We start from the raw sequence: 53,659 nt of genomic DNA, 5'->3' as shown, positions 1-53,659 counted from the left end.
GGCGGTGCATCTGCGGTGCATCTGCGGTGCATCTGCGGTGCATCTGCGGTGCATCTGCGGTGCATCTGCGGTGCATCTGCGGTGCATCTGCGGTGCTCCGGTTCGTCGCGCCACCGGGTCAGTTCGGGGCGCGGCGGGTCACAGCACGCACTCGGCCTCGATGTAGCGCTCGGCCGGGACGGTCTTGAGGTTCTCCACCGCTTCGGCGAGCGCCACGAGCGTGATCTCGGTGCCGCGCAGGGCGGTCATCATCCCGAAGTCGCCGCGGTGCGCGGCCTCCACGGCGTGCCAGCCGAAGCGTGTGGCGAGCACCCTGTCGTACGCGGTGGGTGTGCCGCCGCGCTGCACATGGCCGAGGATCACCGGGCGGGCTTCCTTGCCCAGGCGCTCCTCGAGTTCGACGGAGAGCTGACGGGCAACGCCGGCGAACCGCTCGTGTCCGTAGATGTCCTTGCCGCCCTCGTCGAACTGCATGGAGCCCTCGCGGGGCTTGGCGCCCTCGGCGACCACGACGATCGCGAACTTCTTGCCCGCGGAGAAGCGCTTGCCGACCAGCTCCGTCAACTCGCCGATGTCGAAGGGCCGCTCGGGGACGACGATGGCGTGCGCACCGGCCGCCATGCCCGAATGCAGCGCGATCCAGCCGGTGTGGCGGCCCATGACCTCGACGATCAGGACGCGCTGGTGCGACTCGGCGGTGGTCTTCAGCCGGTCCAGGGCCTCGGTCGCGACGCCCACGGCGGTATCGAAGCCGAAGGTCACATCAGTCGAGGCGATGTCGTTGTCGATCGTCTTCGGCACGCCGACGATCGGCAGTCCGGCGTCGGACAGCATCCGCGCCGCCTTGAGGGTGCCTTCTCCGCCGATCGGGATGATCGCGTCGAGTCCCAGCTCCGCGACGTGCCCCTTGGCCCGCTCCACGCCGTCACGCAGGTGCGCGGGCTGCACCCGGGACGAGCCGAGGATGGTGCCGCCCCGTGCCAGGATGCCGCCCACGGCATCGAGGTCGAGCTTCCGATAGTCGCCCTCCAGGAGGCCCTTCCATCCGTCGTGGAAGCCGATGACGTCGTCGCCGTGGTCCGCCACGGCGCGGTGCACCACGGAGCGGATGACGGCGTTCAGACCGGGGCAGTCGCCGCCGGATGTGAGCACACCAATGCGCATTGCTCGAAATACCTCTGGGAACGTCTGGTGCCGGCGGCCGGACCCCCTCGTCCGGCTGGACTCGCTCAACTCTACAAGCGGCAGCAACCTTATCGGCGCGCGGCGGGGCACGCGCACTCCGTCCACCAGGCGGGACGGAAGCCCATCAGTCGGGACGGCGCGGGACGGACCGTACGTGCGGTCGGCGGCTCGCAGGCAGCAGTGCGCGCGCCCGGACGCTCGTACGCGCCTGTGGCCCGTCGTATGCGCCCGTGGCTCCTCGTACGCGCCGGGGACGCGCGCCCCCGAGAAAGGCGTGCGCCCCGAGAAGGCGTGCGCCCGCAGAACATGATCCGGCGCGCCGGGCCCGCAGTCCTGGCGGCCGGTGTCCCGAGTGACGAACGGGGTGACGAACGGGTCAGGCGGGCTGAGTCGCGGCGGCGATCCGCTCCTGGCGCAGCGCCTCGTACCAGCGGTCGTCGACCGGTGGCAGGGCGTTCACGTCCAGGGCCAGCTTCAGCAGCAGATCCGCGATCTGCGGATTGCGGGCCAGTACGGGGCCGTGCATGTACGTGCCGAAGACGGTGTCGTGGTAGGCGCCCTCGAAGCCGTCGCCGGTGCCGTTGCCGTTGCCGAACCGGACCTTGGCGAAGGGGCGCGCGGTCGGACCGAGGTGCGTGATGCCCTGGTGGTTCTCGAAGCCGGTCAGCGGCGCCAGGTTGAGTTCCGGATCGATGTCCGCCAGGACGTCACCGACGCAGCGGGCACCCTCGCCGCGGGTGCTCACCACGTCCAGCAGTCCGAGACCGGGCTCGCGCTCGCCGAGGTCGTTGATGAACTCGTGGCCCAGGATCTGGTAGCCGGCGCAGACGGAGAAGAGAATCGCGCCGTTGGCGACCGCGCGGTTCAGCCCGCCGTCGCGGCGCAGCCGCTCGGCCGCCAGCCGCTGCGGCCGGTCCTCGCCGCCGCCGATCAGATAGATGTCGCCGGAGGTGGGCAGTGGCTGGTCGGAGCGCACGTCGACACGGGACACCGTCAGGCCCCGCTGCCGGGCCCGCCGCTCCACCACCAGGGCGTTGCCCTGGTCGCCGTACGTGCTCAGCAGGTCGGGGTAGACCCACACCAGGCGCAGACTGGTCTCGCTCATGCTCGCTCGTCCTTGTCCAAGTCTCGTTCGGGTCCGGTCAGTTGCCTACTCGGCGGCGCAGGTCCTGGAACGCCGTGTAGTTGGCGATCGTCTCGATCCGGCCGGGCGGGCAGAGCCGTACGGCCTCGTCGAGGGTGTCGCACACACGGAAGTCGAGGCCCGCGACCTCCAGCCGCACCGCGAGGTCCAGCCTGCGGTCGCCGATGACGCAGATCGGGTGCCCGGCCAGCCGGGTGTAGTCCACGTCCCACAGCCAGGACGTGTCCGTCCCGTCGGCGCCGCGCGCGTTCACCGAGAGGATCACGGGCGTGGGCGGGGGGTCGATCAGCGAGAAGGTCTCGAGCCAGCCGGCCGGGTTCTTCGCCAGCAGCAGCCGCAGTTCTCGGCCCTCGAAGGTGACGACGTCGTAGCGTCCGGCCACCGCCTGCACCTGGTACATGCGCTCCAGCGCCACCTGGGGCGGCACCCCGAAGGTCGCGGCCACGGCGGCGGAGGTCGTGGCGTTCGCCCGGTTCGCCCGCCCCGGAAGCTGGAGGCGGATCGGCCATGCGGAGCCGTGCGGATCCAGGACGTGGTCGCCGTTCAGGGCCCAGGTCGGGACGGGGCGGCGGAAGCCGCAGTCGCCGCACATCCAGTCGTCGCCGGGGCGCTGCAGAACGCCGCCGCAGGACGGGCAGGACCAGGCGTCGTCCTTCCACTCCTGGCCCGCGGCTACCCAGACCACGTTGGGGGAGGACGAGGCGGCCCAGACGACGAGCGGGTCGTCGCAGTTGGCGACGACCGTGGCCTTCGTGCCGGACAGGCCCTCGCGCCACCTCTCGGCCAGCATGCGGGTCTCGGCGGCACGGTCGAGCTGGTCGCGGGAGAGATTGAGCAGGGCGATGGCCTTCGGCGTGACGTCCCCCGCGACCCCGGCCAGGTACTTCTCGTCGACCTCGATCACGCCGTACCGGGCGTCGGAGCCTCCGGCGAGGGCGGAGGTGATGCCCGCGGGCATGTTCGCGCCCAGCGCGTTGGAGACGACCGGGCCGCTCGCCCGGAGCGCCTCGGCGATCAGCCGCGTCGTGGTGGTCTTGCCGTTGGTCGCCGAGACCAGGACGACATCCAGATGCCGGGCCAGGCGGGCCAGGAGGTCGGGGTCGAGCTTGAGGGCCACCCGTCCGCCGATCACCGATCCGCTGCCGCGGCCCGCCGCCCGTGAGACTGCCGCTGCGGCTCTGCCGGCCGTCACGGCCAGCTTGGCCCGCGGGGACAGCGGCTCCGAGTTGTCCGTCATCGTCCTGGTTCCTCCTTGCATCCGGTGCCGCGCCCGCCCCCGGTCCGTCGGTGGAACGCCCCCCGCGCCGATTCGCCGACCGGGAGGCTCCGTTCGGGGATCAGCCTATCGAGATCCGCCCTCGGGCCCGAACCACAACCCCGCGCCCGACCTGCCGGTCCCGCCCGGGACCGTACGCTTGGCCCGTGCGACACAGTGTCATTCCCGGCAGTTCCGGACTCGTACGGCCCATGCGGCTGCTCGGGGATCCGGTGCTGCACGCCCCCTGCGGGGAGATCACCGCCTTCGACGGGGCGCTCGCCCAGCTCGTCGAGGACCTGTTCGCGACCATGTACGCCGCCCAGGGGGTGGGCCTCGCGGCGAACCAGGTCGGGCTGCCGCTGCGGGTGTTCGTCTACGACTGTCCCGACGACGAGGACCGCCGCCATCTCGGGCACGTGGTGAACCCGCGGCTCGTCGAGACCGGCGGCGTGACCCTCAGGGGGCCGGAGGGATGCCTGTCCCTCCCCGGTGTCGAGGCGGGGACGCGGCGCTTCGACCGGGCCGTGGTCGAGGGGTTCGACCGTACGGGTGCGCCGGTCCGTATCGAGGGCACCGGCTTCTTCGCGCGCTGCCTGCAGCACGAGACGGACCATCTGGACGGGAAGGTCTACACCGACCGCCTGACCGGGCTGCGCAGGCGCCGGGCGCTGCGGGCGGCACGGCGTGCACCGTGGGCGGGGCAGGCCTCGGCGTCGTAGGCCGGTCTCGGGGGCTGGGGCGGGGAGCGCGGACGCGCGACTCGTAGGCCATGCACCGCAACGGCGCCGCTTGGTGGGCAGCGGCTCGCCGCACGGGCGCTCCGCCTCGGAAGCGGAGGCTCAGGAAGCGGGGGCCTCGGAAGGCTCCGCCTCGGAAGGCGGGCCCCGGAAGATTCCGTCTCGGAAGGTGGGGCTTCGGAAGCGGGGGCCTCAGAAGCCGGGCCCGCCCACGCGGTCGCCCGCCGCAGCCAGCCGGCCCCACAGCAGATCGGCCAGATGACGCACCAACTGGGCGCGGGAGCAGGGGCGTTCGCGCAGCCACCAGTCGCCCGCCGCGTGCATCATGCCGACGATGCCGTGGCCCCAGACCCGCGCCAGCTCGTCGCTGCCGGGGCCGAGGTCGACCCGCTCCGCGATGACCTGCGCCAGTTCCTCTCCCATGCGGCGCAGCAGCGGCGCGGAGTGGCGGCCGACGTCGAAGCCCTGCTCGCCGGTCTGGGCGTCGTCCGACGGGTGCATCAGGAAGCGGTAGACCTGGGGGCGGGCCTCGATGGCGGAGAGATAGGTGTCGAGAGTCCGCTCCACCCGGTCCCGGCGGTCGGACGGCGCGTCGAGAGCGGCGCGGAGTCCGGCGAGCAGGGCGTCCGTGTGCCGTACGGCGAGGGCGCGGTAGAGCCCGCCTTTGTCGCCGAAGTGGCGGTAGAGGATCGGCTTGGTGATGCCGGCCTCGGCGGCGATGGCGTTCATGGACGCTCCGGGTCCGTCGCGCAGCACCACACGGTCCGCGGCCTCCAGCAGTTCCTTGCGGCGCCGCTCCGCTGCGCGCTGCTGGTCTTCCCGCTGACTGGTCTCCATGAGGTGTCTCCCCGCCCGTGCGCGTGCTCGTGCCCGCAACGTAACACCTGGCCAGGTGCGCGAACTGATCGGGAGCGAGGAGTTGACAGTGCTTACTGACCGGTAACAGACTGTGGTTACCGCAAGTAACTCGCAGGTGGAGGGGCAATGGCTGAGTTCAGGCTCGAACTCGACGACGAGCAGAAGGCGGTCCGGGACTGGGTCCACGGCTTTGCCGCGGATGTGATGCGCCCGGCCGCGGCCGAGTGGGACGAACGCGAAGAGACCCCCTGGCCCGTCATCCAGGAAGCCGCCAAGATCGGCCTGTACTCCCTCGACTTCTACGCCCAGCAGTACTTCGACCCCACCGGCCTCGGCATCCCCATGGCCATGGAGGAGCTGTTCTGGGGCGACGCGGGCATCGGCCTGTCCATCGTGGGCACCGGACTCGCGGCCGTCGGCGTGCTGGCCAACGGCACCGAGGAACAGATCGGCACCTGGATCCCGCAGATGTACGGCGACCCGGACGACGTCAAGGTCGCGGCCTTCTGCTCCTCCGAGCCCGACGCCGGATCCGATGTGGCCTCCATGCGCACTCGCGCCGTCTACGACGAGGCCAAGGACGAGTGGGTGCTCAACGGCACCAAGACCTGGGCGACCAACGGCGGAATCGCCAACGTCCACGTCGTGGTGGCGGTCGTCGACCCGGACCTGGGGTCCAAGGGGCACGCCTCGTTCATCGTCCCGCCGGAGACCCCCGGTCTCTCCCAGGGGCAGAAATTCAAGAAGCACGGCATCCGCGCCTCCCACACGGCCGAGGTCGTCCTCGAGGACGTACGGGTCCCGGGGGGCTGTCTGCTGGGTGGCAAGGACGAGCTCGACGAGCGGCTCGCGCGCGCCCGCGAACGCGTGAAGTCCGGCGGCGAGCGTCTGAAGAATGCGGCGATGGCCACCTTCGAGGCCTCCCGGCCCGCGGTGGGCGCCATGGCGGTGGGCACGGCCCGCGCCGCATACGAGGAGGCCCTCGAATACGCCAAGACCCGGACCCAGTTCGGGCGCCCCATCATCGACAACCAGGGCGTCGCCTTCCAGCTCGCCGACATGCGCACCCAGATCGACGCCGCCCGCCTGTTGGTGTGGCGGGCATCCTGGATGGCGACCACCGGCCAGCCGTTCACGGCGGCCGAGGGCTCGATGTCGAAGCTGTTCGCGAGCGAGACGGCGAAGAAGGTCACCGCGCAGGCCTTGCAGATCCTGGGCGGCAATGGCTTCACACGGGAGTACCCGGTGGAGCGTATGCACCGGGATGCTGCGATTTACACCATTTTTGAAGGGACGAGCGAGATCCAGCGTCTGGTGATTGCCCGCACCCTCTCGGGAATGCCCATCCGCTGAACCGGCGCCGGTCGCGCCGAGGGGCCACCGCCCAGGGCCCGACCGTCACCTGGGCGGGCGGCCGTACGTGTACGGGGCCGGGTTCGTGAACCGGGACCTGGGCGGCCGGACGGTCAGGCCCTGGGCGGCGGGGCGTCCGCGTACGGGTTCGCCGGCCGGGCGGCGTGCCGTACGCCGTCAGCGTCCAGTGCCGCTGTGGCGGACGGCGTCCCGATCGCGCCCACTGGGTGCCAAGTGCCGGTGACGGTGACCCAGGAGTCGGCGGGCGGGGGAGGGGCGCCGAACACGCGGACCTTGACCGCCTGGGAATCCGCGGCGCAGCAGCTCAGCGACAGGCGGGTCAGGTACCAGCCACCACCCTGCCCCGGGGTGACGAATCCGGTCATCGCGACCGTACGGCCGTCAAGGCTCCGGGAGCCGTCCCTGCGGGCGCGCGAGCTGAAGTCCGACAGCGGCATCACCAGGGGTGAGGTGTCGGGCAGCCGGGCGAAGCTGGACCCCCTCGAAGCCGTCGCCGTATCGCCGTCCCGTGCCGCGGTGTACGAGCCGAGCGCGGGAGGCGTGAAGAAGAGCAGGCTGATGGCGGGGAAGAACAACAGCCAGGCGACCTTGGGGCCACGGCTGTGGTCGTGCCCGTGTTCATGCCTGCTTTCGCGCGCCTGCCCGCCGTCGTGTCCGTGGCTGTCTTCGTGCGCCTGTCCGCCGTCGTGTCCGTGGCTGTCTTCGCGCGCCTGTCCGCCGTCGTGTCCGTGGCTGCCTTCGTGCCCGTGCCCGCCTTCGCGCCCGTGCCCGCGTTCCTGTCCGTGGTCCGCTCGCGCGGGTCCTGCAGCCGCTCGAACGGCAGGCTCGGCGGTGGGCTTGGCGAAGGTGGTGGGTCTGGCGAAGGGGAAGCCGTCCCGCGCCGCGCCCACCATGCCCAGGGCGACCAGCAGCACGCCCGAGACGATCAGCGGCGGCCGCAGCCCCTCCTTCACGTACCGCAGATACACGTCGCTGAGGAGCGCGATGTGCAACAGCCCGGCGCCCGAAAGCAGAAGCAGAAGAATCTGGACATTGCGCCTCATAGCATCAACCACCCGACCAGAGCGCTGCAGGCGACGGCCATCAGTGCGGTCGCCGCCGGGAACCGGACGGCGAAGCCGCGTCCGAAGGTGCCCGACTGCAGGGCGATGAGCTTCACGTCCACCATCGGCCCGACGACCATGAACGCCAGCCGTGCGGTGGGGGAGAAGCCGGTGAGGGAGGCGGCGACGAAGGCGTCCGCCTCCGAGCAGACGGCGAGCACGATCGCCAGTGCGGCGAGGAAGGCCACCGAGAGCCAGGGCGATCCGGTGAAGGTGTCCAGGACCGAGCGTGGGACGGCGACGTTGAACGTCGCCGCCGCCATCGCCCCCAGCACCAGAAACCCGCCGGCGTGCAGGAGGTCGTGCTGGAAGCCCAGCCGGAACTCCTCCCACCGGCTGTGGCCAGGGCTGTGTCCCGTGCGGTGGGCCGGCAGCCGCAGCCACTCCTCCCGTCCGAGGCGGATCCACAGCCAGCCCATCGCGGCCGAGGTGACCAGCGAGGCGAGCAGCCTGGCCGCCACCATCCCGGGCGCGCCGGGAAAGGCGACGGCCGTGGACGCGAGCACGATCGGGTTCACAGCGGGGGCCGAGAGGAGGAAGGCGAACGCGGCCGCGGGCGTGACTCCACGCCGGATCAGGCTTCCCGCCACCGGTACGGACGCGCACTCGCACCCCGGCAGGACGACTCCGGCTGCGCTGGCCACGGGGACCGCGAGCGCCGGCCGCTTCGGCAGCGCCCGGGTGAGGGCCCGCGCGGGCACGAACGCGTTGATGGCCCCTGAGATGACCGTGCCGAGCAGCAGGAACGGCAGGGCCTGCACCACGATCGCGACGCAGACCGTACGCCAGGCGCCGACGGCGCCGGGGTCGGGCTGCCCGATCGCGCCGGTGACGACCGCGGCCGCGAGGGCGAGTCCGAGCCCCAGGACGGTGACGATCGGCCACGGGAGCCGGCGAGGGCTTGTGCGACCCGGGGCCTCGGGTGTGGTCCTCGCACCGGCTGCATGCGGCACCGGAGCGCGGGGGCCCGTCAACTCGTCCGTTCTCTGCACTGCGACTCCGCACGTTCCGCGATCGGGGCTGCTCACGATATGCGCGAATGGGGCGGGTGCCGGGAAACGCCTCGGGTGCTTGGTCCAGAATCATCCGTTTCGCCGGATAGCCTCCGATGCGTCAAAGGGTCGTTTCATGTCCGCAATGCAGCAAAGGCGAATTCAACCCATAAAACGGACAATTGGCTGCCCGGTGACCCATCTCACAGATGCCTCGCCGTGAATGTGACCTCGCGCACTCGAAGAGGCCAAATTCCTTCGACTTGGTTACCCCCTGCCCTCCGTGAGAGTCGTTCGGTAGTAATCGCCTTTGCTGTGGGGCAAGGATCGGCAGCGTAGCGTGACCCAAATGCAAGTCGATCTGTCCCCCGGCGATTCAGACAATTGCAGGGCACTTGTGGCGAAGAAATGAATGTGTTTATTTTTCCGCTGCCTGTCCACGGAAAGGGCGGGCGCCCATCTGCCGGAGCGCCGAGTCCTGCCGCCGGTGGGGGGAGAAACGACAACGCACCCACGGCAGGAGCGGGGGAACCAAGGTAAGTGCCGTACCGCGATCGGCGTGGTCCGGCTAGGGGTGAAGACGTGCCGCAGCGCTCATAGCGCTCAGGGCGCGGCCGGGCAACTCCAGCCCGAACCCGACAGCTCACCTCGCAGGCGTAGGAGAGGAAGCACCCTATGTCTGCACGCGGACGTCACCGCCGCTTCAAGCCCAATCGGATTACTCGCGCCACGTTCGTCGCCGCCGCTGGCGGTGCCGGTATCGGCCTGTCCTTCGTCGGCGCGGGCAGCGCGAACGCCGCTTCGGTCAGCACCTGGGACAAGGTCGCCGAGTGCGAGAGCAACGGCAACTGGAGCATCAACACCGGCAATGGCTTCTTCGGAGGCCTGCAGTTCACCCAGAGCACGTGGGACGCCTTCGGCGGCGCCAAGTACGCCGACCGCGCCGACCACGCGACCAAGGCCGAGCAGATAGCCGTCGCCGAGAAGGTGCTCGAGGGCCAGGGCCCCGGCGCCTGGCCGGTCTGCGGCCCCAAGGCCGGTCTGGCCAAGGGTGGTCCGGCCCCCGAGGCCCCCGCCACCGGTGGGAAGGCCGAGACCAAGGCCGCCCCCGCCAAGGACCGCGCCGACCGCGACGACAAGCGCCACGGCAAGACCGAGGCGTACACGGTCGTCAAGGGCGACTCGCTCTACAAGATCGCCACGTCCAAGCAGATCGACGGTGGCTGGAAGCGCGTCTACCAGGACAACCGCCAGGTCGTCGGCGAGAACCCGAACCTGATCCACCCGGGCCAGAAGCTCAGCCTCGGCGGCGGTAAGGCCGAGGCCGGGCAGAAGCACGAGGGCTGGAAGAAGCAGGGCTCGAAGCACGCCGCGCCCAAGGCCCCGAAGCCGACCGCCAGGCCGGCCGCCAAGCCCGCCGCCGGCAAGAGCGCCGACGGCTTCAGCGCCCCGGTGGACAACCTCACGCTCGGCACCCCGTACCACCAGGCGGGCTCCGCCTGGTCCAGCGGCTACCACACGGGCGCGGACTTCCCCGTGCCCACGGGTACGACGGTGAAGTCGATCGGCGCCGGTGAGGTCGTGTCCGCGGGCTGGGGCGGCTCGTACGGCAACCAGGTCGTCATCCGCCACGCGGACGGCAAGTACAGCCAGTACGCCCACCTGTCCTCGCTGTCCGTCTCGGCGGGTCAGTCCGTGACCGGCGGCCATCAGATCGGCCTGTCCGGCTCCACGGGCAACTCCTCCGGTCCGCACCTCCACTTCGAGGTCCGCACCGGCCCGGACTACGGCTCGGACATCGACCCGGTCGCCTACCTGCGTGACCACGGCGTCAAGATCTGACGCTCGTACGACTCGAACGGCTACGGAGTCTTCCCTCCTGACTCGATGAGGTGCCGGTTCCCCGTGACGACGGGGGACCGGCACCTCGCTTCTGTTGCGCGGCTTCTGTTGAGTCGCCTTGGTCGTGTCGCCCTTGGACGTGTCGCCGCGACCGGGACGGCGGCTACGCGCCGCGCTGTCCGGGAGCGGTCACGCGCCCCGGCACAACGCCCGGATCATCCCGGAGTGTTCCGGGTAGCGCGCGGCCAGTTCGTCCGCGTCGCCGCCCTCGTAGTCGGAGGGGAGGAAGCCCGGGGCGAGGGTGCATCCGATGAGCGCGTGGCTGCCGCCGGCGCGCACCCGGGCACCCATCCACGTACCGCCCGGGACGGTGAACTGGACGTGCTGACCGGCCATGACGTCCTGGCCGAGCGGCTCGACCCGCGATGCGCCGCCGGGCTCGAGGAGCAGCAGCTCCACCGGATCCCCCAGGTAGAAGTGCCAGACCTCGTCGCGGGGCAGCCGGTGCATGGCCGAGAAGAGATCGCTTTTGGCCGCCATCAGGAAGAGGATCGCCGTACCCGAGGGATGTCCGCCGGGTTCTCCCGGGCCCGCCCATGTCTGTCGGAAGAGACCGCCTTCCAGGGGCAGTGGCTCCAGGCCGTAGAGAGCGGTGAGTTCGGCGACCGAAGGGACGGGATTCGGCATGGGTTCCTCCGCAATTGTTGTCCGTGTCCTGTCCAGTAAAACGGAAGTGACTATTCATGGCTGTGGCATGACAGCGATTCCGTCCAGCGTTCCGGATTCCGATCTTCCAGTAAACGAGGCTCTCTTGTGGCCCATGGAATACCCGCCTTAATCTTGGCGCGCCCCGCAGCTGGAGAGGAAAACGCCCATGCCCGCACACGGCCGTCATCGCAGGTACCAGCCGAACCGCATCTCGCAGGCATCTCTCACGGTCACCGCAGGCGGCGCGGGGATAGCCCTGCCGTTAGTCGGCGTCCCAAGTGCCGAGGCCGCGCCCGTCGACACCTGGGACAAGGTCGCGGAGTGCGAGAGCACCGGCGACTGGAGCATCAACACCGGCAACGGCTTTTACGGCGGGCTGCAGTTCACCCAATCCACGTGGGAGGAGTACGGCGGTACGGCCTACGCGCCGCGCGCCGACCTCGCCACGAAGGACCAGCAGATCGCCGTGGCCGAGAAGGTCCGCTTCGGACAGGGGCCCGGGGCCTGGCCCGCCTGCTCGGGCAATGCCGGACTGTCGCGCGGGAGCGAAACCCCGCCCACCACCGCTCATACGGAGCCGCAGGTCTCGCGGATGGCGTCGGCCGAGAGCCGCCCGGACCGCATCAGACCCGAGTCGTACACCGTGGTCAGTGGCGACACCCTCTTCGCCATAGCGCGCGTGCGCGACGTGGACGGCGGCTGGGAGCGGATCTACGAGGACAACCGCCGCGTCATCGGCGACGATCCGGACCTCATCATCCCCGGGCAGAAGCTCGTCATCGGCCGGAAGGCCGGCCCCGCGCAACGGACCGATCAGGCTGGGCAGGCGGAGAAGACCGCGAAGCCGCAGAGGACGGAGCGGCAGGGACAGCAGCCCGGGAAGCAGTCCCGCAAGGCGCATGAGGAGTCCCGGAAGCATCAGTCGCAGGGCACCGAACGCAAGGAACGGACGCAGCGGTCCGAACGGAAGGAACGGACGCAGCGGTCCGAACAGAAGGCGTCGTCGGCCGGGTCCGCCGCCTCCGGCTTCTCCAGCCCGGTCGCGAACACCGCGATCGGCACCCCGTACCACGCCCCCGGATCGAGCTGGTCGAGCGGCTACCACACGGGCGTCGACTTCCCTGTCCCGACAGGCACGGCCGTACGCGCGGTCGCCACCGGGAAGGTGGTGGAGGCAGGGTGGGGCGGCGCCTACGGCTACCAGGTCGTGATCCGGCATGCGGACGGCAAGTACAGCCAGTACGCGCACCTTTCGGCGCTCTCCGTCCGCGCGGGCCAGCCGGTGAACGGCGGGCAGCGCATTGGCAGGTCGGGTTCGACCGGAAACGTCACCGGTCCGCACCTGCACTTCGAAGTGCGGACCGGGCCCGGCTACGGCTCGGACGCCGACCCGCTGGCGTATCTGCGTGCCAGGGGCATCAGCATCTGAGGCGCCCGGGACCAGCGGGCCGTTCACCGGAGCTCATCCACCGCCGGGCGGGTGGTGCGCGGATACGCCTCCAACGGGTGTCGTCGCACGTGTCCATCCGTCCCCGCTGCACGACGTGACCGACCGGCCGTGGTGCCCGACCGAGAACGCAGGGACGTCGGACGCGCCCGGGGTTCGAGCTGTGTGGATGCCTGCACCCGCTCGCCCTCCCCGACAGCGCGAGCTCGCCGTAGTCACGCCACTCGGCCGTGATGTCCGGGAGCTCCCGCGTTGCGATGGCCGGTGTCGCTGCGCCGCTCCCCCGTAGCGGCGCAGCGACACCAGCATGGTTGCCTGCCGGCCGTGGGCAACGAGGCCGGGGCGACCCGGGACGGCGGGACGACTCCAGCACCTTGACCTGGTCGAACTTCGATGACCTGGAACGCCGGTGCGGCCCGCGGAGTTGAACACGCGGCACGCACGCGGCACGCACGCGGCACGCACGCGGCACGCACGCGGCACGCACGCGGCACGCACGCGGCACGCACGCGGCACGGGCTCGCTATGTCATGCGGGAGCCGTGTCCCCGGCGGCCTTCCCTCCGCCGGGTCGGGAACATCAGGCCGCCCGGGCGCGGCGGAGGGCCAGTACGGCGTTGTGCCCTCCGAACCCGAAGGAGTTGCTCAGCGCGACATCGCCCGACTCCGGAAGGGGCCGCGGCGCGCCCGTGACCACGTCGAGGCCCAGGGAGTCGTCCGGCTCCTCGCACCCGACCGTGGGCGGCACGACTCCGTGATACAGCGTCAGGACCGCGGCCACCGCCTCCACGCCGCCCGCCGCGCCCTGCAGGTGCCCCATCGCACCCTTCGGCGCGGTGACGGGCATGGCCGGCCGCTCGCCGAACACGGCCCGCAGCGCCAGCGCTTCGGCTGCGTCGCCGCTGCCGGTGGCGGTTGCGTGCGCGTTGACATGCATCACTTCGTCCGGTTTGGCCCCGGCGTCGTCGAGGGCCTTGTGCAGCGCATCGATCACACCGCCGCCGTCGGGGCGCGGTGCGGCCATGTGGAACGCATCGGCCGAGACGCCCCAGCCCGCCGCCTCGCAGTAGATGCGCGCGCCCCGTGCGCGGGCGTGGTCCTCGGACTCCAGGATCAGCAGCCCCGCGCCTTCGCCGACCACGAAACCGTCCCGTGCGGTGTCGAAGGGGCGCGACGCCTTCTCGGGGCCGTCCGTCCCGGGGGAGAGGGCCCGCATGGAAGCGAAGGACGCCATGATGGCCGGAATGATCACGGCCTCCGTGCCGCCCGCGACCACCACATCGGCGTGTCCGTCCCGTATGCGGTCGATGGCCTGACCGATGGCCTCCGTTCCCGAGGCGCACGCGCTCACGACCGTACGGGCCTCGGCGCGCGCCCCCGTGTCGATCGCCACCTGCGCCGCGGCTCCGCTGGGCACGATCATCGGCGCGGTGTGCGGGGAGACATGACGCGGGCCGCGGTCCGCCAGGGTGCGGTCGGCGTCGACCAGCACCGGCGCGCCGCCGATGATGGTGCCGATGGAGACGCCCACGCGCCGGGCATCGAGCGTCCCCTCGGTCACCTCGTCCTGCTGGAAACCCGCGTCCGCCCATGCCTCGCGGGCGGCCAGCACCGCGAACTGGGCGCTACGGCTCATGGCCCGGGCCCGTGCGCGTGGCAAGCGCTCGCTCGGTTCTACGGCGGAGGGCGCGGCGATGCCGACCGCCAGGTCCGCGAACTCCTCGCCGTCGAGCCGTCGTACGCCGCTCCGGCCGTCCAGAAGCCCCTGCCAGGTGGCCGCGGCGTCACCGCCGAGCGGGCTGATCGCGCCAACGCCGGTGACGACGACGCGCCGGCCGCCGCGCGGTGGCCGGGGGACCGGGTCGAGCCGACAGACGAGTGCCTGCGGGTCGCGCGCCATGAGCGCCCGCATCTCGTCGTCCGTGAGGGGTGTGCCGCCGTCGCTGTCCTGCTCCGGGGTGCCGGCTCCCGGGCAGTCGGTGCCGGTCTCGGCGTGCCACGCGCCGTCACGGCGTACGAAGTGACGTTCCGCAGCCCGGCTCCGGGCGGCGTCCAGCACCGACATGTGGTCACCGTCATGGAAGTCCACGCCAGGTCCCGTTGGGACGATCAGCGGAACGGACTCCGGGTCGACGCGCTCACCCGCAACCTCGACCGGGCCCGTACGGGGGTGCACCGCGTGGAAGTCGGGGCCTCCGTGGACGGCGCGCAGTGTCAGGCGGACGTGTTCCTCGTCCGCGGGGGAGGCATCGAGTACGGCGAAACGGTTGGCGCCGTCGGCCACGAGCACGTCGCCTGGCACCAGTTCACCACAAGTGCATATGTGGGGATTCTCGTCGAAATTGGACATCTTGGGCAGCTGTCTCACGGTGGCGTCCTCTCGGCTTCCGCGCACGGGGCAGCGGATCGGCAAAGGTGGTGAATTGCCCGCGATCGTAAATTCGCCCTGAGGCGCCGGTAAGTGATGCAGATCCCATTCACCGTGACGAATCAGGTGATGTGGTTCGTTTCACGTTCCAGGTCGTGTTGCGTCCGTACCATCCGCGCTGTCCCCGTGCTCCGGCCGAGGCGCCCGTCCGTCGGTGTCCGGCTGCAGTTCGAGAGCTTCCAGCAGGAACGCCAGATCCTCGGGGTCCTTGGCGTGACCGGCGACCACCCTGCGGGCGGCCCGGCGCCGGCTGCGCCGTTCGGTCGCGGCGCGTTCCGATTCCTTGCACTGCCCCTGGTTCGCCTCGCTGGGGTCGAGGTGGGGCGACGGTCGGCCGGATGGAGGGTTCATCGGACGATCCTCGCGCCGCCCCGAACATCCCCGGTGCAGGGCGCGGCCGAGATCACCGGATCGGCGCAGCGCGGCGCGGGGTGGTTTGGCGTTCAACCGGGCTGGGACCTCGCTCGGCGGGACCGGCGTCCCGGTAAGCGGATCGGCGGTCGTACGGCGGTGAACTCCCCGCGCAACGCTCAGGACCGGGCCTGCTCCAGCCGTTCGCGCTGCGGAACCACCGTGTACTTCGGGTCGCGGGCCGAGGCCAGTCCGGCATGGAAGACCCCGAACCGGGTGCACGCCGAACCCGCCAGCAGTGCCGCACCGCCCACCGCCGCGGCCACCCGGCTCCGCTTCCCCAGCAGGCCGGCGCCGACCGCGCCACCCAGCGTCAGGAGCTCCGCGGCCCGCATCAGCAAGAGCGCCTCGCCCTGCCGATAGGTCTCGCCGATCACGCCGAGGCGGCGCTCGATCAGCCGGATCAGCGCCAGCTCCGCCGCGCCTCCCGCCAGTCCCGACCGCCGGGCCGGACCGGTCTCAGCCGGTGGGGCCAGGACGAGCGCCATGCCCGAAGCGGCCGCCGTCGCCGACGCCGCGAAGAGATAGGGCAGTTCGCGGTGGGCTTCGTGCCATGCGGGGACGGCGGTGTCCGCCGCGAGCACGGCCGTGTACGTCGCCACGCCGGATCCCAGGACCGCCGACGCTGCCGTGGCCACCGCACCCGCCCGCGGCAGCCGCCCCGACAACTCACTGATCACGGCCGCGCCCGCCGCCGGGCCGTAGCCCGCAAGGAGCCATGAGCCCATGCTCATCGGCGAGGTCGGCTTGACGACGCGCAGCATGTTGCCGAATCGCGACGGCTTGCCCAGGTCGTGGACCAGTGCCGCGGCCGAGAGCGACACCGCCGCGAGCGAGGACACCTTCATCCCCCTGCGCAGCGCTCGGCGACCGGTGATATGGGCGCCGGCGGCCATCACCGAACCGGCCCCGGCGAGCCCGCCCAGGAAGAAGTACCCGGCGATGTCCCGGGCCCTCCACGCCGGTTCCTTGATGACCGGCCTGCCGTAGTACGTGGTGAAGTCCGCCCGCGGCACCATCAGTTCTTCCCCGCGACGCCCCCGCCGCCTTCGCTCCTTCCGGCCCTCGGCCCCCGCCCAGCGCCACTCCACCGGCCAGGGAGAGTGCAGTCATGCCCGCGTGCCGCCACATCCGAGGCAGATCCCGGGTGGTCACGACGGGATCCGGCGGCAGCCCGTAGACCTCCGGCTCGTCCAGCAGCAGGAAGAACGCGCCGTCACCGCCGACGCCGTCCTCCGGATCGTGCCCGTAGAGGCGCGCCTCCTCCACGCCCGCCTCGTGCAACTGGTCCACCCGCAGGGCCGCGCGCTCGCGCAGTTCGTCGAGCGGGCCGAACTGAATGGAGTCGGTGGGACATGCCTTGGCGCACGCGGGCTCCTGTCCCGTGCCCAGCCGGTCGTAGCATAGGGTGCACTTGAACGCCCGGCCGTCGCCCTCGCGTTGCTCGATCACACCGTACGGGCACGCCGGTACGCAGTAGCCGCAGCCGTTGCAGATGTCCTCCTGGACGACCACCGTGCCGAACTCTGTGCGGAAGAGCGAGCCTGTGGGGCAGACGTCCAGACAGGCCGCGTGCGTGCAGTGCTTGCACACGTCGGAGGACATCAGCCAGCGCAGCTCGTTCCCGCCCGCGGCCGCGTCCGGCCCTTCGCCGGATGCCGGCGCAGGCTCGCCGCCGGATACCGGCGCAGGCTCTCCGCCCGCGTCCACCGGCCGCAGCTTCACCGCGCTCTGCTCGATGAACGCGACGTGCCGCCAGGTGGAGGCGCCCAGCCCCTCGCTGTTGTCGTACGACATGCCGGTGAAGGACAGCCCGTCCTCGGGAATGGCGTTCCACTCCTTGCACGCCACCTCGCAGGCCTTGCAGCCGATGCACACGGCGGTGTCCGTGAAGAATCCCACCCGCTCGGGGTGATCCGTGTGTCCCGCGTCCCCGGCCGGGTCGGGCTCGGGCCCGGACAGCAGTCCTTCCTGCAGCACGTGTCGCCGCGCCTCGGTCGTCATGTGCGGACCCCCATCCCGGTGTCCTCCGTGATCCCCGCCCGCTCGCGATACTGCGCCAGCAGCCGCGGCAGGTCGGCGCCGCGCGGGCGCCGCCCCGGGCGGATGTCGGCGGTGAGCGCCTTGTCCTCCTGAATGTGCACGTTCGGATCCAGGGCGATCGCGACCAGTTCGTTCGCGGCGTCGCCTCGTGCGAGGCCGCCCGGCCCCCAGTGGAACGGCAGACCGATCTGGTGGACGGTGCGTCCGTGGACGGACAGCGGCGGCACCCGGTCCGTGACCAGGACCCGTGCCTCTACCGCCCCCCGAGCAGTGATCACCGTCGCCCACCCGGCGTTCTCCAGTCCGCGTTCGGCGGCCAGTTGGGGAGAGACCTCGCAGAAGAACTCCGGTTGCAGCTCGGAGAGATAGGGGGACCAGCGGCTCATCCCGCCCGCGGTGAAGTGCTCGGTCAGCCGGTGGGTGGTGACCACGTACGGGTACACCTCGGAGCCCGGCTCGTCCCCGCTCGGGTGGTAGCGATTGCCTTCCCGCGAGAACACCTGCCGCACGGGGGAGCGCGGCTGCCCGGGATACAGCGCGTTGGGGAACGGAGAGTCCTGAGGCTCGTAGTGCGTCGGCATGGGGCCGTCCGTCAGGCCCTCGGGCGCGTACAGCCAGCCCTTCCCGTCCGCCTGCATGATGAACGGGTCGTCGCCGCGCAGCGCATCCGTTCCGGTCGCGCCCGGGCCCGGCCGGTACGAGGGCTCGCGATCGGGCACGAAGTCCGGATTGTCGTGTCCGGTCCAGCGGCCCGCCTGCGCGTCCCACCACACGTAGGCCTTGCGCCGGCTCCACGGGGTTCCGTCGGGTGCCGCCGACGCCCGGTTGTAGAGTATGCGGCGGTTCGCGGGCCAGGACCACGCCCACTCGGCGGCCACCCAGTCCTGTTCGGTGTGGGGCTTGCGGCGCGCCGCCTGGTTGACGCCGTCCGCGTACACACCGCAGTAGATCCAGCAGCCGCACGAGGTGGAGCCGTCGTCCTTCAGCTCGGTGTACGCGCCGAGAGGCGAGCCGTCCGGGCCCCTGCCGTTGATCTCGGCCAGCACGGCTTCCGCGTCCGGCTCCTCCAGCGGGCCCTCGACCGGGTAGTCCCAGGCCAGATCCAGCACCGGCCGGTCCATGGGGTCCGTGGAGCCGAGCAGCTTCTCCCGCACGCGCTGCCCGAGGTGGTACATGAACCACATATCGCTGCGCGCGTCGCCGTCGGGCTCGACCGCCGCGTGGTGCCACTGCAGCCAGCGATTGGTGTTGGTGAACGAGCCGGACTTCTCCGTGTGCGTAGCAGCGGGGAAGAAGAAGACCTCGGTCGCGATGTCCTCCGTCCTCAGCTCGCCGGTCTCGATCTCCGGACCGTCCCGCCACCAGGTCGCCGACTCGATGAGGGAGAAGTCGCGGACGACGAGCCAGTCGAGGTGTGCCATGCCCAGCCGCTGGAGGCGGGTGTTGGCGGAACCGACGGCCGGGTTCTCTCCCATGAGGAAGTAGCCCTTGCAGACGCCGTCGAGCTGGTTCATGACCGTCTCGAACGTGCTGTGCGAGCCGGTCAGACGGGGCAGGTGGTCGAAGCAGCAGTCGTTCTCCGCCGTCGCGGCGTCGCCGTAGTAGGCCTTGAGGAGACTGACGAGGTAGGAGCGCATGGGGGCCCAGAAGCCCTTGTCGGTGCGGCTCGCCGTCACGAACGCGTCCAGGTCTTCGTGCGCGTGCGCATGGGGCATGGGCAGGTAGCCGGGCAACATGTTGAACAGCGTCGGAATGTCGCTGGAGCCCTGGATGCTGGCGTGCTCGCGCAGGGCCTGGATCCCGCCGCCGGATCGTCCGACGTTGCCGAGCAGGAGCTGCAGGATGCTCGCCGTCCGGATGTACTGCGCCCCGACGGAGTGCTGGGTCCAGCCGACGGCGTAGACGAAGGCGCTCGTGCGGTCGCGGCCCGAGCTGGACGTCAGCGCATCGCAGACCTGGAGGAACGTCTCGCGCGGAATGCCGCACACGTCCTCGACCAACTCCGGGGTGTATCGGGCGAAGTGGCGCGCCAGGACCTGGTACACGCACCGCGGGTGCCGGAGGGTCTCGTCGCGCTCCGGCTCCGGCTCTGCCCGCGGGCCGCCGGAGCCGTGGGTCTCGGTATGGCCGGCGGTCGCGCGGCGACCGTGGGCGCGTGAGTCGTCCGCCGCCCCGCTCCGGTCGGAGGGGCCGGGCCCGTCGGGGCCGCCGGAACCGGAAGCGGCATCACCCGGCGAGGCGTCCCCGCCGTTGTTGCCGACCCTTTCGGGCAGAGCCGCCCACGGCTGACGGGCGAGTCGGGATCGCCCTCGATCTGTACGACGCGCTCGTCCTTGACGTAGACGTCCTGACCGCAGCCGACTGCGCAGTACGGGCAGATCGACTTCACCACCCGGTCGGCCGTCCCGGTGCGGGCCGAGAGCCGTTCCGAGCCGGGGGAGCGCGCCGCGGCGCCTCTGCCCAGGAGGTCGCCTCCGGTGAACTGCCGGTACACCGGCCAGCGCTGGAGCCGGCCGCGCACGCTCATGACCAACCTCCGACGCGATTCTGCGCACCTCGCCTACGGACGCGGCGAACGGGTGCCCCGACTGTCGGGCCCTACGCCTGGAAAAGGCGGTACGGGACACGGGTGACTCGTGGGTGCCCCGGGACGGGGGTGGCGAGTTGCGGCGCACGGGCATCGCCGCTCTCCGCGGGGGCACCCGTACGTCGCTCGGCCGGTGGTACGGCGGCCGGACCGCGCGGGGTGACATCAGCGATAGAGCGACCCGCGCAGCTGTGCGGAGACGCGCGCCCCGGAGGGCGCGGACAGGAGGGTAGGGACGGGACCATGACCGGGCCACTGGACGACCTGAGCGTCGAGGAGCGGCGGCTGCTGCGCAGCGGCGACCGGCCGACGCCGCAGACCGTACGCCCCATGCTGGCCACGCTGACCCGCGACTCCTTCTCCGACCCGCGATGGCTCTACGAACGCAAGCTCGACGGCCAGCGCTGCCTGGCCGTCCGTGACGCCGACGGCGCGGTCCTCGCCTCGCGCAGCGGCCTCCGGCTCTCCTCCACCTACCCCGAAGTCGCCGAGGCCCTGTCCCGGCAGACGTGCCGCGACTTCGTCGCCGACGGCGAGATCGTCGCCTTCGAAGGCAACCGGACGAGCTTCGCCCGTCTCCAGCAGCGCATGGGCATCCAGAACGCCCGGGCGGCCCTGGCCACGGGCGTTGCGGTCCGCTACTTCCTCTTCGACCTGCTCTGGCTCAACGGCTACGACGTCACCCGGCTGCCGCTCCGCACCCGCAAGGCGCTGCTGCGCAGCGCACTCACCTTCTCCTCCCCACTGCGCTTCACCACGCACCGCGACGGGCGGGGCGAGGAGTATTTGCGCCGCGCGTGCGGATGGGGCTGGGAAGGGCTCATCGCCAAGCGCGCGGACAGCCGGTACGTGCAGCAGCGGTCACGGGACTGGCTGAAGTTCAAGTGCGGGCAGCGGCAGGAGATGGTGATCGGCGGCTTCACTGAACCGGCAGGCAGCCGCATCGGGTTCGGGGCGCTCCTGGTCGGCGCGTACGAGGACGGCCGACTGCGGTACGCGGGCAAGGTCGGCACCGGCTACGACCGCCGTACCCTGGTCGCGCTCCGGGCGCGCCTGGACGAACTGGAGGTGCCGGAGCAGCCCTTTGCCGGCGGCCGCATCCGGGAGCGCGGCGTGCACTGGGTCCGGCCCGAACTCGTGGCCGAGATCGCCTTCTCCGAGTGGACCGGGGACGGGAAACTGCGTCACCCGCGCTTCGAAGGGCTGCGCGACGACAAGCCGGCGGAGGAGGTCGTACGCGAGAGGCCCGTCGGGAACGGCTGACGGAACGGCCCTGGCCGACGGCGTTGACGGCCGGATTCGGCGTGTGTCAGCTCAGTGGTTCCGGACCAGGGGGCCTCCCGAGCCACCGCAGACGGTCCCGTATGGCGGTCCCGTGTGCAGGTCCCGTATGACGGGGATCAACACATCTTCCCTCGTGAATACCCTACTTACCGAGGGAAACCCCTTTCCTCGTCGTGTAACTCGCATCACTATGGGCTCCTCCGTTACGTGACGGACACACCGGCGGAGCCCTGCAGGGCGTCCGGGCGGGGCACAGGAACGAGCCACCGAGAGGGTGCCTGAGCTGCACAGCACCAACCACAGCTCCGAGGCCGACACCCGCAGCTACGGCAGGGTGCCGGACGCGGAGCTGACCGAGCGCATTCGTGCCGGCGCCCCGACCGCCTACCCCGCCACCCAGGAGCTCCGCCGCCGCCATCTACCCGCGGTCCTGGCATACGCGCGTCTGTGCGGGGAGAACCAGGTCGCCGGCAACCAGCTCGCCGCTCAGGCCTTCGGGCTGGCCGCGCAGGAAGCCTGCCGCGGTATCGAGCCGGAGGGCACGTGGCGGCATCACCTCCTGATGCTCGTCCAGAGGGTGGCGGCCACCTGGGCGTCCGGCGCCCGCCGTGTGCGGCTGGAGTCCGGCTTCGCCGACTGGATCGACGAGACCGCTTTCCCGGAGGGCGGAGCTCCGCCGCACGGCAGAACGTCAGCGCAGCGCCAGGACGTCGGGCGGGACGGGGCCGCACAGCGGCACCCGCGGCTCGAGGACTCCTCCGCCATGCTCGCCGCCTTCTACGGGCTGCCCGAGCGCATCAGGGGAGTCCTCTGGTACGGGGTGGTGGAGGACGAGCCCGACACCGAGACCGCCCGCTGCATCGGCATCCCCGCACCGGCCGTGGCCGAGCAGAAGCCCAAGGCGCTGGACGCGATGCGTCAGGCCTATCTGCAGACGTATCTGAAGCGGAGCGACGACCCGAAGTGTCAGGGGTACCGCCGCATCATCGAGGCCGCCGCCCGGCCCGGTGACCGCCGCTGCAGCGAGGATCTCGTACGGCACTTGGACGGTTGTCCCGGCTGCACGCTGATCCTCGAAGAGCTGATCCGGATGACCGAGCACCCACGGACCGTCCTGGCCGAGGGACTGCTCGGCTGGGGCGGCGCGGAGTACGTGGTCGCCGGGCCGGTCACCGGGCTGCTCGCACCAGGGGCGGTGTTGGAGCGGACACCGCCACCGGCCGCGAACGCCGGCGAGCCCGCCGCCCCCGACCCGCCGCAGGGGCCGGGAGCCGACAGGGCGGGCCGCCAGGGATCGTGGTGGAAGTCGCGGCCCCTGGTCCTCGTCGCAGCGGCGGTCGTGGTGAGCGCCGTCATCGGCACCGCACTGCTGGTGCCGCACTCCGATGACAGCACCCCTGCGGGCAGCGGCGCCCGGGCGTCCGCCGAGCCTTCCGCGTCGCCGAGTATGACCGCGCTGTCCCCGCCGCCCACCGCGAGCAGCACCACGCGGCCGCCGAAGAAGCCGGCACCGGAACCGAAGCCCACGAAGACGACTGCGCGCCCCAGCCCCACGCATACACCGTCCCCGTCCGAGCCCGCGCCGACCTCTCCCGCCCCGCGTCCGCCGGACGACTTCCTCCAAGTGGTCAACGCCAGTTCGGGCCAGTGCCTGGACATCGAGGACGGGATCACGGAGAACGGCACCGACGTCATCACTGCGCCCTGCACCGGCGCTCCGACCCAGATGTGGCGTCCGGAGAACACCGGCCTTTTCCGGTCGTACGCCGACTCCGACCTCTGTCTGGACTCCCGCGGAGACACCGACGAGGGGGTCGGGATCCGGGACTGCTCAGCCGCCGAGGACAGTGACGGAGAGAACCTGATCTTCCTCATCGACCGCAGCGGCGCCATCCACCCGCGGATCGACCTGGATTTCGCCCTCACGCCCAGCGACGACTCCCCAGGTAGCGAGGTTGTGCTGCGGCCTGCCGTCGGGAGGGACGACCAGCGGTGGATGGGCGGCCGCGTCGTCGCAAGCTGAACCGTCCGACCGGAGCCCCTCGACCGAGTTCGTCGACCGGTTCCCGGCTGCCGTCCTGTCCGGGCGCACTCCGGACCGGGTCCCCCGTGTGTTCCCGTCCCCCGCTGCGCATCCCGAATGGGCCTCCCAGCTGCACACCCCCGCACACCCCCGCATGGAACGACGCTCTGCTGGACCGATGTTCTGCTGCGTTCGTTAAGTGATGTCGCATTCGAGGGTTGACATGAGAAATGCGACGGACGGACGATCAGTCATGCTCGCACCGATTGAGTATGTGGTGTCCGAAGTGCGCAGGTGATAACGGAACGGTCACCAAGCGTCAAAGTCCTGGACGCGGGTATTTCGGAGGAGGAGGCGATGAAGCTCCCCTACTCGTTCGAGGTGTGTACCGAAACGACTGGTCAGGCCGCAGTGGTGATGGTGAACGGTGAACTGGACATCGCCACCGCGCCACAGCTTCGTCTGGCGCTCGCCCAATGTCTGAAGGTGCCCCTCGGCAGCCTCACCGTCGATTTCAGCGGCGTCGCTTTCTGCGACTGCGCGGGACTGAACGTGCTCATCGGGGCGCGAAAATCCGCAGCCGAAGCCGGTGTCCGTTTCCAGGTCTCCGGCGTGAGCCGGCAGGTGCTGAAACTGATGCGTGACACCGGTACCGACCAGCAGTTCCGGAATGCGTCGCAGCCGTACGAACCGGAGCCGGACTTCGATCCCTCCGCCCTGGGCCCCATAGCGCTGATGCCGCCGGTGATGGCGCTGCCGACCGCACGACGGGAGCCTCCGGGTCCGCAGGAACACGATCACGCCCGGCCTCAGCCGGCCGCCGGTGTGTGCGCCACAGCCTGCCCCGGATCCGGCTCCCGGGCCGCTCTGGCTTGACGCGGTACGGCCGCCGACGGAGCCCCCGGCCGGTTTCCCCCGGCCGGGGCTCCGCCACAGCCGGTCACAGCCGTCACAGCCGTCACAGCCCGGTGGCAGGTGCGCCGCGCCCGAGCCCGTACGCGCCCGTGGCCGCTCCCCAGAACCCCGGCGGGACCGGGCCCCGCTCGGCCTGCCTCTGCGCACAGCCCGCTCCTGCGCACGGCACACAGGCCCCCTCGCGGCGCAGCCACGCGCGGTCCCCCGGCGCACCCGCGCACCCATGTGCGACCTTCATGCGCGGCAGTCCGGCATGAGACGCTGCGGACGCCGATATCGTCGACCCACCTGCGAGGGAAGTCCCGCCCGCGAGGGAAGTCCCACCCGCGAGGGAAGACCCACCCGCGAGGGAAGACCCACCCGCGAGGGAAGACCCACCCGCGAGGGAAGTCCCCCGCCAGGGAAAGGGTGCGCATGGCCCAGTTCGACCTTCCGCTCGACGCGCTGCGCGACTTCCGGCCGGAGACCGTCGAACCCCAGGACTTCGACCTCTTCTGGGAGAAGACGCTCGCCGACGCGCGCAGCCGTGAGCTCGACGCCCGGTTCGAACCCGTCCGCACCCCGCTGACCACCGTGGAGGTGTACGACGTCACCTTCGCCGGATTCGGCGGCCAGCCCGTCAAAAGGATGGTTCCTCCACCCGGCCCGGGCGCGCGAACCGCCGCCGCTCGTGGTCGAGTTCGTCTCCTACGGCGGTGGGCGCGGGCTGCCGCACACCCATCTCCTCTGGCCCTCGGCCGGTTTCGCCCACTTCGTGATGGACACGCGCGGACAGGGCAGTGGGTGGAGCCCCGGTGACACTCCGGATCCGGTGGGCGGAGGCCCGGCGTTCCCCGGGTTCATGACCCGCGGTGTCGGCGACCCGCACGACTACTACTACCGCCGCGTCTTCACCGATGCCGTGCGTGCCGTCGAGGCGGCCCGCTCCCACCCCCTCGCGGACGCGACGCGGACCGCCGCCCGCGGATCCAGCCAGGGAGGAGGCATCACCCTGGCCGTGGGAGGGCTCGTACCGGATCTGGCCGCGATCGCGCCCGACGTGCCGTTCCTGTGCCACTTCGAACGGGCGGTGACGCTCACGGACCGGCTGCCGTACAAGGAGATCGGCGGCTACCTCAAGACCCACCGGGGCCGGATCGCCGACGTCTTCCGTACGCTGTCCTACTTCGACGGGGTGCACTTCGCCGCCCGGGGCCGGGCACCCGCCCTCTTCTCCACCGCCCTGGAGGACCAGACCTGTCCGCCCTCCACGGTGTTCGCCGCCTTCAACCACTACGCCGCCGAGGACAAGCAGATCGAGGTCTACGCCTTCAACGAGCACGAAGGCGGCGGCCCGCACCACGAGGAAGCCCAACTGCGCTGGCTGGCACGGCGGTTGGCAGAACAGTGAGCGGCGATCCGGCTTCCGTGGGGCCGGGAAAACGTGCGTCACTCCAGTCTGAGCACCAGAGTGGTCTCCAGAGCCTCCGCGCCGATCATGCTCTCGGTCGGCCCCGGAGCGCTCTTCGCGTACTTGTCGCGGTACGCCTCCGACACGCGCCGGTTGAGGGCCTCGTCGTGCACGGCTTCCAGTCCCACGGGCACCACGTCGTTCCCGACCTGGATCTCGGCGCTGCCCTCCGCGCGGGCGCGCTTGTACCAGTCGCCCTCCCTGCCGCGGTATGAGCGGACGTACGCGTCCTGGTCGACGACGACCACCCAGATGGGACGGCTCGACCAGGACCCGTCCCGGCGACGCGTCCGCATCGCGATCTCCTGCTCGTGATCGAGCGTGGTCACGTCCATGTCACCACCATGGCACCGGCTCCGGAGGGCCGCACCCGCTGGCAGCGGTGCCCGGCGCGAAACGGTCCTCCGGCCTCCCTGTCACCGCCCGGGCTCCGGCTCCCTCCCGCGAACGCGAACGCGAACGCGGATGCGGAGCCTGGCCCGTACGGTCATGTGTGACTGCCCGTCATGGACGCATAGACGACGACGTTGTCGGCGTAGCGGTGGTCGTCCTCGGAGAACTTCCCGCCGCAGGTGATGAGGCGCAGCGCCGCACGGTCCACGTTCCCGTACACCGACAGGGTGGGGAAGCGGTCCTTGCTGTACTGCTCGATCCGGTCGACCGTGAACTCCGCGGTCCGGCCGTCGCGGCGGGTCACCTCGACCTTCTCCCCGGCCTTGAGCCTGCCCAGGCGGAAGAAGACCGACGGTTCCCCGTTCCAGGTCACGTGCCCGGCGATGACCGAAGGGCCGGTGGAGCCCGGGGTGGGGCCCGGGGTGTACCAGCCCGCCTTGTCCGGATCGCGAGGCGTCTCCATCGCTCCGCCCGCGCCCCGCCCCAGCCGTTCCAGGGTCGAGGAGACGTCGAGGGAGGGGATGGTGATCCGCTCCGGCGGTGACGCCTTGAGGCTCTGCACCTGCTGCGCTCCGCCTCCCGACTCCTGCGCCCCTCCGCTTTCGCCCTGCGCCGCGTCACCTCCCTGGGCGCCGGTGCCGCCGGTACCGCTGCCCTTCGCCGGGACCGGCGCGGGGGGCACGGCGCGCACCGGTGCCTCGCCCTGCCGTGACAGTCCGACGACCAGCACGACGGCCGCGGTCACGGCGACGACGGTGCCGGCGACGAGGAGAAGGGGACGGCGCGAACCGGTCCTCGTACGACGTCCGCGGCCGCTCATACGCCCTCCCGCCGGGACGACGACGTGCGGACCCTGACGGCACGTCGGCGTGCCGCGGTCATCACACCGGCCGCGCCGAGCAGTGCGATGCCGCCGGCCACGGCGACCAGGGACGGGGTTCCCGTCGCGGGGTCGTCCGCGCTGGTGCCGGTCTCGACACCGCCCACCGGTACGGAGCCGATGGCCGCCCCCTCGACGATGCCGCAGTCGGCCGGGGCGGTGGCCTCCTGGGGGAGTTTGGCGTCGAGTTCGCTCTTGCCCTTGCCGAAGTCGTACTCGTTGTTGCCGTTCGGGTCGATGCCGTGCTGGACGATGTGCAGGTCCTGGATGTGCTCGGCGACATCCTGGGAGACGGCGATGGTGCGCTCGTAGGAGAGGTTCCCCCGATCGTCCGCGGCCGGCATGCGGTCGACGGCGAGACCGCTGTCCTGCGAGGTGTCGCCGGAGGTCGTCAGCGAGATGTTGATGTCGCCGTAGTCGGGAACCCCCTCGGTGGTGGAGACGATGCCGTCGCCGTCCTTGTCGTCGCTGCCGTCGGGGCAGTGGAAGTCGTGGCCGTCGGTGGCACCGTGGATGTGCTGGGCGTGTGGTTGCCCCGGCGTGAGCCCCTGCGACTCGATCTTGACCGTGAGCCTGTTGCCTTCCAGGTGGAGCATCGCCATGCCCTTGGCGCCGGAGTCGTTGAGCGGTTCCAGTTCGATCTGGAACGCCTTGCCGTCCCCGGCGCCCTCCTCGCCGGCCTCGTGCCCCGAGCCGCCGTTGCCCGACCGATCGCCGGAGCTGTGGTCGTCGGACCGGTACCCCGAGCCGTGGTCGTCGGCGAAGGACGGTGCGCCCGTCGCGAGAACGAGGACGGCGGGCAGGGCGGCGAGGGCCGCGCGCCGGGAGGTCTTGCTGGTCATCACGTCGAGCATCCCCTTCCGTGCGGCCCTGGGAACAGGGCCGCAGAGCGGTTCCGTATCGCGGTCGGCGCCCGTGGGCCGTCGGGGATCCTGCTCCGACGGCCGCCCGGGCGGACGGCGTTGTCTGCCATTCGGAGCCGCTTCAGGGGCGGATTGGTCGTGTGTGAAAACCGGTGCGGTGTCCGTGAGGGACTGCCGCTGGCGTCAGCGGGAGTCGCGCTGGGCCTCCACGATCTTGTCGATCGCGGGGTCGGCGCCCATGCGGCGCTGCACCCGCTCGGCGAGTCCGGGGAACTGCCCGGCGATGGCGCTCAGCATCCTCAACTCCACCGGCGCGACGTTGACTTCGCACAGATCGCGTTCGACGGCGCGGATCACCCCGGACGCGACCTGCTGCGGCGTGACGGTCCGTATGCCGCCGGGAGGGTTGGCACCGGTGGCGGCGAACATGCCCGCGTCCCGGACGAATCCCGGCTGGACGAGGGAGACCCCCACCCCCGTTCCGTGCAGGTCCTGGCGGAGACCGAGCGTGAAACCGCGCAGCCCGAACTTGGTCGCGTTGTAGAGCGAGGAGTACTTCGTGGCGGCCTTGCCGGAGATCGAGCCGACGAACGCGATGTGCCCGCGCCCCGCTTGCAGCATGGCGGGGGCCAGCAGGCGGGCCAGCGCGATGGGGGAGTGGAGGTTGACGGCCAGCGCCCGCTGGACCTGCTCGGGTGTGTAGTCGAGGAGATCGCCACTTGAGGGCAGGGCCGCGTTGGCTATGAGGATGTCGACGTCCGGACACTCCTCGGCAAGGCGGGAGACCTGGTCCGGATCGGCGAGGTCGGCGACGACGGGGCGGGCGCCGAATTCGTCCGCCACCTGCTGGAGCGCATCGGGACGCCTGCCAGTAAAGACCAACTTTGCCCCTTTTTGGGCTAGTTCCCGTGCGATGGCGTTGCCGATGCCGCCGGTCACACCGGTGAGCAGAACGGTTGAACCAGTGATGCGCATACGAGTAGCCTCCCGCTTCATTGCTGTTCGTTCGAACGAACACTATGGAGGAGGGGCGGCCGTGTCCACAGCCGAGTTCACGGGACTCACCGAACAGGTCCGATTGCTGGCGGAGGGGCGAACGACTTCCGTGGCACTGGTACGCGAGTCGCTCGAACGCATCGCCGCGACGCAGTCCACGCTCAACGCCTTCCGCTGCACCCGCGCGGAAGAGGCGACGCTGGAGGCCGAGGAGGCCGACCGCAGGCTCGCCGCGGGGGAGAGGCTGCCCCTGCTCGGCGTCCCCGTGGCGGTCAAGGACGACACCGACGTGGCCGGACTGCCCACCCACTTCGGCTGTCGTGGCGAGGCTCAGCCCGCGACGGCGGACGGCGCATCAGTACGGAAGCTGCGCGAGGCCGGAGCCGTGATCGTCGGCAAGACCAACGCCTGCGAGCTGGGCCAGTGGCCATTCACCGAGGGCCCGGCCTTCGGCGCCACCCGCAATCCCTGGAACACCGGCCATACGCCCGGAGGTTCCTCGGGCGGATCGGCCGCGGCGGTCGCCGGCGGCCTCGTACCCGCCGCGCTCGGCTCCGACGGCGCGGGCTCCATTCGCATACCCGCGGGCTGGACCCATCTGGTGGGCATCAAGCCGCAGCGCGGCCGCGTCTCCCTCCACCCGCACATCGACGCGTTCCAAGGGCTCGCCGTCAACGGCCCGTTGGCCCGTACGGTCGCCGACGCGGCACTGCTGCTCGACGTGGCCGCCGGCCCCCACCCCGAGGACCTCGACCAGCCCCGGCCCGTCAAAGCCGTCGAAGCCGCCCGCCGCGAGCCGGGCCGCCTGCGCATCGCGCTCGCCTGGCGGCCGCCGTTCATCGCCACACGCTCCACGCTCCACCCCGATGTGCGCCGCGCCGTCACCCGCATCGCCGAGGCGCTGGCCCGCCTCGGCCACCACGTCGAGGAGGCACGGCCGCGCTACGGCCTCATCGGGCTGAGCTTCGTGCCACGCGCCACCTCCGGCGTCGCCGAGATCGCCGCGATCCACCCCGACCCCGCACTGCTCGACCCGCGCACGCGCAGCGCCATGCGCACCGGCAGCCGCCTGAACGGCCGCGCGCTGCGCATCGCCCGCGCGCGCGAGGCCCGCCAGCACGCCAGGATCGGCGCGATCTTCGACCGCTACGACGTCGTGCTCGCCCCGACCGCCGCGGCCCCGCCGCCGCGCATCGGCGCTTTCGACGACATGACGGCCTGGCAGACCGACAGGACGATGGCCGCGGCCTGTCCGTACGCCTGGCCCTGGAACGTCCTCGGCTGGCCCGGCGTGAACGTCCCCGCGGGTTTCACTCGCGACGGACTCCCGGTCGGCGCACAGCTCCTCGGTCACAACGGCACGGAGGAACTGCTGATCTCTCTCGCGGCCCAACTCGAGGACGACCAGCGCTGGTTCGAGCGCACGCCCGGCATCACCGGGTCCGGGAACGCCGCTGCCGCAGCCCCGGGCGGGCTCATGCCGGGCGCCGCGCCGACCGGAGGAGCACCGGTGGAACAATGACGCCCATGTCCAAGCCCGTCGATACCCGCCAGAAGATCATCGACGCCGTTCTGCACATCATCGGGCAGGACGGCGTCGCCGCGGTCACCAACCGGCGGATCGCCAAGGAGGCGGGTGTCTCCCTCGGCTCGGTCACTTATCACTTCGAGTCCCAGCACGAGCTCCTGCGCGAGAGCCTGCTGCACTTCGTCGCCGGTGAGACGTGCCGCTTCACCGAACTCGCCGACCACTGCGAAGCCGAGGGAATCGACATCGACGGTGCCGCGGACCTGGTCGCCCAGGTCGCGGGTGGAACGCCGTTCGACTCCACCCATATCGCGCCTTTCGAGCTGTATGTGCAGGCGGGCCGGGACGTACGGCTGCAGGCGGCCGCGAAGGAGTCCTTCGAGGCGTACGACCTGCTGGCCACCCAGATACTGAACTGCCTCGGCGTGCCCGACGCCGAGCGCCTTGCGAGCACCGCTGTGGCGGTCGTCTTCGGCCAGCAGCTCCGCCGTCTGGCCACGGGTGCGCCTGCCGAGGAGCTCGTGGACGCGCTGCTGCTGCTCGCGCGAGGAGCGCAGAGCGGCTGAACGGCTGAACGGCTGAACGGCTAACGACCGCACCTTACGGACCGCCGCGCTTTTCCCTGCCCTCGGTGACGGGACGACCTCAGCGAGAAATTTCCTCCACACCGATGCCCTTTGCTGTCGAGCCGGCGAATCCCCGTTCGTGTAGAGGGTGAGAGGCCGGCACGACGCCGGCGCCGTACCGTGGATACGTCAAGGAGTGGCGGTCATGAAGCAGTACCTGCTGAGCATCTACCAGCCCGACGGAGACCCCCCGCCGCCCGAGGTCCTGGATCCGATCATGCGGGAGGTCGAGGCCGTGAGCGCCGAGATGCGCGAGAAAGGGGCCTGGGTCTTCTCCGGTGGCCTGTACCCACCGAGCACGGCCACCGTGCTGCGGCTCGAGGACGACGAGATCCTCACCACCGACGGCCCCTACCTGGAGGGCAAGGAGCACATCGGCGGATTCACCGTCATCCAGGCACCCGACCTCGACGCCGCCCTGGAATGGGGCCGCAAGCTCGCCCGTGCCATCACCCTCCCCATCGAGGTGAGGCCCGTGGAGCACGGCCACTGATGAGGCGTGGCGCAGCTTGCGCCGGAGGACGACCGGCATGCCTGAGGTGTCCGCCTCGGTGATCGAGCGCGTCTTCCGCGAGGAGTACGGGCGCGCCGTCGCCGTCCTGGTCCGCGTCTTCGGCGACATCGACATCGCCGAGGAGGCGGTCCAGGACGCCTTCACCGAGGCGGCCTGCCGGTGGCCGCAAGCCGGGCTGCCGCCGAGCCCCGCCGGATGGATCATCACCACCGCCCGCAACCGCGCGATCGACCGCGTCCGCAGAGAAGCGAAGCGCGCAGACCGGCACGCCCAGGCTGCCGCGCTGTACGCCCACGACGAACCGGCCGAGGAGGGACCCGTGCGCGATGACCGGCTCCGCCTCATCTTCACCTGCTGCCACCCCGCGCTCGCCCCCGCCGCCCGGGTCGCCCTGACCCTCCGGCTCCTCGGCGGGCTCACGACCGCGGAAATCGCCCGTGCCTTTCTGGTCTCCGAACCGACCATGGCTCAGCGGCTGGTGAGGGCCAAGGGCAAGATCCGCGACGCCGGCATCCCGTACCGCGTCCCGGGGGACGCCGATCTTCCCGAGCGGCTGCGGGGTGTGCTCGCCGTCGTCTACCTCATCTTCAACGAGGGATACACGGCCAGCTCGGGCGAGGCACTCGTCCGCGACGACCTGTGCGCCGAGGCCGTCCGCCTCGGCCGCCTCCTCGCCGGGCTCATGCCCGACGAACCGGAGGTCATGGGGCTCCTCGCACTCATGCTGCTCACCGAGTCGCGCCGCGCCGCCCGCACCACCGCGGACGGCGACCTGGTCCTGCTGGCCGACCAGGACCGCGGCCTCTGGGACCGCGCCCTGATCGACGAGGGCCAGGCCATCGTCCGCCGGTGCCTGCGCCTCGACCGGCCCGGCCCATATCAGATCCAGGCGGCGATCCAGGCCGTGCACAGCGACGCACCGGCCACCGCCGCCACCGACTGGTGGCAGATCCTGCAGCTCTACGACCAGCTGTACGCGATGACTCCCGGTCCGGTGGTGGCACTGCACCGGGCGGTCGCCGTGGCCGAGGTGGAGGGCCCGGAGGAAGCCCTGGCCCTCGTCGACGCCCTCGGCCTCGACGGCCATCACCTTCTTCACGCCGTACGCGCCGACCTCCTGCGCCGCCTCGGCCGTACGGCCGAGGCCGAACTCGCTTACGAAGCGGCCCTCGACCGCACGGAGAACGAGGCCGAGCGCGCCTTTCTGCGCCGCCGCCACCATTCCCTTGCGCCTGGCCGAGACGACCCGACTGCTTGACCGATTCGCTCTTCGCCTTGCGGGGCCGGGAGCACTGCCGTGCGCCATACGCCCGCCGAAGAACTGTGCCCTGCGCCCTGAAGGCCGCCCGCCGCTGGGTCGCTACTCCGCCCTCTCCTACGGCGACTCCGCCGGACGTGTGGATCGAGGTCCGCGATGACGGCACCTGGCGCCCGTCCGGCCGTCCCGCGCGTCATGCCGCCGGGCACGTCGAATGCGCTCGGGGCTTCCCGCTGGTGGACGCCCTGGCACGGCGGTACGGAGCGCACCGTACGCACGGTGGCACGCAGGCGTGGGCGCTCGTACCCACCCTCCACCCGGCCGCGCCGGAGCCGATGTCGCCCTGACTCCCCGAGTGGGTCTCAGCTCTGGTAGCGCCGGAAGGCGGGCATGGCCAAGGCCAGCGCCAGGATGGTGACGACCACCAGGAGCCCGCCTCCGGCGACGGCCGTACGGGTACCCAAGGCGGACCCCATGATGCCGTGAAGGAGGTCGGCCAGGCGTGGGCCGCCGGCCACCACCACCGTGAAGACCCCCTGCGTCCGGCCGCGCATCTCGTCGGTGGCCGCGGACTGCAGGATCGCGCTGCGGAAGACCATCGAGACCATGTCCGCGACACCACCCGCCGCCAGGAAGGCGACCGCCCACCAAAGGCTCGTGCTGAAACCGAATCCGGTGACCGCCATGCCCCAGGCCATCACCGCGCCGATGACCATGAGGCCTTGTCGGCGGGCCCGGGAGAACGTACCCGACAGCAGTCCGCCGGCCACCGCGCCGACCGGGATCGCCGCGAACAGCAGCCCCAGGGCCAACTCCTCGCCCCACGGCGCGTACGTGGTGGCTGCGAGCTGGGGGAAGAGCGCCCGCGGCATTCCCAGGACCATGGCGACGACGTCGGCGAGCAAGGACAGCAGCAGGACCTGACGTGCCGTGATGTATCGGAAGCCGTCGAGGACTTGACGCCACCCGGCGCGCCGCTTCCCGGTGCCCGTGCGCGGCGGCAGCGGCGGCAGCCGCCAGACGGCCCACACGGTCGCGAACAGGGTCAGGGCGTCGACGAGATAGAGCTCGGCGAGCCCGATGACCGGGATCAGGGCACCCGCAAGGAGTGGCCCGGCGATCATTCCGGTGTGCATGACGGTCGCGCCCAACGCGTTCGCGGCCGGCAGCTCGGAAGCGGGGACGAGCCGGGCGATGGAGGCGCTGCGGGTCGGGGAGTTGATGCCGAAGAACGCCTGCTGGACCGCGAGGAGGACCATCAGCAGTGCCACCGAACGGTTTCCGGCGGCTGCCTGCGCCCAGAACAGCAAGGACGTGACAGCGATCCCGGTGTTGCTGACGAGCATCAGCGTGCGACGGTCCATGCTGTCGGCAATCGCGCCGCCCCAGAGGGCGAACACCACCAAGGGGAGCAGACCCACGAAACTCGTATAGCCCACGAAGGCCGACGAGCCCGTGATGTCGTACACCTGCTTGGGAACCGCGACCGCGGTGAGTTGACTGCCGATCGCGGTGACGACGGTCGAGGACCACAGCCGCCGGTACGCGGGGCGCCGCAGGGGCCGGGTGTCGACCGCCCACCGCCGCCATCGCCCGGCCCGCGGTATCGCGCCGGACCGGTCCTCCTGCATGTTCTCGTCGGCGGTGTTCCTCGTGGTGTCCACGGCGGTACAGGCTCTCCTCGTGAGTCGTCGTGTCCGAGTCATTGTCGCCGACGGCGGATCGCACGTACGGGTGAGGCGGTGGGGCTCCAACTCCATTCGGGCACAAGGGAATTCCCCTGTGCCGGCAAAATGGCCTGTCGTTCATATGACTGTTTACGGGGCCGGATAGCCCCCAATGGCATGGGTAGTGCTGAGCCGACCTGGGACGGGACTTCAGGAAAGGCCGGGCACCGTGACACAGCCCTTTGAACTGCCGGACTTCTACATGCCGTATCCGGCGCGACTCAATCCCCACCTGGAGGAGGCGCGAGAGCATTCCAGGGAATGGGCTCGCGAGATGGGGATGCTCGAGGGCTCGGGCATCTGGGACGTGCACGACCTCGACTCCCACGACTACGCGCTTCTGTGCGCATACACCCACCCCGACTGTTCGGGGCCGGCGCTGTCCCTGGTCACCGACTGGTACGTGTGGGTCTTCTTCTTCGACGATCACTTCCTGGAGACCTTCAAGCGCACCCAGGACCGGGAGGGCGGCAAGGCCTACCTGGACCGGCTGGCGGCGTTCATGCCGATGGACCTGGACGCCGGGATGCCGGAGCCCACCAACCCGGTCGAGGCCGGTCTCGCGGACCTGTGGCTCAGGACCGTACCGTCGATGTCGATGGAGTGGCGTTCCCGGTTCGCCGAGAGCACCGAGCATCTCCTGGGGGAATCCCTGTGGGAGCTGTCCAACATCAACGCCGACCGGATCCCGAACCCCGTCGAGTACATCGAGATGCGGCGCAAGGTCGGCGGAGCGCCCTGGTCGGCGGGTCTCGTCGAGTACGCGGCGGGGGCCGAGGTTCCGGGGTCCGTCGCCGATTCGCGGCCGCTGCGCGTGCTGCGCGACACCTTCGCCGATGGCGTCCACCTGCGCAACGACCTGTTCTCCTACCAGCGGGAGATCGAGGACGAGGGTGAACTCTCCAACGGGGTCCTGGTGTTGGAGACGTTCCTGTGCTGCAGCACGCAGGAGGCGGCGGACGCGGTCAACGATCTCCTCACCTCGCGGCTGCAGCAGTTCGAGGAGACCACCCTCACCGAACTTCCGCCGCTCTTCGTCGAGAAGGGGCTTGATCCTCAGTCCTGCACCGATGTGATGCTTTACGTCAAGGGGCTCCAGGACTGGCAGGCGGGCGGCCACGAGTGGCACATGCGCTCCAGCCGGTACATGAACGGCGGGGGAGCGGCCGCGGAGGCCTCCCCGCTGTCGTTCTCCCCGGTGCCCACGGGCCGTGGAACGGCCGCCGCGGTCATCCGGCAGCTCGGCGGGCGGCCGGGGGCCGGGCGGGTCCGGCGGTTCACCCACGTCCCGTACCGGCATGTCGGCCCCTCTCAACTGCCCGACTTCTTCATGCCGTTCACCCCCCGTCTCAGCCCGCATCTGGCGACCGCGCGCCGCAACGTCGTGGAGTGGTCCCACCGCATGGGCCTGTTGCAGGCGCAGCCCGGCATCCCGGGCTCCGGCGTCTGGAACGAGGAGCGGCTGATCGACATCGACCTCCCGCTGTGCGCAGCGGGGCTCGATCCGGACGCGACGCCCGACGAGCTGGACCTGTCGTCGCAGTGGCTGACCTGGGGCACCTACGGCGACGACTACTACCCTGTCGTCTTCGGGCAGCCGCGGGACCTGGCGGGCGCCAAGGCGCAGAACGAACGGCTCTCGGCCTTCATGCCGCTCGACGGTTCCCCCACCCCCGCTCCGGCCAACGCGCTCGAACGCTCCCTCGCCGACCTCTGGGGCCGTACCGCGGAACCGATGGAGGACTGGGCGCGCCGCGCGTTCCGTACCACCATCGAGGACATGATCGAGAGCTGGCTCTGGGAGCTCGCCAACCAGGCGCAGAACCGCATCCCCGATCCCGTCGACTACATCGAGATGCGGAGGAAGACCTTCGGCTCGGATCTGACGATGAGTCTGTGCCGTCTGGCCCACGGGCGGCGGGTCCCGGAGGAGATCTACCGCAGCGGACCGATGCGCTCCCTGGAGAATGCGGCCTCGGACTACGCGGCCCTGCTCAACGACGTGTTCTCCTACCAGAAGGAGATCGAGTACGAGGGCGAGGTGCACAACGGCGTCCTCGTCGTGCAGAACTTCTTCGACTGCGACTACCCGACGGGCCTGTCGATCGTCCATGATCTGATGACGTCCCGGATGCGGCAGTTCCAGCACGTGGCCGCCCATGAACTGCCCGTCCTCTACGACGACTTCAAGCTGGGCCCGGAGGCTCGCGAACTGCTCGACGGCTATGTCGGGGAGCTGGAGAACTGGCTGTCCGGAATCCTGACGTGGCATCAGGAATGCCACCGCTACGCCGAATCCGACCTGCGCCGCGGTCCGGTGACGGCGGCGTGGCGCGGTGCCGTACCCACGGGGCTGGGGACGTCGGCGGCCAGGATCCCCGTACCGCAGCACTGACCGGCGCCCGGCATCGGTCGGCGGCGCACGGCAGCAGGCCTGCTGGGAGCAGTGGCCCTCGCGCGGGGCGGCCGCCACGGGTGGCTGCCCGCGCGAGGGTGCCAACGACGGGTCCCGGACCTTCGACAGGCCCCTGGCCCCACGAAAAATCGGTTTAGCAGAGGTGCGCATGCAAGCCTGGACGAGGGCGGCACCGAGTGCATGCCTTTCCCTTGTCAGATTGCGTCGGAGTTACACAGCAAACTGGACATAACTCAACAATCTCCCCAGCTTCTATGGCCAAAGATGTCCGGGGTGTTGACAGCATGCGAACGCGGCTCCATTCTCTACCGCATCCGCTAATTCGATTTAGCGATGAGCGATGGAGCTGAGTCACCCATGTCCGGACGCCGCGTCACCATGGCCGACGTCGCCCGCAGCGCGGGCGTGTCGCCCACCACCGCGTCGTTCGTCCTCTCCGGCCGTACCGACATGCGGATCTCGGAGGCCTCCCGGGACAAGGTCCTCGAGGCGGCCAAGATGCTGGGCTACCGCCCGAATGTCACCGCCCGGAGCCTGCGGACGAAGTCCACTCAGACCATCGGCTTCGTATCGGACACCATCACCACCACCCCGTTCGCCGGAGAAGTGATCCGCGGTGCGCTGGAAGCCGCCCGCGCCCGCGATCACCTGCTGTTCATCGCGGAGACCGGCGGTAATCGCGCCGCCGAGGCGGGGCTGGTCAACGGGCTGCTCGACCGGCAGGTGGACGCCGTCGTCTACGCGGCGATGTTCACCCGCCACGTCACCCCGCCCAGCGAGCTGAACGGCCGCCGTGTGGTGCTGCTCAACTGCCTCGCCCCCGGCTTCGACGCCCCGTCCGTCATCCCCGACGAGACCGAGGCCGGCCGCGCCGCCGGCCGGGTGCTGCTCGCCGCCGGGCACACCTCCGGCATCTGGGCGATCGGCGGCCACCGTGCGATCCCCGCCACCCCGGGGGGCGTCTTCGCCGGGAACGAGCGGATGCGCGGACTCCAGGAAGTGCTCCGGGATTCCGGGGTGGCCCTGGACGGGGTCGTCGAATGCCAGTGGGGCCCCGATGACGGATATCGCGAGGTGAGCCAGATCCTCGCCGCGGGCCACCGTCCGCGCGCGCTGGTGTGCTCGACCGACAGAGTCTCCTTCGGTGCCTACCAGGCGCTGGCCGAAGCGGGCCTGTCCATCCCCGGCGATGTCTCCGTCGTCTCCTACGACGACCAGGACATCGCCTCCTGGCTGCGCCCCGCGCTCACCACGCTGGCGCTGCCGCACTACGAACTCGGTCGCGTCGCCATGGAGCTGATCCTCGGCGACGAGCCGCTGGGCACCGGAGAGCACCGGGTGCCGATGCCGCTGCGCAGGCGGGCGTCCGTCGCCTGCCCGTGCCGCGGGTCGAGCCGACGGTGACCGGGGCGTAGCGATCGGACACAGGACGTAAGAAAAAACGCACGTGGGGCCGGGCGGCCACCCGACCCCACCGCAGGCTCATCTCCACCATGCGATCAGACACGAGGACGGACGAACCATGCGCAGAACCATTCTAGCCGCGACCTGCACCATCACTGCGCTGGCCCTGGCGGCTACCGGCTGTACGGGCTCCGGTGACGCGGCCGCCGGCGGCGCGAGCTGCGACGGCAAGATCGACGGCAAGCGGACGATCACGGCCTTCTACCACGCCGGTGGCGAGGAGAAGAAGACCTTCATGGGGATCGTCAAGGACTTCAACGAGAGCCAGGACAAGGTCACCGTCAAGGTGCAGAGCGTCCCCGAAGGCACGTACAACGACTCCGTCCAGGCCGCGGCCGCCGCGGACAAGCTGCCGGAGATCCTCGACTTCGACGGGCCGCTTCTCTACAACTACGCCTGGAACAAGAACATCATCCCGCTGGACAGCTGCCTCAAGGCGTCCACCAAGAAGGACCTGCTGCCCTCCATCGTCCAGCAGGGGACCTACGACAAGAAGCTGTACGGCGTCGGCGCCTTCGACTCCGGCCTCGTCCTCTACGCGTACAAGTCGGCCCTCAAGAAGGTGGGCGCGCGGATACCCAAGGGTGTCGAGGACGCCTGGACCCCCGAGGAGTTCGCCGGGATCCTCGGCAAGCTCCAGAAGAAGGGCTACAAGCGCCCCCTGGACCTGCACATGTGGTACGGCCGCCAGGGCGAGTGGCTGTCCTACGCCTTCAGCACCATCGTCCAGTCCGCGGGCGGCGATCTCATCGACCGCAAGGACTACAAGTCCGCCAAGGGCGTGCTCGACAAGCCCGAGGTCGTCAAGGCGCTGAAGCACTTCCAGTCCTGGTTCACCGAGAAGTACGTCGACACCGAGGCGCAGGACGACAGCCCGTTCCTGAAGAAGCGGAGCCCCATCGCCTGGAACGGCATGTGGGCCTACACGACCGGCTACAAGAAGGCCGCCGGCAAGGATCTCGCCGTCATCCCGCTGCCCGACTTCGGCAAGGGGTCCAAGACCGGTATGGGCTCCTGGCAGTTCGGCATCACCAGCAAGGCGGAGGACCCGGACGCGGCCGCCGCGTTCCTGGAGCATCTGCTCAGCAAGCAGGGCGTGCTGAAGATGTACAAGGCCACGGGCGCTCCGCCGTCCCGCAAGAGCGCCCTCACCGACGCCGACATCTACCGGGACGGCGGTGCCATGGACCTGGTCACGAAGTCCCTGGAGAAGGCGCCGATGGTGTCGGTGCCGCGCCCGCAGACCCCCGCGTACCCGGCGATCACGCAGGCGTTCGCGCAGGCGATCGACGACATCAGCCAGGGCAAGGACGTAAAGCAGGCCCTGGACACGGCGGTCGCCGCCATCGACCAGGACATCCGCGACAACGACGGCTACCCGGTCGAGTAGCCGCCGGGCCCGGTGCGGCGGCGGCTGAACCGGACGCGCTCGCCGCCGCGCCGCCTCAACTCCCTTACGTACAACGTCTCTTCGCACCGCCTGAGGTGAACCACCATGTCCCGCACCGTCCTTGAGCCCGCTGTCGAAGGGTCGGCGCCACCCGGCGCGCCACCTGCGGCCAGGCGGCGGCGCTCTGCGACGCCGCGCACCCGTGAGCGGGTGACGGCCGCGTTGTTCTCCGCTCCGGCCGCCGCCCTGCTGGTCCTCTTCCTGATCGCCCCGTTCGTCGCCGCGGTGCTGCTCTCCTTCACCGACCAGCGGCTGTCGTCACCGCTGCCGGTGTCCTTCACCGGCCTCGAGAACTACGCGCGGCTGTTCTCCAACCCGCAGTTCTGGCAGGCCTTCGGCAACAACACCCTCTTCGCCGTGATCGTCGTCCCCGTGCAGACGGCCGCGGCCCTGGGACTCGCGGTCCTCGTGAACCGGGCGCTGCCGGGCCGGGTGCTGTTCCGTACGATCTACTTCCTGCCGACAGTCACCGTCATGGCGGTCGCCGCAGTCGTGTGGAAGCTGCTGCTGCTCCCCGAGGGCGGCCTGGTCAACGGCGTGCTGGGCGCGGTCTCCTTCGGCCATCTGCAGCCGGGATGGCTCTCCAGCACCGGCTGGGCGATGCCCGCGATCGTGATCACGTCCATCTGGCAGGGTGTCGGCTTCCAGATGGTGATCTTCCTCGCCGGATTGCAGGCGATCCCGCAGTCGCTCTACGAGGCTGCCCGTGTGGACGGGGCGAACGCCTGGCAGCAGTTCCGGCATGTGACGGTCCCGGGCCTGCGCAACACGCTGATCTTCGTGGTGAATGTGACGGCGATCTTTGCATTCCGCCTGTTCGACCAGGTGTATCTGATGCCGCAGTTCCCCGGCGGCCCGCTGGACTCGACCCGAACGATGATGCTCCAGCTCCTGCAGACCGGCTACAGCCGGCGCATGATCGGCCAGGCCTCCGCCATCGCCGTCATCTTCTTCCTGTTCGTGCTCGCCGTGACGCTGATCCAGCGCAGGCTCGGCCGCGAGGAGCGTGCCGTCCGATGACTTCCACCACCCCCACCACCCGTACGCGCCGCCGCACCGGGCACAACGTGCCCTTGCACTATGTGATCTGCATCGGCGTCGCCGTCGTGATGCTCGTACCGCTGGTCTTCATGTTCGCGGGCGCCCTCAAGGCCGACGCCAACGTGCTGGACGACGGCGGCAGTTGGCGCGCGCTGATCCCCACCGATCCCACGCTGGACAACTTCGTACGGGCATGGGAGCGCTCGGACTTCGGCCGGCTGCTGCTCAACTCCCTGGTCGTCTGCGGTACGACAGTGGTCCTCGGCCTGGTCGTCAACAGCATGTTCGGCTACGCGCTCGCCCGGCTCCGCTGGACCGGACGCAACGCGGTGCTGGCCGTCATCGTGGCGCTGATCATCATCCCGTTCGAAGCCCTCGCCATCCCGCTGCTGCTGATGGTCACCGAGATGGGCTGGCTGGACACCTACCAGGCCCAGATCATCCCGTTCGTCGCCAACCCGTTCTTCGTCTACCTCTTCTACTCGTTCTTCCTGTCGCTGCCGCGCGAACTCGAAGAGGCGGCACGGATCGACGGCGCCGGCCCCTGGCGCACCTTCCGCAGTGTCATCGTGCCGCTGTCCCGGCCCGCGTACGCGTCGGTGGCGATCCTGAGCTTCCTCATGACCTGGGGCCAGCTTCTGTGGCCGGTCATGACCACGCGCAGTGAGGAAGTGCGCCCGCTGCCGGTGGGTATCGCGGTCTTCCAGACCCTGCCCCCGCTGCGCTGGGGAGATATCATGGCATTCGCCGCAATGATGACCATTCCGACACTGATTGTTTTCCTGATTTTCCAGCGGGCGTTCGTCCAGGGCGTGGCCGCTCAGGCGGTCAAGGAGTGAGCACCATCGATACCGGTATCGAAGACCGGCACGTACCGGCCGTTCATCTGCGTCCGGCGGCCAACTGGATCAACGACCCCAACGGCCTGGTCCACCACGACGGCTGGTACCACGTCTTCTTCCAGCACAATCCGTTTGCGCCGACCCACGAGCAGGTGCACTGGGGCCACTACCGCAGCCGTGACCTGCTGCGGTGGGAACCACTGCCCCTCGCGCTAAGCCCTGCCACGGGCGGGGACGACGCCCACGGCTGCTTCTCCGGGAGCGCGGTGTCCCACGACGGCCGCCTCACCGCCTTCTTCTCGGCCTACCGCATCGACCGCTGGTGGCAGCCGGTGGCCGCCGCCGACTCGGACCCCGGGGGCGTCACCTTCACCAAGCGCCCCGGGCTCGTCATCCCCGATGTGCCCGAAGGCGTCACCACCTACCGCGACCCCTATGTGTGGCGGGACGGCGACCGCTGGCGGATGCTCGTCGGCGCCGGGATGCGGGACGGCAGCGGTGCCGCGCTGCTCTACGAGTCGGAGGACCTCGAGCGCTGGACCTCCCGCGGCTCACTGCACCGCCGTGCCGACGCCGGGCCCGGTGTCCGTACCGGCGAGGCATGGGAGTGCCCGCACCTCGCGACCTTCGAGGACGGGCGGGCGCTGCTGATCACCAGCACCTGGTACCAGCGCACCGGCCCGGCCCACGTGGCCGCCTGGGCCGGTACGCCCGACGGCGACGGCTACCGCTTCTCCGATCCGTTCCGCCTCGACCACGGCCCCGACTTCTATGCCCCGGCGCTGATGCGCGCACCGGACGGGCGATGGCTGATGTGGGGGTGGTCCTGGGAGGCCCGCGACGAGACCACCGTCAAGGAGGCGGGCTGGGCCGGGCTGCTCACCCTGCCCCGCGAGGTGACGCTCACCGCGGACGGCCGGGCCCGGCAGGTGCCCGCCCGCGAACTCGACGGACTGCGGTACGGCGAGCCGCAGCGCATGGTGTGCGGCGTCGCTCCCGGTGAGACCGCAGCGGTCGCCGAACTGGACGGCGTCGCGGATCTGCGCGTGCGGCTCGGCTTCGGTCAGGACCCGGCTTGGGGCATGCGCATCAACACGAACGCCGACGGCACCGAGTTCCTGGACTTCGTGCTGCGGGACGGGGAGTTGACGGTCGACCGCGGTCACGCCTCGCACGAGACCCGAGCGTACGTCGGCGCGTACCGGCTGCCGGTGCCGGAGGCGGTGCCGGACGGGACCACCGAGTTGAGGATCCTGCTGGATCGCTCCGTCGTGGAGGTCTTCACCGAATCCGGCGAGACGCTCACCCTGCGCTTCTACCCGACCGGCGGCGAGCCGTGGACCTTGCTCTCCAGGGGGCTGTCGTCCGACGACGTGACGCTGGACCTGGAGGCGTACACCCTGCGACCTCCGGAGGGGGACGCGCGGTAGCGGCCCCCGGTGATCCACCGCGGCCCGGCACGGGGGAGACCCCGCAGCCGGGCCGCGCGCACGAGCGGTCACGGGCGGCCGCGCGGAAAACCGGCGTCGAGCGGGCGGTGGGACAGCCGCCCCCCGGGCGCTCGCAGAGCGCTCCGATCGGTGTCCCTGCGTAGCGGACCGCGCGTACGGCCCCGGCGGCGGGGCTCCGGCCCCGCGCGTACGGCCTCCGCTGCGGGGCCGGGGCTGCGGAATGCGGCGGAGACGCGCATCGTGTGAAGGGAGCACGCGAGGAGGAGTCCCATGTCCACCCCGAGCGCCGGCCCCGAAGAGATCCCCGTCATCCGCCGCCCTCCCGACCCGGAGGATGCCGTGACCTGGGAGCCCAGCGACCGCTGGGTGCGCGCCACGAGGAGCGGCATCACCGTCGTCGACAGCCGCCGGCCCCTGCTGGTCTGGGAGCCCGGCCGCCCCGTCCCCCTCTACGCCTTCCCGGAGGAGGACGTCCGCACGGACCTGCTGCGGCGGACGGACGAGCCGGCCAGCCGTCGTCGCCACGCCGGATCCACCGTCTTCTACGAGCTCAGCGTGGGCGGCACGACCACCCCGAGGGCGGCCTGGACGTACCCCGGCAAGGAACTGGCCGGATACATCTCCTTCGAATGGTTCGGGCGCAGCGTCCTCGAGCACTGGTACGAGGAGGACGAAGAGATCTTCGTGCACCCGCGCGACCCCCACAAGCGCATCGACGCCCTGCCCAGCAGTCGCCACGTCCAGGTCGAGGTCGAGGGCACGGTCGTCGCAGACACCCGCTCCCCGGTCCTCCTCTTCGAGACGGGCCTGCCCGTCCGGTACTACTTCCCGCGCGAGGACGTCCGGCTCGACCTCCTCATGGCCACCGAGCTCACAACGCGCTGCCCCTACAAGGGTGTTGCCACCGAGTACTGGTCATGGCCACGAGGCGGAGACGTGCCTCCCGGGATCGCTTGGAGCTACCCCGATCCCCTGGCGGCCCTGAGCAACATCAAGGAGCGGGTCGCCTTCTACAACGAGGCCGTCGACATCATCCTCGACGGCGAGAGGCTCGAACGGCCGGTCACCGTCTTCAGCAAGACGCTTACGCGCTGATCATCCCTCCCGATGCCGGATGAACCGCACCGTCCGCGCGGCTCATCCGCCCCGCCCCGGTTCCTACGCCGTCCAGGGGAACTGCCACCGCGTCAACGCCTCGGTGGTTGGCGGGTGCCGTTGAGAGTGCGATATGTGGATGCTATCGCCCAAAAACGGGAGGAATGGTTTATATGCAGAGAATCGCGACTGCGACGCTGGTGGCTCTGGCGGCGGGCAGCATGGTGACCCTCGGCCCGGGAGCCGCATTCGCCGACGGGTACGGTCACGGCCGCGGCCACGGTGACAGTCACGGCCACAGCCGCGGTCACGGACATGGTCACGGCGGCCATCACGGCCACGGCCACGGACATGGATACGGCCATGGACATGGATACGGCCATGGACACGGGCGCGGCCCAGGGGCGAAGGCCGTCGGCGGGGCAAGCCTCATGGGTTCCGTGGACCAGCAGAACACGGCACAGGATTCGCGGCAGAACAACCATTGCTCCGACCCGAACCCGTTCGACCAGCCACTGGACCTCGATGGCGGGCGAGTTGAAGGCCACTGCAAGACCAAGGACGACTCGTTCAACCACGACGCCCGTGTGAAGGCGGGCGGTGCGAAGGCGTTCGGCGGCTCGGCCACGCTGGCTCTCATTGAGCAGAACACCGCACAGCAGGGCAGGCAGAACAACAACTGTGCCAACCCCAACCGAACCTCCCTGACGCTCTCCGGCGGGCGGGTCGAGGCCTGGTGCCTGGACGTGGACAAGTCGGTCAACAAGCACACCCGGTTCAAGGGCCGCGGCGCGACCGTGCACGGCGGCAGCTCCCTGCCCGCCGCAACAGGGCTCGGGGCGGACCTGATCGGGCAGAACATCGCTCAGGAAGGCCGGCAGAACAACAACTGCGCCAACCCCAACAACGCGCCGTTGGAGGTGTCCGGCGGAAGCGTGGAGGCTCGCTGCCGAAACAAGGACGGTTCGTTCAACAAGCACACGAAGACCGTGAGCGGTGGCGCGGAGGTCGACTCGGGCAGCGCCATCGGCCGGGTCACTGTTCAGGGCGTCGCCCAGGAGGGTCGACAGAACATCAACTGTGCCAACCCCCAGGTCGACGAACTGGCACTGACCGGTGGCCGTGTGTCGGTCCGCTGCGAGAACGAGGACAAGTCGTTCAACCACAAGACCTTCACCAAGGGTGAGGGCGCCCGGGTCAACGGCGGTTCGGGCGGGGGTGCAGATGTGAACCTGGTGCAGCAGAATGTGGCGCAGGAGGGGCGGCAGAACATCAACTGCGGCAACCCCAACGGGGTGGACGCCGATGTGCTCGGGGGTGGGCGGGACATCACCCGCTGCTGGCACAAGGACAAGTCGTTCAACCACAAGACGGTCACGAAGGGTGGGGGCGCCGAGGCCAACGGTGGCAACGGCGGCACCACGGTGGTCCAGCAGAACGTGGCGCAGGAGGGGCGGCAGAACAGCAACTGCGGCAACCCCAACGGCCTCGGGCTCGAACTGACGGGTGGCAGGATCGACACGGAGTGCGGTGCGGTGGACAAATCGGTCAACGTGCGCACCAAGGAGTTCGGCGGCGGTGCGAAGGCCGAGGGCGGCAGCGGCCTGGCCAGCCTCTCCCAGCAGAACGTGGCTCAGGAGGGTCGACAGAACAACAACTGTGGTAACCCGAACAACCTGTCGCTGACCGTGTCCGGGGGACGCTCCAGCGCGCAGTGCCTGGCCGTCGACCGCTCTGTCAACATCGACTCCGTCTACCGGTAGGAGCGGGCTTTCCGTTCTCCGCCTCGCCGGCCCCGCTGGACACATCCAGCGGGGCCGGTTTCTTGTGCCTGGGTCCGCCCGCACGGGAAACCGCTTACCGCGAAAAGCCGTTCGCCCCTTCCCTGGTGCGTCCCGTGCTGCTGTCACATGCGGTTTTCCCCGTGGAGGAAAGCCCGGTCACCGCCCGTTCGCAAACGGTTGCGTCGACCCTCCCGTAGCCCTTACTGTCAACGGCCGGTCGACCGGGGACAGTTGTCGGCCACCTTCCGTCATCCGCTCGGCCGTCACAGGGCTTTGCCCTGCGCGCATCCCCAACCGGGCTGCGTGTGCGCCGAGTCGATGGCGTTCACCACACCGGCAAGAAGGATGAGCGTCATGCGTGCATTCCCCCCACGGACCTGGGCCCTCGTTGCGGCAGGGGCGCTCTTGACCACCGGGGGCGCATGCTCCCCGTACCCGTCCGTCGAGAGTGAAGAAGGCGGCGCCACGGGTCGGGTCGCCGTCTGGTATCACACCGGCCAGGGACCGGAGAAGGAGACGCTCGAGCGTCAGATCAAGGCGTTCAACGCCTCCCACAGAAGGATCGAGGTCGAACTCACGCTCCTCCCCGAGGACGACTACAACGAGCGGGTCCAGAGGGCCGCGTCCCGGGGAGTGCTGCCCGATCTGCTCGACGTCGACGGCCCGAGGCTCGGCAGCTTTGTGCACAAGGGCATGCTCACGCCGCTCGACACCGGGCTGATCAGCCCGGCCGTGCAGGCGGGTCTTCTCGCCAGTATCGAGGCCCAGGGCACGTACGGCCGCCGTCTGTACTCGATCGGCACCTTCGACTCGGGGTTGGGACTGTACGGGAACCGGACCATGCTGGAGCAGGCCGGGGTCGACGTCCCGGAACAGGGTGAACCGGCATGGACGGCCGGAGAGTTCACCGAGTCCTTGAGGAAACTTGCCTTACGCGACGCCGACGGTCGGGTCCTGGACTTCGGACTGGCCAATGGGGTCGGCGAGTGGTTCACCTACGCGTACAGCCCCATCGTCTGGTCGGCCGGCGGGGACCTGGTCCACCGCAGCGACAACGGCTACGCCGGCGGCGTGCTCAACACCCCCGGTGTCGCGAAGGCGCTGGGCACGGTCCAGGTGTGGAAGAAGTACGTCGACCCCGACAAGGATGCCAAGAGTTTCGCCGCGGGGAGGACCGCCCTGTCGTGGAACGGCCACTGGCGCTATGCCGACTTCTCGCGAGCCCTCGGCGACGAGCTGGTAGTCCTGCCCCTCCCGGACTTCGGCCACGGCACGAAGACCGGTTCCGGGTCGTGGAGTTGGGCCGTTACGCAGCAGTCGCAGAACAAGAAGGCCGCCGCCGTCTTTCTGGAATATCTGCTCAAGGACCGTCAGGTGCTCGCCATGGCCAAGGCCAACAGCGCCATACCGGGCACCAATTCGGCCCTGGAGAAATCGGAACTCTACGGGTCGGGGAAGCCGCTGGAGCTCTTCGCCCGCCAGTTGGAGGAGACCTGCGGCAACGGGCCGGTCAGTGAGGGCTGCGTCGCGGTTCCGCGGCCGAACACCCCGGACTATCCCGTGGTCACCCGGGCGTTCCAGAAGGCGTTCCGGGCCGTCTACGACGACGGTACGGCCCCCGAGAAGGCGCTGAACCGCGCGGTGACCACCATCGACACCGAGCTTCGGGGCGGTGGCTGACGGCCGCTCGTCAGGGCCCGGCCCCTCACCGGGCGGGGCCCGCATCCGGCCCGGCACGTACACTCCGGTACCGGACGGTTACGCGGAAGCAGCGCTCCTTCCCGGCTCCGTGCGAAGCGATCACGTCGCGCGACCAGGGCCCCGCAAACCCAGTTCAGAGGGGCACGCTAGAGTGAGCGCAAACGCTTGTCGTACCCGCGAATGGCCGTACCGGGACCGTGCATTGTCCGCTTCCGGCCGGGCATGCGGGCCAGGATGGGAGGCGGCCTCCGAGTGGAGCGGAGCGACGCGGGCGGCACCCGCGCGAGCATCGCCGACGTCGCCCGTGGGGCGGGTGTTTCGACCGCCAGTGTCTCCCGGTCGCTGCGCGGCCTGGGAGGCGTCTCCGAGGGTACGCGCGCCCGGGTCGTCCAGGTGGCTCGGGAGCTGGGGTATGCGATCTCACCCGGCGCCTCCAGTCTGCGCAGCGGACGGACGCGCAGCATCGCGGTCGTCACCCCCTTCATCGACCGGTGGTTCTTCGGCCGTGCGCTCGGAGCGTTCGAGTCGGTGCTCCAACAGGCAGATCTCCACGTCCTGCTCCACAGCCTCCACGGGAGTGCTGAGGCGCGCCGCCGGCTGTTCGCCGAGCGAATTCTGCACCGCAGGGTCGACGCGGTACTGATCATGTGTCTGAAGCTGGAGCAGCACGAGATCGACGCGCTGCGTGCCCTCGACGTCCCCGTGGCGCTCCTGGGATCGCACGCGGTCGACTTCTCCAGCGTCGCGATCGACGACTTCTCGGCCGCCCGTGAGGCCGTCGACCATCTGACCGGGCTCGGCCACCGCCGTATCGGCCTGATCGGTGGCAGCCCGGTGGACCCCCTGCACTTCACGGCACCGGTGGAGCGCCGGGCGGGATACCGGGACGCCCTGAAATCCGCCGGCATCGCACGGGACCGGGAGCTGGAAGCCGACGCGGACTACACGGTCGCCGGGGGAGAGCGGGCCATGGCGCGGCTGCTCGACCTTCCGCAGCGCCCCACGGCGGTGTTCGTCGAGTCGGACGAGATGGCGTTCGGGGCTCTGCGTTTCCTGCGCGATGCCCGGGTCAGGGTGCCCGATGATCTCTCGGTCGTCGGGATCGACGATCATGAGATGAGCCACCTCGTCAACCTCACGACCGTCGCGCAACCGGTCGCCGAGCAGGGGGCCGCGGCTGCGCACGCCCTGCTCGCGGCGCTCGCGGACCGGTCGCGGCCTCCGTCGCGGGTCATGCACCCCACGCGATTGGTCGTCCGCGGCACCACCGCGGCACCCAGGGGCACCTGAGGCCCCTGGCGCATCACGGGTCCCGGCGAGCGGATCAGCGGGATCGTACGGCTGAGACAGGCTGGCCAATCCGGACAAAGCTCGCTAATCGCTAGTTTTATCCCGATACTGACTACGTGGTTCTTCTTCCGCCGATCGAACCGATGCTGGCCACGGCCACGGACGCCCTGCCGGCACCGGGAGCGCTGCCCGGCGGACTCGCCCTGGAGCCCAAGTACGACGGCTTCCGGCTGATGGTCTTCCGTACCGGGGGCAGGACCGAGCTGCTGTCCCGCGTCGGCAAGCGGCTCGACGATGCCTTCCCGGAGATCGCCGATGCCGCCGCCGCGCTTCCCGAGGACGCCGTCCTCGACGGCGAAGTCGTGATCATGGTGGACGGCAAGCTGCAGTTCGGCGCGCTCCAGCAGCGCGTCAACCGCGCACCCCACACCGCCCGCCGCCTCGCCCATGTCCAGCCCGCCCACTACGTCGCCTTCGACCTGCTGCAACGGGGCACCACGGAACTCGTCCACGAGCCGTACCGCGTCCGCCGTGCCGCCCTGGAGGACCTGTTCACCCGTCATGCACTGACGGCTCCGTGGACCCTGGCCCCGGTGACGAGCGACCGCGAGCAAGCCGAGCAGTGGCTGACGCTGTGGACGCCGGTCGGTGTCGAAGGCGTGGTGGCCAAGGGATGGGACCAGCCGTACCTGCCCGGCCACCGCGGCTGGCTCAAGGTCCGCGCGCGCGAGACCAACGAGGCCATCGTCGCGGCAGTCACCGGTCCCGTCGCGGCCCCGCACACCGTGCTCCTGGGCCGCTACGACCAGGGCGGCACGCTTCGGCTGGCCGCCCGCTCCACCCCGCTCACCCCGGCCCTGCGGGAGGACCTGGGTCACCTGCTCACCACCGCGGGCTCCGGTCACCCGTGGGCCGGGGCGCACATCGCGGCGTCCTGGGGAAGGCGCGAGGAGTTGGAGTTCACCCCGGTCGAGCCGGAGCATGTCGTGGAGTTCCTCGGCGATGTGGCGGTCGACGCGGGCCGCTGGCGCCACGCCGTACGGGCGCTGCGCCTCCGCGCCGACATCGAACCGGGCGACGTGCCGCCGTTCGGTGACGGCCACAGCACGGGAGCGAGGCGGGCGCGGCTGCGCGGCTGAGAGGATCGCGGACATCGAATCCCCGAACCCCCAAAGTCCCCGAACCCCCAAAGTCCCCGATCCCCGACTCCCCGACTCCCCGAGTCCCCGAATTCTCGATTTCTCGAATCCCCGAATGCAGAGCGCTCCTTTCTCGGCACGCCAACGGGCGCGGCCACCGGACACCGACCATGTCGCACGTCGTCGTACGGCCGCCCCCGGTTGGGCCCGGGGAAGTTGAGGAGATCCCCTAGTTCGGCCCCCCAACGATTCAGCGCGGCCCCGCGAGCTGTGACGATGGGGCTCCGTCAACGGTGGCAGTACGGCATCGGGGGAACGGGCATCGGGCGAGAGGTTCTGGACCATGGCGGCGACGACTGACCACGACAGCGTTCGGCCGGCCGCGGCGCTGGTCGAGCGCGAGGAGCAGTGGTCCTGCCTGGAGAAGGATCTGGCCGATGCCATGACGGGGTGCGGGCGCGTGGCCCTGGTGACCGGCCCGGTCGCCGTCGGCAAGACCGAGCTGTTCCACGCCTTCGCCGACCACGCGGTCGGATCCGGTGCCTTGTTCCTCAAGGCCGTGTGCTCCCGGTCGGAGAGCGCGCTGCCGTTCGGCGTCGTGGGCCAGTTGTTCCGTACCCTCGAACTGCCCGACGCGTGCGCCGAGGACATCGCAGCGCTCCTGGATGCCGGGGCCGCCGTGACGGAGGCCTCCGACGCGGACGCCGGAGGAAAAGAGCCTTCCCTCGCGCGGGTGCTGAACGCCCTGTGCCTGGCGATGCTCGATCTGTCGGAGCGGCGGACGGTGCTGATCGGCGTGGAGGACGTGGGCCACGTCGACCTCCCCTCACTGAGCTGGCTGCTGTGTCTCATCCGCCGACTCGGCTCCGCCCGGGTGCTGCTGGTGCTCACCGAGACCGCCGGTCCGCGCCCGGCCCGCACACCCCTGCACACCGAACTCCTGCGCCACCCTCACTGCCGCCGCCTCACCCTGGTACCGCTGTCGGAACGTGGCGTTGCCACCGTGTTCGCCGGACACCCGGCGTCGGGGAGACCCGACCGGCTCGCCGCGAGCGCGTACCGGGTGAGCGGCGGCAACCCCCTGCTCGTCCGGGCCCTGCTGGACGACGGGCGCGCCGCGGACATAGCGGGGGGCATCGTTGTCGGGACCAACTTCCGCCAGGCGTGGATGAGTTGTCTCGACCGCTGCGAACCGGCCGTGGTGCCGGTGGCCCGCGCGCTCGCCGTGCTGGACGCGCTGCCCGTGGACCCCGCCGCGCTGGGACGGCTCGTCGGCACCGACGCCGACACCGTGGCCGCCGCGATCGCCACCATGAACGACGCCGGACTTCTCGATGAAGGCCGCTTCCGGCACGCCCAGGCGCGCTCCGCCGTCCTCGACGACATGCCCACCCGGGAGCGGAAGAGCCTCTACCTCGGTGCGGCCGCTCTGCTGCACAGTGATGGCGCGCCCGCCGCTGACGTGGCGCCCTACGTCGTCCTGGCCGACGCGGAGGACCCGTCGATGGCGCCCGTCCTTCGGGAGGCGGCCGAGCACGCACTGCGCGACGAGCGGATCGACCGGGCCGTGCAGTATCTCGAACTCGCCCACCGGTGCACCGCCGATGCGCGGCAGCAGGCCGCCACCGAGGCCGCCCTGGTCCGCGCGGAATCGCGGACCAACCCCGCCGCCGCGGCGCGCCGGCTGCCCGCACTCGTCGCCGCCATGCGCGCCGGCCATCTCGCCGACCGGGACATCACGGCGCTGATCCTGGCGCTGCTCTGGCACGGCCAGGACGACGACGCCGCCGACGCGCTGGAGCGTGCCCGCCGCGCGGAGCCCGGAAAGGGCGGGCAGGTGGCAGCCGAACTCCGGGCCACCGAGCTGTGGTTGGCCAGTACCTATCCGCGGTTCGCCCGCTCCGTACAGCCGTTGGCCGGGGCGGGCAAGCGTCGGAGAGGGCTCGTTAGCCCGACCGACGGCCCTCTCCTCACCTCGTCGTCCGCGCTTTCCAGGGTGCTCACCCAGGACCCCGGGGAGCACGCCGTCACGGACGCCGAACACGTCCTGCAGGTCGCCCGGCCCGGGGACAGCACATCGTGGGGGTTCGAACCGGCACTGCTCGCACTGCACGCCCTCATCTACGCGGACCGGCTCGACATCGCACAACCCTGGTGCGACCGGCTCCTCGACGAGGCGCGGGCCAAGGGGGCCACGGTGAGGCACGCGCTGTTCGCCGCCGCCCGCGCGGAGATCGCCCTGCGCAGCGGCGAACTTTCCACCGCGTACGACCAGGCGCAAACGGCTCTCACCCGCATGCAGCCGACCGCGTGGGGCGTCGCCGTCGGCCAGCCCCTCGGCTGCCTCGTCGCCGCCGCCACCCGGATGGGCCGCTACGACGAAGCCGCCGCGCACCTCGAACAGCCGGTCCCCGAGGCCATGTCCAGGACTCGTTACGGTCTGCATCACCTGCACGCCCGCGGGCAGTACTACCTCGCCACCGGCCGCCACTACGCGGCTCTCGCCGACTTCCTCTCCTGCGGTGAGCTGATGTCCGGCTGGGCCATGGACATGCCGGGCCTCGTACCGTGGCGGACCAGTGCCGCCGAAGCCTGGCTGATGCACGGCGGCCACCGCGACGAGGCCGAGCAGCTGATCAACGAGCAGCTTGCGGAGCCGGGAACGGGCAGGTCCCGGACGCGCGGTGCGGCTCTGCGGCTGCTCGCCGCCACAAGCAACTCCCACGACCGCCCGCGCCTGCTCGAGGAGGCGGTGGCCACGCTGGAGGACTGCGGCGACCGGTTCGAACTCGCCCGGGCCCTGGGCGACCTCAGCCGAGCGCACCGTGCCCTGCGCGAGCACCGCCGCGCTTGGACGGTCGCCCGCCGGGCGTGGCATGTCGCGAGCCTGTGCCAGGCGGCCTGGCTGTGCGAGGAACTGCTGCCCAGCCGTACCCGGCCCGACGGCACCGAGCACACCGGAGCGGACGCGGACCCGATCGCCTCGCTCACGGACGCCGAGCGACGGGTGGCTGCGCTGGCCTCCGTCGGTTACACGAACCGTGAGATCGCCCGCAAGCTGTACATCACGTCGAGCACGATCGAGCAGCATCTCACCCGCGTGTACCGGAAGTTGAACGTCAAGGCACGAAGAGACCTCCCCGCGGATCTGCACAGCCATGTATCCAGATCGGCCTGACCGGCCTGACCGGCCGGACGACCGGACGACCGGACGACCGAACGGCCCGAACCAACCGAACGGCCCGAACCAACCGAACCGCACGGGCCGGAGGACCCGACGACCCGAACGGCCCGAACCAACCGAACGGCCCGAACCGACCGAACCGCACGGGCCGGAGGACCCGACGACCCGAACGGCCCGAACCAACCGAACGGCCCGAACCGACCGAACCGCACGGGCCGGAGGACCCGAC

The 53,659-nt window shown here is 70.6% G+C and carries 38 protein-coding genes, 3 pseudogenes and 1 riboswitch; of the genes and pseudogenes, 24 read left to right on the top strand and 17 right to left on the bottom strand.

Going from position 1 to position 53,659, the window contains the following annotated elements; translation table 11 throughout:
* Nucleotides 1–138 precede the first annotated feature (138 nt).
* The 3 genes from AB0M26_RS17515 to AB0M26_RS17505 all read right to left on the bottom strand — a co-directional run bounded on the left by AB0M26_RS17515 (nucleotide 139) and on the right by AB0M26_RS17505 (nucleotide 3,566).
* Nucleotides 139–1,164 (bottom strand): 6-phosphofructokinase, encoded by a 1,026-nt coding sequence (locus AB0M26_RS17515; RefSeq protein WP_365261485.1) that lies wholly within the window; start codon nucleotides 1,162–1,164, stop codon nucleotides 139–141.
* A gap of 397 nt (nucleotides 1,165–1,561) precedes the next feature.
* A complete protein-coding gene (locus AB0M26_RS17510; protein WP_365261483.1) occupies nucleotides 1,562–2,290 on the bottom strand; it encodes a glutamine amidotransferase in 729 nt (242 codons plus the stop codon).
* Nucleotides 2,291–2,327: 37 nt separating this feature from the next.
* Nucleotides 2,328–3,566, bottom strand: a complete 1,239-nt coding sequence (locus AB0M26_RS17505) for a MurT ligase domain-containing protein (RefSeq protein WP_365261480.1) — start codon at nucleotides 3,564–3,566, stop codon at nucleotides 2,328–2,330.
* Nucleotides 3,567–3,751: 185 nt separating this feature from the next.
* Between AB0M26_RS17505 and def the strand changes: the two genes are divergently transcribed.
* Nucleotides 3,752–4,306, top strand: a complete 555-nt coding sequence (gene def / locus AB0M26_RS17500) for a peptide deformylase (protein ID WP_365261478.1) — start codon at nucleotides 3,752–3,754, stop codon at nucleotides 4,304–4,306.
* 210 nt (nucleotides 4,307–4,516) lie between these two features.
* On the opposite strand, the gene AB0M26_RS17495 is transcribed toward def, so the two are convergent.
* Nucleotides 4,517–5,161: a TetR family transcriptional regulator gene (locus AB0M26_RS17495; RefSeq protein ID WP_365261475.1), complete on the bottom strand. Its 645-nt coding sequence runs from the start codon at nucleotides 5,159–5,161 to the stop codon at nucleotides 4,517–4,519.
* Between the two features lie 147 nt (nucleotides 5,162–5,308).
* Here AB0M26_RS17495 and AB0M26_RS17490 point away from each other — a divergent pair, with 147 nt between their 5' ends.
* Entirely contained in the window at nucleotides 5,309–6,535 is a 1,227-nt protein-coding gene (locus AB0M26_RS17490) for an acyl-CoA dehydrogenase family protein (protein ID WP_365261472.1), read from the top strand.
* 113 nt (nucleotides 6,536–6,648) lie between these two features.
* On the opposite strand, the gene AB0M26_RS17485 is transcribed toward AB0M26_RS17490, so the two are convergent.
* Both AB0M26_RS17485 and AB0M26_RS17480 read right to left on the bottom strand, forming a co-directional pair.
* Nucleotides 6,649–7,599 carry a TIGR03943 family protein gene (locus AB0M26_RS17485; RefSeq protein ID WP_365261470.1) on the bottom strand — a complete coding sequence of 317 codons (951 nt, stop codon included), beginning with the start codon at nucleotides 7,597–7,599 and terminating at the stop codon, nucleotides 6,649–6,651.
* On the bottom strand, nucleotides 7,596–8,651 hold the full coding sequence (locus AB0M26_RS17480; RefSeq protein ID WP_365261467.1) for a permease: 1,056 nt from the start codon (nucleotides 8,649–8,651) through the stop codon (nucleotides 7,596–7,598). The genes AB0M26_RS17485 and AB0M26_RS17480 overlap by 4 nt, the downstream gene beginning before the upstream one ends.
* A 498-nt stretch (nucleotides 8,652–9,149) precedes the next feature.
* Nucleotides 9,150–9,321: riboswitch (cyclic di-AMP (ydaO/yuaA leader) on the top strand.
* Nucleotides 9,322–9,326: 5 nt separating this feature from the next.
* On the opposite strand from AB0M26_RS17480, the gene AB0M26_RS17475 reads away from it, so the two are divergent.
* Nucleotides 9,327–10,493 carry a transglycosylase family protein gene (locus AB0M26_RS17475; RefSeq protein WP_365261465.1) on the top strand — a complete coding sequence of 389 codons (1,167 nt, stop codon included), beginning with the start codon at nucleotides 9,327–9,329 and terminating at the stop codon, nucleotides 10,491–10,493.
* A 189-nt stretch (nucleotides 10,494–10,682) separates the two neighbouring features.
* Here AB0M26_RS17475 and AB0M26_RS17470 read toward each other — a convergent pair whose 3' ends face one another.
* The gene (locus AB0M26_RS17470) at nucleotides 10,683–11,180 is read right to left on the bottom strand and encodes a cupin domain-containing protein (protein WP_365261462.1); all 498 of its coding nucleotides are present in this window, start codon (nucleotides 11,178–11,180) and stop codon (nucleotides 10,683–10,685) included.
* A 187-nt stretch (nucleotides 11,181–11,367) separates the two neighbouring features.
* On the opposite strand from AB0M26_RS17470, the gene AB0M26_RS17465 reads away from it, so the two are divergent.
* Entirely contained in the window at nucleotides 11,368–12,630 is a 1,263-nt protein-coding gene (locus tag AB0M26_RS17465) for a transglycosylase family protein (protein WP_365261459.1), read from the top strand.
* A 597-nt stretch (nucleotides 12,631–13,227) separates the two neighbouring features.
* On the opposite strand, the gene AB0M26_RS17460 is transcribed toward AB0M26_RS17465, so the two are convergent.
* From AB0M26_RS17460 to AB0M26_RS17440, 5 genes and pseudogenes are all read right to left on the bottom strand, one after another.
* A complete protein-coding gene (locus AB0M26_RS17460) occupies nucleotides 13,228–15,015 on the bottom strand; it encodes a beta-ketoacyl-[acyl-carrier-protein] synthase family protein (protein WP_365261456.1) in 1,788 nt (595 codons plus the stop codon).
* Nucleotides 15,016–15,156: 141 nt separating this feature from the next.
* The gene (locus AB0M26_RS17455) at nucleotides 15,157–15,426 is read right to left on the bottom strand and encodes a hypothetical protein (RefSeq protein ID WP_365261453.1); all 270 of its coding nucleotides are present in this window, start codon (nucleotides 15,424–15,426) and stop codon (nucleotides 15,157–15,159) included.
* 179 nt (nucleotides 15,427–15,605) lie between these two features.
* Nucleotides 15,606–16,505 carry an NrfD/PsrC family molybdoenzyme membrane anchor subunit gene (gene nrfD, locus AB0M26_RS17450; RefSeq protein ID WP_365261450.1) on the bottom strand — a complete coding sequence of 300 codons (900 nt, stop codon included), beginning with the start codon at nucleotides 16,503–16,505 and terminating at the stop codon, nucleotides 15,606–15,608.
* Nucleotides 16,506–16,572: 67 nt separating this feature from the next.
* Nucleotides 16,573–17,490 (bottom strand): annotated as a pseudogene (locus AB0M26_RS17445) (4Fe-4S dicluster domain-containing protein); the annotation flags it as partial.
* Nucleotides 17,487–20,056: pseudogene (locus AB0M26_RS17440) on the bottom strand (molybdopterin dinucleotide binding domain-containing protein). The pseudogenes AB0M26_RS17440 and AB0M26_RS17445, both read right to left, overlap by 4 nt.
* Nucleotides 20,057–20,359: 303 nt before the next feature.
* On the opposite strand from AB0M26_RS17440, the gene ligD reads away from it, so the two are divergent.
* The 4 genes and pseudogenes from ligD (at nucleotide 20,360) to AB0M26_RS17420 (ending at nucleotide 25,728) form a co-directional block, all read left to right on the top strand.
* Nucleotides 20,360–21,379: a non-homologous end-joining DNA ligase gene (ligD, locus tag AB0M26_RS17435; protein WP_365261447.1), complete on the top strand. Its 1,020-nt coding sequence runs from the start codon at nucleotides 20,360–20,362 to the stop codon at nucleotides 21,377–21,379.
* A gap of 295 nt (nucleotides 21,380–21,674) precedes the next feature.
* On the top strand, nucleotides 21,675–23,423 hold the full coding sequence (locus tag AB0M26_RS17430; protein ID WP_365261444.1) for a ricin-type beta-trefoil lectin domain protein: 1,749 nt from the start codon (nucleotides 21,675–21,677) through the stop codon (nucleotides 23,421–23,423).
* Between the two features lie 357 nt (nucleotides 23,424–23,780).
* Nucleotides 23,781–24,299, top strand: a complete 519-nt coding sequence (locus tag AB0M26_RS17425; protein WP_365261441.1) for an STAS domain-containing protein — start codon at nucleotides 23,781–23,783, stop codon at nucleotides 24,297–24,299.
* 453 nt (nucleotides 24,300–24,752) lie between these two features.
* A pseudogene (locus AB0M26_RS17420) lies at nucleotides 24,753–25,728 on the top strand (acetylxylan esterase).
* A 38-nt stretch (nucleotides 25,729–25,766) separates the two neighbouring features.
* Here AB0M26_RS17420 and AB0M26_RS17415 read toward each other — a convergent pair.
* From AB0M26_RS17415 to AB0M26_RS17400, 4 genes are all read right to left on the bottom strand, one after another.
* Complete coding sequence (locus AB0M26_RS17415) at nucleotides 25,767–26,123, bottom strand: DUF2255 family protein (RefSeq protein WP_365261438.1); 357 nt, start codon at nucleotides 26,121–26,123, stop codon at nucleotides 25,767–25,769.
* Nucleotides 26,124–26,275: 152 nt separating this feature from the next.
* A complete protein-coding gene (locus AB0M26_RS17410; protein ID WP_365261435.1) occupies nucleotides 26,276–27,001 on the bottom strand; it encodes a class F sortase in 726 nt (241 codons plus the stop codon).
* The gene (locus tag AB0M26_RS17405; RefSeq protein ID WP_365261432.1) at nucleotides 26,998–27,903 is read right to left on the bottom strand and encodes a CHRD domain-containing protein; all 906 of its coding nucleotides are present in this window, start codon (nucleotides 27,901–27,903) and stop codon (nucleotides 26,998–27,000) included. The genes AB0M26_RS17410 and AB0M26_RS17405 overlap by 4 nt, the downstream gene beginning before the upstream one ends.
* 204 nt (nucleotides 27,904–28,107) lie before the next feature.
* Nucleotides 28,108–28,899, bottom strand: a complete 792-nt coding sequence (locus tag AB0M26_RS17400) for an SDR family NAD(P)-dependent oxidoreductase (RefSeq protein ID WP_365261429.1) — start codon at nucleotides 28,897–28,899, stop codon at nucleotides 28,108–28,110.
* 61 nt (nucleotides 28,900–28,960) lie between these two features.
* Between AB0M26_RS17400 and AB0M26_RS17395 the strand changes: the two genes are divergently transcribed.
* The 4 genes from AB0M26_RS17395 to AB0M26_RS17380 all read left to right on the top strand — a co-directional run bounded on the left by AB0M26_RS17395 (nucleotide 28,961) and on the right by AB0M26_RS17380 (nucleotide 32,846).
* Entirely contained in the window at nucleotides 28,961–30,442 is a 1,482-nt protein-coding gene (locus AB0M26_RS17395) for an amidase (RefSeq protein WP_365261426.1), read from the top strand.
* A 5-nt stretch (nucleotides 30,443–30,447) separates the two neighbouring features.
* Entirely contained in the window at nucleotides 30,448–31,014 is a 567-nt protein-coding gene (locus AB0M26_RS17390; RefSeq protein ID WP_365261423.1) for a TetR family transcriptional regulator, read from the top strand.
* Between the two features lie 205 nt (nucleotides 31,015–31,219).
* The gene (locus AB0M26_RS17385; protein ID WP_365261420.1) at nucleotides 31,220–31,567 is read left to right on the top strand and encodes a YciI family protein; all 348 of its coding nucleotides are present in this window, start codon (nucleotides 31,220–31,222) and stop codon (nucleotides 31,565–31,567) included.
* 37 nt (nucleotides 31,568–31,604) lie between these two features.
* Nucleotides 31,605–32,846, top strand: a complete 1,242-nt coding sequence (locus AB0M26_RS17380) for an RNA polymerase sigma factor (protein WP_365261418.1) — start codon at nucleotides 31,605–31,607, stop codon at nucleotides 32,844–32,846.
* Nucleotides 32,847–33,208: 362 nt separating this feature from the next.
* On the opposite strand, the gene AB0M26_RS17375 is transcribed toward AB0M26_RS17380, so the two are convergent.
* Nucleotides 33,209–34,477, bottom strand: coding sequence for an MFS transporter (locus tag AB0M26_RS17375; RefSeq protein WP_365261620.1), 1,269 nt, complete (start codon nucleotides 34,475–34,477; stop codon nucleotides 33,209–33,211).
* 265 nt (nucleotides 34,478–34,742) lie between these two features.
* Between AB0M26_RS17375 and AB0M26_RS17370 the strand changes: the two genes are divergently transcribed.
* The 12 genes from AB0M26_RS17370 (at nucleotide 34,743) to AB0M26_RS17315 (ending at nucleotide 53,424) form a co-directional block, all read left to right on the top strand.
* Entirely contained in the window at nucleotides 34,743–36,968 is a 2,226-nt protein-coding gene (locus AB0M26_RS17370) for a family 2 encapsulin nanocompartment cargo protein terpene cyclase (RefSeq protein WP_365261415.1), read from the top strand.
* Nucleotides 36,969–37,346: 378 nt separating this feature from the next.
* Nucleotides 37,347–38,393, top strand: a complete 1,047-nt coding sequence (locus AB0M26_RS17365) for a LacI family DNA-binding transcriptional regulator (RefSeq protein ID WP_365261412.1) — start codon at nucleotides 37,347–37,349, stop codon at nucleotides 38,391–38,393.
* Between the two features lie 118 nt (nucleotides 38,394–38,511).
* A complete protein-coding gene (locus tag AB0M26_RS17360; RefSeq protein WP_365261409.1) occupies nucleotides 38,512–39,843 on the top strand; it encodes a sugar ABC transporter substrate-binding protein in 1,332 nt (443 codons plus the stop codon).
* A 105-nt stretch (nucleotides 39,844–39,948) separates the two neighbouring features.
* Nucleotides 39,949–40,923: a sugar ABC transporter permease gene (locus AB0M26_RS17355; RefSeq protein ID WP_365261406.1), complete on the top strand. Its 975-nt coding sequence runs from the start codon at nucleotides 39,949–39,951 to the stop codon at nucleotides 40,921–40,923.
* Entirely contained in the window at nucleotides 40,920–41,783 is an 864-nt protein-coding gene (locus AB0M26_RS17350) for a carbohydrate ABC transporter permease (protein ID WP_365261403.1), read from the top strand. Before AB0M26_RS17355 ends, AB0M26_RS17350 begins: the two co-directional genes overlap by 4 nt.
* Nucleotides 41,780–43,216 (top strand): glycoside hydrolase family 32 protein, encoded by a 1,437-nt coding sequence (locus AB0M26_RS17345; RefSeq protein ID WP_365261400.1) that lies wholly within the window; start codon nucleotides 41,780–41,782, stop codon nucleotides 43,214–43,216. Before AB0M26_RS17350 ends, AB0M26_RS17345 begins: the two co-directional genes overlap by 4 nt.
* Nucleotides 43,217–43,507: 291 nt before the next feature.
* Entirely contained in the window at nucleotides 43,508–44,332 is an 825-nt protein-coding gene (locus AB0M26_RS17340; RefSeq protein ID WP_365261397.1) for a DUF427 domain-containing protein, read from the top strand.
* A gap of 173 nt (nucleotides 44,333–44,505) precedes the next feature.
* The gene (locus AB0M26_RS17335; RefSeq protein WP_365261394.1) at nucleotides 44,506–46,095 is read left to right on the top strand and encodes a hypothetical protein; all 1,590 of its coding nucleotides are present in this window, start codon (nucleotides 44,506–44,508) and stop codon (nucleotides 46,093–46,095) included.
* Between the two features lie 375 nt (nucleotides 46,096–46,470).
* Complete coding sequence (locus AB0M26_RS17330; RefSeq protein WP_365261391.1) at nucleotides 46,471–47,796, top strand: sugar ABC transporter substrate-binding protein; 1,326 nt, start codon at nucleotides 46,471–46,473, stop codon at nucleotides 47,794–47,796.
* Between the two features lie 273 nt (nucleotides 47,797–48,069).
* A complete protein-coding gene (locus AB0M26_RS17325) occupies nucleotides 48,070–49,107 on the top strand; it encodes a LacI family DNA-binding transcriptional regulator (RefSeq protein ID WP_365261388.1) in 1,038 nt (345 codons plus the stop codon).
* Between the two features lie 116 nt (nucleotides 49,108–49,223).
* Nucleotides 49,224–50,246, top strand: coding sequence for an ATP-dependent DNA ligase (locus tag AB0M26_RS17320; protein WP_365261385.1), 1,023 nt, complete (start codon nucleotides 49,224–49,226; stop codon nucleotides 50,244–50,246).
* 343 nt (nucleotides 50,247–50,589) lie between these two features.
* Nucleotides 50,590–53,424: an AAA family ATPase gene (locus AB0M26_RS17315; RefSeq protein WP_365261382.1), complete on the top strand. Its 2,835-nt coding sequence runs from the start codon at nucleotides 50,590–50,592 to the stop codon at nucleotides 53,422–53,424.
* The last annotated feature ends 235 nt before the right edge of the window (nucleotides 53,425–53,659 follow it).

The sequence above is a fragment of the Streptomyces sp. NPDC051776 genome (assembly GCF_040681345.1).
Taxonomy (GTDB): domain Bacteria; phylum Actinomycetota; class Actinomycetes; order Streptomycetales; family Streptomycetaceae; genus Streptomyces.
The sequence above is the reverse complement of the archived record's forward strand: the minus strand, read 5'-3'. Positions and strand labels throughout refer to the sequence as shown.

What these genes read in the sequence shown, in the direction of transcription:
- AB0M26_RS17515 (WP_365261485.1), bottom strand. Translation starts at nt 1,164, where the DNA reads ATGCGCATTGGTGTGCTCACATCCGGCGGCGACTGCCCCGGTCTGAAC.
- AB0M26_RS17510 (WP_365261483.1), bottom strand. Translation starts at nt 2,290, where the DNA reads ATGAGCGAGACCAGTCTGCGCCTGGTGTGGGTCTACCCCGACCTGCTG.
- AB0M26_RS17505 (WP_365261480.1), bottom strand. Translation starts at nt 3,566, where the DNA reads ATGACGGACAACTCGGAGCCGCTGTCCCCGCGGGCCAAGCTGGCCGTG.
- AB0M26_RS17495 (WP_365261475.1), bottom strand. Translation starts at nt 5,161, where the DNA reads ATGGAGACCAGTCAGCGGGAAGACCAGCAGCGCGCAGCGGAGCGGCGC.
- AB0M26_RS17490 (WP_365261472.1), top strand. Translation starts at nt 5,309, where the DNA reads ATGGCTGAGTTCAGGCTCGAACTCGACGACGAGCAGAAGGCGGTCCGG.
- AB0M26_RS17485 (WP_365261470.1), bottom strand. Translation starts at nt 7,599, where the DNA reads ATGAGGCGCAATGTCCAGATTCTTCTGCTTCTGCTTTCGGGCGCCGGG.
- AB0M26_RS17475 (WP_365261465.1), top strand. Translation starts at nt 9,327, where the DNA reads ATGTCTGCACGCGGACGTCACCGCCGCTTCAAGCCCAATCGGATTACT.
- AB0M26_RS17470 (WP_365261462.1), bottom strand. Translation starts at nt 11,180, where the DNA reads ATGCCGAATCCCGTCCCTTCGGTCGCCGAACTCACCGCTCTCTACGGC.
- AB0M26_RS17465 (WP_365261459.1), top strand. Translation starts at nt 11,368, where the DNA reads ATGCCCGCACACGGCCGTCATCGCAGGTACCAGCCGAACCGCATCTCG.
- AB0M26_RS17455 (WP_365261453.1), bottom strand. Translation starts at nt 15,426, where the DNA reads ATGAACCCTCCATCCGGCCGACCGTCGCCCCACCTCGACCCCAGCGAG.
- nrfD (WP_365261450.1), bottom strand. Translation starts at nt 16,505, where the DNA reads ATGGTGCCGCGGGCGGACTTCACCACGTACTACGGCAGGCCGGTCATC.
- ligD (WP_365261447.1), top strand. Translation starts at nt 20,360, where the DNA reads ATGACCGGGCCACTGGACGACCTGAGCGTCGAGGAGCGGCGGCTGCTG.
- AB0M26_RS17425 (WP_365261441.1), top strand. Translation starts at nt 23,781, where the DNA reads ATGAAGCTCCCCTACTCGTTCGAGGTGTGTACCGAAACGACTGGTCAG.
- AB0M26_RS17415 (WP_365261438.1), bottom strand. Translation starts at nt 26,123, where the DNA reads ATGGACGTGACCACGCTCGATCACGAGCAGGAGATCGCGATGCGGACG.
- AB0M26_RS17410 (WP_365261435.1), bottom strand. Translation starts at nt 27,001, where the DNA reads ATGAGCGGCCGCGGACGTCGTACGAGGACCGGTTCGCGCCGTCCCCTT.
- AB0M26_RS17405 (WP_365261432.1), bottom strand. Translation starts at nt 27,903, where the DNA reads ATGACCAGCAAGACCTCCCGGCGCGCGGCCCTCGCCGCCCTGCCCGCC.
- AB0M26_RS17400 (WP_365261429.1), bottom strand. Translation starts at nt 28,899, where the DNA reads ATGCGCATCACTGGTTCAACCGTTCTGCTCACCGGTGTGACCGGCGGC.
- AB0M26_RS17390 (WP_365261423.1), top strand. Translation starts at nt 30,448, where the DNA reads ATGTCCAAGCCCGTCGATACCCGCCAGAAGATCATCGACGCCGTTCTG.
- AB0M26_RS17385 (WP_365261420.1), top strand. Translation starts at nt 31,220, where the DNA reads ATGAAGCAGTACCTGCTGAGCATCTACCAGCCCGACGGAGACCCCCCG.
- AB0M26_RS17380 (WP_365261418.1), top strand. Translation starts at nt 31,605, where the DNA reads ATGCCTGAGGTGTCCGCCTCGGTGATCGAGCGCGTCTTCCGCGAGGAG.
- AB0M26_RS17375 (WP_365261620.1), bottom strand. Translation starts at nt 34,477, where the DNA reads ATGCAGGAGGACCGGTCCGGCGCGATACCGCGGGCCGGGCGATGGCGG.
- AB0M26_RS17365 (WP_365261412.1), top strand. Translation starts at nt 37,347, where the DNA reads ATGTCCGGACGCCGCGTCACCATGGCCGACGTCGCCCGCAGCGCGGGC.
- AB0M26_RS17360 (WP_365261409.1), top strand. Translation starts at nt 38,512, where the DNA reads ATGCGCAGAACCATTCTAGCCGCGACCTGCACCATCACTGCGCTGGCC.
- AB0M26_RS17355 (WP_365261406.1), top strand. Translation starts at nt 39,949, where the DNA reads ATGTCCCGCACCGTCCTTGAGCCCGCTGTCGAAGGGTCGGCGCCACCC.
- AB0M26_RS17350 (WP_365261403.1), top strand. Translation starts at nt 40,920, where the DNA reads ATGACTTCCACCACCCCCACCACCCGTACGCGCCGCCGCACCGGGCAC.
- AB0M26_RS17340 (WP_365261397.1), top strand. Translation starts at nt 43,508, where the DNA reads ATGTCCACCCCGAGCGCCGGCCCCGAAGAGATCCCCGTCATCCGCCGC.
- AB0M26_RS17335 (WP_365261394.1), top strand. Translation starts at nt 44,506, where the DNA reads ATGCAGAGAATCGCGACTGCGACGCTGGTGGCTCTGGCGGCGGGCAGC.
- AB0M26_RS17330 (WP_365261391.1), top strand. Translation starts at nt 46,471, where the DNA reads ATGCGTGCATTCCCCCCACGGACCTGGGCCCTCGTTGCGGCAGGGGCG.
- AB0M26_RS17315 (WP_365261382.1), top strand. Translation starts at nt 50,590, where the DNA reads ATGGCGGCGACGACTGACCACGACAGCGTTCGGCCGGCCGCGGCGCTG.